The organism is Lacticaseibacillus suilingensis (assembly GCF_016861845.1).
Classification (GTDB): Bacteria; Bacillota; Bacilli; order Lactobacillales; family Lactobacillaceae; genus Lacticaseibacillus; species Lacticaseibacillus suilingensis.
In genome coordinates this window covers 57672-114418 of record NZ_BOLV01000007.1, presented here as the reverse complement: position 1 = coordinate 114418, position 56747 = coordinate 57672, and the positions used below count along the sequence as shown (strand labels likewise).

Here is a 56747-nt window from a genome sequence, read left to right as displayed (position 1 = left end):
CCAAAAGCGGGAAGTGCAAATTCTGGACAACCATGTTCAGCATCAAGCCAGCGCGCTACGCATGGCCGAGCCAACGGATCCAGAGCAAATTGGCGCGCCAATGGGTGGCCGACTGCTCAGCGTTGAAGTGGCGGTGGGTGATCAAGTGACGCAAGGCGACCCGCTGTTTGTCACTGAAGCGATGAAGATGGAAACCACCGTGCACGCGCCGTTCACTGGCACCGTAAAGCACTTATATGCCGCGGCAGGCGATATGATCGAAACCGGCGAACTGCTGGCCAAATTGAAGCAAACCGCCCCGGCGGCATTGGATTAAGTCATCAATAAAAAAGGAGGCGAGCAGATGTTCACAATCACCCCGCGCCAAGGGCTGGTGGTTTGGGTCTACTCACTCAGGCAAAGTAAAGCGCTCCGCCATTATGGCACTATCATCTATACGTCGAAGCGCATGAAATATGTTTACCTGTATCTTGATCAGGCGGATCTGACGGAAACCATGGCCAAGCTGAAAAAATTACGCTTCGTCAAAGCCGTTAGTCCATCCCAGAAACCATTTTTGGCGACTGAGTACAGCGGCGAAACCAGCCTGGCAGCGCTAGAAGATGACGAGGACGATGACGCCCCAACGGAGGCCAACCATGCGCGTGATTAGTGGCGCTTTTCGTGGTCGGCGGTTGGTCGCTGTGGCGGGTAATGCCACCCGGCCCACTGCTGATAAAGTCAAAGAGTCCATGTTCAACATGCTCGGTCCGTATTTTGATGGGGGCGAGGCGTTGGACTTGTATGCCGGGACTGGCGCGTTGGGCATTGAAGCGGTGTCACGCGGGATGGCGCATGCCACCTTGGTCGATAAGGCGTATCCGGCGATCAAAGTCATTCAGCAAAATGTGGCCTTGACCCGTGCTGAGGACCAATTCACCGTGCTGAAAGCCCCAGTTGAGCGCGCGCTGGCCAGCTTGGCCACAGCGCACCAGCAGTTTGACTTGGTGATGGTGGATCCGCCTTATGCCAAGCAGGCCGCTTTGACGCAGCTGCAGGAGCTGGTTGACCTGAATTTGGTCAAGCCTGGCGGGCTGGTGATGTTTGAAACCGGCATGGATGTGGTTTACCCCGCGGCCATCGCCGGTTTCACCATTTTGCGCCGCCAAACTTATGCCGTAGCGCAGGTGTTAATTTTGAAGCGAAACGAGGCGTAATCCGTGACGAAAATCGCATTATTTCCAGGGAGTTTTGATCCCTTTACGAATGGTCATTTGAACTTAGTCACGCGGGCGGCAGGCTTGTTTGATCAGGTGATTGTAGCGGTGATGACCAACACCAGCAAAAAGCCGCTATTTACCGGTGAAGAAAAACTAGCCTTGATTACGGCGGCAACGCAAAGTTTGCCCAATGTCACAGTCACGGCAGCGCCGCGGCTGCTGACGGTGGCGTATGCCCAGCAGCTCGGTGCCACCGTGTTGGTGCGCGGCGTCCGTGATACCAAAGATTTTAGTTACGAAACGGATATCGCGGACATGAACCAAACGCTGGCGCCAGCCGTGGAAACCGTGTTACTGCTGGCGGACAAGCAGTATCGGTATCTGTCTTCCAGCCTGATTAAGGAAGTAGCGCAATTTGGCGGAGATGTCAGCAGCTTGCTACCAAGCAATGTGAATGCTGCCTTGAAACAAAAGCTGGCAGGTGATGGCCATGAAACGCAGCCGCAATAAACGCCGGCTTTGGCTCTGGCTGGGAAGCCTGGCGGCGGTCTTACTGGCTTTGGGGTTGGTCTTTTTCCCGACCAATTATTATGCAGAAGTACCAGGCTCGGCTGAATCGCTGAAGCCATACGTCAAAGTCTCAGGCCATCCGGATACTGCTAAAGGGAGCTATATGTTGACTACGGTTGGCATTGTGGGCCCAGCGTCCCCAGCGGTTTTGCTTTGGGCCAAAATGCAGCCGTACTCGGAGATTCTGTCCAAGCGGGATTTGATGGGCGATGATGATTCAGCTGAATACAATTTGCTCCAAAAGCTGTACATCGAAAGCGCGGCCAATGGTGCCATTGAAGCGGCCTTTAAAACTGCTGGCCAGCCGGCGACTCTCAATCACCTCGGCATTTATGTGATGTCGATTTTAGCCGGTTCGCCGTTCAAAGGCCAACTCAAACTGGGGGATACCATCACCGCCTTGGATGGCAAGCACTATGCCTCTGCTGACGCCTATGTCAAAGCCATCAGCGCTCGCAAAGTGGGCAGTAGCTTGACCTTGACGTATCTGCGCAAAGGCAAACAGCACCAAGCCACTGGCAAACTGATGCGGCTGCCAGGCACCCACAAAGCCGGCATCGGCATTACCTTGACGGAACATACTACGTTGACCACCAAACCCAAGGTCACGATTGACGCCGGCGAAATTGGCGGCCCTAGCGCAGGCTTGATGTTTGCTGTTCAGGTTTACACCCAGCTGACCGGTCAAAATCTCCGGCACGGTCAAAAAATTGCCGGCACCGGCACCATTGATGGCGCTGGCACGGTCGGTCAAATCGGCGGCATCGACAAGAAGGTTTACATGGCGAATCAGGAAGGCGCTAAGGTGTTCTTCGCGCCTGATCAACCGGCGACTAAAGCCCTGTTGAAAGCTGATCCCAGCTACGAAAATAATTATGCCGTGGCCAAACGCACGGCCAAAGCGCTCAAAACCAAGATGAAAATCGTGCCAGTCAAAACGTTAAAGGACGCCTTGACCTATCTGCAGGCTGATTTGAGTCAACCATAGTTTCAAGCTACGCCGCTTTCTTTCGGGAGAGCGGCGCTTTGAGTTTGCGAAATCTCTTCTTGGAGGTGAGCAAATGACAACGGCGAAAGCGTGGCTGCAGGAATACTGGTATGTGCCACTGGTGGTGCTGGTGCTAGGCGGATTCTTTTGGTGGCAAAGTCGCCAGCCAGTGGCCATTGAACCGGTGCCGGTTGCTAGTAGTGTCAGTGTCAGTAGCACGACGGCTAGCAGTATGAGTAGTGAGTCCGCGAAAAGTGGCTTTGTGCATATTAAAGGCGCCGTTGCCAATCCGGGCTTGTACCCAGTGACTGGCACCACGCGCTGGCAGGCGGTGGTGGAGGCGGCAGGCGGCTTGACAGCAGACGCGGATGTGACAGCGATTAATTTGGCCAAAATTGCCGTTGATCAAGAAAGTTTATACATCCCAGTTCAAGGCGAATCAATTCCGGCGGGGACAAGCGGCACCACGGCTAATCCAACGGCGGCCAGTGGCACCGCGCTGGTTAATCTGAACACGGCCAGCGAAGCTGAATTGCAGACCCTAAGTGGCATCGGTCCGGCCAAGGCGGCGGATATCATTGCCTACCGCGAAACCAGCGGCGGTTTCAAAAGCGTTGAGGATTTGATGAATGTCAGCGGCATTGGTGAAAAGACTTATGAGCGCCTGGCGCCTTTGGTCACCGTGGGGCCATGAGTCGGCGCGGGCTCTTTTGGCTGACCAGTTTTCTGGCTGGCCTGTTGCTGGTGATTGGGCCGGCGGTGGTGGGGGTATTGCTGCTGACCTGGACCGGGTTTAAGGCTTATCAGCTCACCCGGTGGCCGTTGGCAGTGTGTTTCGCGTGCGGTTTGCTGTGGGGGCAGCGGACAGCAACTTTAACCGCGGCACCGCCCAAGCCCAGCGGCGTGGCCACGGTCATGCCCACGGCTTGGACGGTCAGCAATGGTTTAGCTTATTACACCGGGCGCGCCGGTAATGTGCCGATTAGTGGCAGTGTCACAGTGGATGAGGACCAAGCAACGCTGTTAGCTGGCCTGACGATGCCCGCGGAGGTGAGCTGGACCGGTGAGTTAACGCGTCTCACCGGGGCGCGCAACTTATTTGAGTTCGACTACGCAACTTACGCTTGGCAACAGCAGCAGTTGGCCTGGCAAAGCCCCAAGCAAGCACTACAGATTACCATTCGCCAGCCTCGCGGTATCATTGAATGGCTGTATCATGTTCGCGCAAGCGTGATGCAACGCTTAAAGCTGCTGCGTCCTCGTACCCAGGCTTATGCGAAAGGCTTGCTGCTAGGGGTGGTGGACTCTGATTTTGATGAGCAACGGGAAACTTTTGTCACGCTGGGCATTTTTCATTTATTCTCGGTGTCTGGGTTGCACCTGTATGCCTTGATTGGGGCCCTTTATTGGTTCACTGACCGTTTGCGCTTGCCCAAGGAAGGCGTGGATTGGGCGCTGCTGGGGCTCTTGCCAACGCTGCTGATTTTGATTCCCCCAGCGGCGGGGATTATGCGGGCGGTGTGGCTGCGGATGGTGGCCATGCTGAACCGGCGCTTGGGGTGGCAGCTGTCAGGGCTAGATTGTTTCAGCTTGGTGCTTGGGCTCAACTTGTTGGTTCAGCCATATGTGCTGCATACCATGGGCGGTCAGTTGACGTATTTGCTGTGCTTAGGCCTCATTTTGCTGCCAGCCAATCGCTGGGGGCTGACTTGGCGGCTGGTGCTCCTGAGTACGCCAGTGGTGCTGGCGCATACTTATCGGTTTCACTTGCTTGCCGCAGGGTTCAGTTATCTCTTGATGCCCCTGTTTGAAGTGGGGTTGATGCCCGTGCTGGTAATCATGGTTCTGTGGCCGCAGCTACCTGGTGGGGCACTAATTGAAACGACCATCAAAACGCTGGAGGCCGGACTGACGCAGTTGGCCCGCTTGCCTGGCGAAGTGATTTTTGGGGCCGTGCCATGGGCCTGGGCCTTGGCTGGAGTGCTACTGATTTTGATTGGCTTGGCGACGCACCACTGGTGGCCGCTGGTGAGCTGGGCAGTGTTGGCTTGGTTAGTGGTGAATATGCATCCGGAGACACGGGTGACCATGTTCGACGTCGGCCAAGGCGATGCGATTTTGATTGAAGCACCGTTCAAGCAAGGCACCATCCTGATCGATACGGGCGGCCGGGGTTTTGGGACGGTGCGCAACCCTCCGGCGAAGCGGGCCATTGTGAATTACCTGCACGCGCGGGGCATTGATCACCTCGATATACTCGTGTTGACACACGCAGACGCCGACCATGTGGGGGATGCTGGCTTGCTCACGCAGCTGATGCCGGTGCGGACTTTGGTCACCACGCCGCTGGCGGCTGATCATGCCTACATGCAAGCCGCTATGACCGGGCAAGTCACGCAGCAGCGGACGGTGTTGGCCGGCCAAACCCTTACCCAAGGGCCGTTGCAGCTACAAGTAGTGGCGCCAAACGATGCCTCAGCCGCCGAGAAAAACGCGGACTCAATCGTGCTGTATGGTAAGATAGGAGACGGCAATTGGCTTTTCACCGGCGATGCGGATGCTGGCGTGGAAACGCGCGAGCTGATGCCCCAGGCGCTTGCGGTCGATTATTTGAAGGTTGGCCACCATGGCTCGAAAACCTCGAGTGATCCTGCGTTCATCGCCCAAATCGCCCCGCAGCTGGCGCTGATTTCAGCCGGGGTCGCTAATCGCTACGGCCACCCGAATGCGGAGACATTAACCACCTTCGCTAACGCGCAAGTGCCTTGGCTGAATACGGCCAGCAGTGGCATGATTTGGCTAGATTTTACGGTTAACAGCCATACCGTGCATCAATTTTTATTGGAGGGACAGTCGCAATGACCGTACAGGAACTGATTCAACAACTTAAAACCGGCAACCTGCCGCGGTTAGTGCTACTCATGGGGACCGAGCAGATTCTGCTTGATCAAGCGTTGACCGCCCTGAAGCAGGTGATCCCTCCTGATCAGCAAACCATGAATCTCGCCACCTATGACATGCGGCAAACCGAAGTGGGGGTGGCGCTAGATGATGCTACCTCGCCGCCATTTTTCGGCGACTGGCGTGAAGTCATTATCACCGATCCGTATTTTTTGACGGGGGAAAATCCTAAAACCACCTTGAATCAAGACGTAGATGGACTGACGACTTATTTTCAGCACCCTGTTGATTCAACTTTAATGGTGATTGTTGCCGCTTATGAGAAGCTGGATGCCCGCAAAAACGTGGTGAAGGCGCTGAAAAAAGCGGCGCTGGTGGTGGATGTGGCGCCGCTGGATGCCCGGGCAGCTCAACAGGCTGTGAAACGGGCCTTGGCCAAGCAAAAAATTGACGTTGCCCCAGCTGCCCTTGAGGCTTTTGCCCAACGCAGCGGCGGCGACTACACCGCGATGATGCATGAATTGCCGAAACTGAAACTCTATGCTGGCGGCGGTGCCAGTTTGGATGTGGCAGCCATTGACCAGCTCGTGCCGAAGCAGCTGACCGATCGCGTGTTTGACCTAGTGGATGCGGTGGTGCGCAAACAGCCTGACCGCGCCTTGAAACTGTACCGCGACCTGCTACTCCAGAAAGAAGAGCCGATTGCGTTAAATGCCTTGATGGTCGGCCAGTTTCGGTTGCTGCTGCAAGTGAAAATTCTAGCCACCAAAGGCTACAGCCAAGGTAACATTCAGCAAACGTTAAAGGTGCATCCTTTTCGCATCAAAAAGGCACTCCAGGAAAGCCGGCCAGTGCCGTTGACCACACTGGCCCGCGCCTACAAAGGCCTAGTGGAAACTGAAACGGCCATGAAAACTGGGCGTGTGGATAAGGCGTTGGCCTTTGAACTATTTGTTTTGCAGTACACGAGTAATCAGCCCATTACGGTAGGGCAATAGCCACTAGCTAACTGCTAGTGGTTTTTGATTCAGGCGCGCAAAAAGCGCCTCGGCAGTAGCCGAAGCGCGGAAATAAAAAAACCTGCCACTGGCAGGTTTTGCTTACTTGTTCAAAAGTGCGGCAAGACGGCTCTTATCGCGGCCGGCCTTGTTCTTGTGGATCAGGTGCTTTGATGCAGCCATGTCCAAGGCGCGAGTAGCTTCCTTGTACAAGTCCTGCGCGTTGTCAGCGCCGGCGGCAGCAGCGGCACGGAACTTCTTCACGGTTGTACGCATATCGCTCTTTTGCGAGATGTTACGTTGGCGAGAAGCCTCTTGCGTCTTAACGCGCTTGATTGCTTGTTTGATTTGTGGCATGAATTTCACCTCCGGGCTGAGATTTGTAATGCGAATTATTGTTTCAACAGATAGCATTATACCGAAGGCCCAGCTGCAATGCAATAAAAACTTGTAAAGGAAAAATCCTTGATAGCAGTGAAAAAACTTGCATCTAAGCCTTGCGTACGGTAAAGTAATTGAGTGATTTGAACCTGATACTTAGCTTAGCGGTTCACCGCGCTTCCCTCAGTTTCAGGCAATTATGAAAACGAAAGGTGGAATTTTCCATGGCAATCACAAAAGAACAAAAAGATGCGATCATCAAGCAATACGCCCGCAAAGACGGCGACACTGGCTCACCAGAGGTCCAGATTGCGCTGCTCACTGCCGACATCAAGAACTTGACGGACCACATGTCTAAGCACAAGAAGGACTATCACTCTTACGTGGGTGAAATGAAGAAGATCGGCCAACGCCGTAACTTGCTTCGCTACCTTCGCAACAAGGACATTAACCGCTACCGTGAACTGATCCAAAGCCTCGGCCTGCGTCGTTAATTTCAATTTGCAAAATAAAACACATCGCTGCGGCGGTGTGTTTTTTTGTGCCGTTTTAACGACATTCGTAATGGGTGTTGCTGTGTCTTCATGAATGATTTCAATGTGAAACAGCCGAATTGAACAAGCAAGATCGGGGTGCATTGGCGTAAGGAAGTCGAATAGAAGAGAGAATATCAATGTAGGGCTGGGAAGCCGGAGCAGAAATGGCTCAGTGGTGAAATTGTTCTTAGCCAACGGGTTAGTTGGCTTAGAACAAGCCGCGACTTTGAGACTCGGAGAGGCTCAAAGCGCTGGCCACCACGTTCCAGCCATTTCTGCGGAGGCAGCCCTGCCCGGCAGTTAAAACCATTCAAGTCACTCGACCACGAACGATACCTCGTCGCTGCCTGCTGGCTAGAATAGGTATTTCACTGCCTGTGTGGTACACTGTTAAAAGGAATAATTCGTTGCCAAGCGATTGGCGAAAGAACCTAATCTAATTTAACGAGGTGCTCACATGAGTAAAATCAAAGTGGTCGCACTCGGCGGCGTGCGTGAGAACGGTAAAAATATGTACGCCATCGAAGTAGACGACCAAATTTTCGTTGCCGATTTTGGGCTGAAATACCCAGACAACGAACTGCTTGGAATCGATGTTGTGATTCCTGATCTCACTTACCTAGAGGAAAATGCCGATAAAATCGCCGGTATCTTTCTGACTCACGGCCACGCCGACGCGATTGGTGCGCTGCCGTATTTTGTCAGCGAACATCCAGTGCCAGTCTTTGGCTCTGAGCTGACCATTGCGATGGCCAAGCTTAATATGACCGCCAGCCCGAAAGCTAAGAAATTCCGCGACTTCCATGTCATTACTGAAAAATCGGTGATTGATTTCGGCAAGATCAAGGTTTCCTTCTTCCCGACGACCCACAGCATTCCTGGGAGCTTAGGGATTGTCATTGAAACGCCGAACGGGTCGATCGTTTACACCGGGGACTTCAAGTTTGACCAAAGTGCCTCCCCGAAGTACCACACGGACCTGTCGCGCTTAGCCAAAATCGGTGACCGCAAAGTGTTAGCGTTGCTGTCTGATTCCAACAATGCTGAATCGCCATACCGCAGCGCCAGCGAACACGAAATTTACGATCATATCACTGAGACCTTCCGCTACCATGAAGGCCGGGTGATTGTCGCCAGTGTCGCCAATAACATTCAGCGCATCCAGCAGGTCATCAATGCCGCAGCGGCCAACAACCGCCGGGTGGTTTTGACGGGCCGCGAAGTGGAGCGGGTGGTGAAAACTGCCATTCGGCTCAAGGATATCGTGCTACCAGACGAAGGCATCATTGCCACCACCAAAGAGCTGAAAACTATGAAGCCGGAAGAAACCGTGGTGCTTGAAACTGGTCGCATGGGCGAACCGTTGAAGTCACTGCAGCGGATGGCCACCAATAAGCATCGGCTGGTGCACATTCACGAAGGCGACCTGGTTTATATCACCACCACCATTTCACATGCCATGGAAACGATGGCCGCCCGCACGCGGGATATGATTTATCGCGCTGGTGGTGAAGTCAAGGCCATCTCAGAAGACATCCACGCCAGCGGCCATGCCAACAAGGACGACTTGCAGTTGATGATCAACTTGCTGCGGCCGCGCTTCGTCATTCCCGTGGAAGGCGAGTATCGTCTGCTGGAAGCCCATGCCGAGATTGCTAAGGATGCCGGTATTCCTGCCGAGAATGTCATCATTCCGAACGTCGGCGACATCATCAGCTACGAAAAAGGTAAGATGCACATCTCGGGTCATGTTGATGCCGGTAATACCATGATTGACGGGATCGGCGTCGGCGACATCGGTAACATCGTTTTGCGTGACCGCAAGATGCTGGCGGAAGATGGGATTTTCATTGCGGTGGTCACCATCGACCGCAAAAAGAAGAAAATCGTGGCCAAGCCGAAAATTCAAAGCCGCGGGTTCGTTTACATGAAGACCTCGCGCGACCTGCTGAACGAAAGCGGCGAACTCGTGGCCAAAACCGTGCAAAAGCAACTCGACAACAAGTCCTTTGACTGGAGCACCTTGAAGCAGGCGGTGCGCGATGATTTGAGCCGGTTCTTGTTTGACCACACCAAGCGGCGGCCCGTGATTTTGCCGGTCATCATGGAAGTTAATCAGAATAGTGCCAAACGGCAGTAGCCGTGCAAACCTGGAGCCTAGCTTCAGGTTTTTTCTATGCTTGTAAGCAGCCAAGCCGGATATTTTTTTCTGAGGAAAACATTGGTATGATGGTAACCAAAGGGGAGTGAAGCGCATGGGAAAAATCGTGCCTTTGCCAAATAGTGGCAGCCGCCATATGAGCCTTGGCGTTTCTGCCTTGCAAAAGCAGAACTATGCCAGTGCCGTGGCGCATTTAGAAAAGGCGTATAAGGAAACGCCGGTGTTTGAAGTGGCCCGGCCACTGGTCAAAGCACTGGTGGGGTTGCATCAAAGCAGCGAAGCGTTGCCTTACGTCAGTGAGTATATGGAAGATTTCTTAGCTGGTGATAGCACCACCAAGTTGTTGTTTGAAGTGTTGTTGGACTTACCTGATTACCGGTTCGCCTGGGCGGTGTTGCACCATGTTGAGAGCAGCAAAGCCCCAGCCTTTGAGCAGCAAATCACGGCGGCGGAAACGGCTGATTTAGCCGCGCATGGGGATGAGATTGCGGACCTGGCCCGGCGGTTGCGCCATCTGGGTGGGTTGAGTCCGCATGAGCAGGAGCAGTTGATTCAGCAACTTGGCCGCTTACCGAAAACCAAAATCATCGAGGCGGCTAAGCCCAATCTGATTGATCCAGATGTCCATCCCGCCATTCGCGTCAGCTTACTGGATGCGCTGACGGCGGTTGGGGAAACAACGCCAGTCCAAGTGACGAGCTACCAGACGACGGCTGCAGTCATTCCCAGTGCGCTGCCTGGCGTGATGAATGATCCGACCATGCTACAGGTGCTGAATCAAATCCAGCTCCAAGTGGGCTTGGCTGATCCCGAGCTAATGAAGGCCACCGTGGAAACGTTGCGCTTTGAATTAGGTTACCTTTATCCCTTTATTGGGGAGGCTGTACCAGAGCCCAAGCATTTTGCCGCCAGTTACCTTAACCGCGACCGCCCTGAGGTGACCGCCGAGGAGCACGCCTTGTTTGACTGGTTAGGGACGCAGACCCAGGCCTTGACCGACCTTAGTTGAGCAGTTGAACAGTGGCCGGAACGACTCAAAAGACGTGTAAAGCAAAAAAACTTGACTAGGATGGTTTACAAAACCGGGGGTTCTCGGTATAATCATTTTCGGAATTCATTTCCAGCCAAAATATTGTTTTGGTATTTTGGCGTGAATGTAGTAAGATAGAACGTAAAGGATTACGGGCGGCTTTGCCTGTGTCTTTACGAAAATATACAGGAGGTTCGTTTTTTCATGGCTGAAAAAGAACACTATGAACGCACTAAGCCCCACGTAAACATTGGTACGATTGGGCACGTTGACCACGGTAAGACTACTTTGACCGCGGCTATCACCAAGGTACTTTCCGAAAAGGGCCTCGCTAAGGCGCAGGACTACGCATCAATCGATGCTGCCCCAGAAGAAAAGGAACGTGGCATCACGATCAACACCGCCCACGTTGAATACGAAACCGAAAAGCGTCACTATGCGCATATCGATGCCCCAGGGCACGCGGACTACGTTAAGAACATGATCACCGGCGCTGCTCAGATGGATGGTGCGATCTTGGTTGTTGCGGCTACTGATGGCCCAATGCCACAGACCCGTGAACACATCCTGCTGGCTCGTCAGGTTGGTGTTGACTACATCGTTGTCTTCCTGAACAAGACCGACTTGGTTGACGATGACGAATTGATCGACTTGGTTGAAATGGAAGTTCGTGAACTTCTGTCCGAATACGATTTCCCTGGTGACGATATTCCTGTTATCCGTGGTTCAGCCCTCAAGGCACTTGAAGGCGACAAGGAACAAGAAAAGGTTATCGAAGAACTCATGGACACCGTTGATGAATACATCCCAACGCCAGTTCGTGATACCGACAAGCCTTTCTTGATGCCTGTTGAAGACGTCTTCACCATTACTGGTCGTGGGACGGTTGCTTCTGGTCGTATCGACCGTGGGACCGTTAAGATCGGTGACGAAGTCGAAATCGTTGGTCTGAAGGACGAAGTTCTGAAGTCCACCGTTACCGGCCTTGAAATGTTCCGTAAGACCCTTGACTTGGGTGAAGCCGGCGATAACGTTGGTGTTCTGCTTCGTGGGGTTAACCGCGACCAAGTTGTTCGTGGTCAGGTCCTGGCAAAGCCAGGTTCCATCCAGACCCACAAGAAGTTCAAGGGCGAAGTTTATATCCTGACGAAGGAAGAAGGCGGCCGTCACACGCCATTCTTCTCCAACTACCGTCCTCAGTTCTACTTCCACACCACTGACGTTACCGGTGTGATTGAACTGCCAGAAGGTGTTGAAATGGTTATGCCTGGCGACAACGTTACGTTCGAAGTCGACATGATCGCGCCAGTTGCTCTTGAAAAAGGTACGAAGTTCACCGTTCGTGAAGGTGGCCGTACTGTTGGTGCCGGGGTCGTTTCTGAAATCCTCGACTAATTCAACCTTTAACAGCGTTTCGCTTCGGCGAAGCGCTGTTTTTGCTTATTAAAATGAAATGTGTTCAACTTAAAACAAATAAGATGAGTTTTACTTAACCCTGGTAGACCGGTACCATGAAGTTATCGTAAGAAACGAAAGGACGCGGTCACATGAAGTTTGCCAGTCGAGTTGCCACCACCATGCAGTCAGGGTTAGATGAACTCTTTACTGCCCCAGATCCGGAGCTCATCTCGTTTGCCGGTGGGTATCCTGATGCCACCATGTTTCCCCAAGCGGCACTGCAGGGAGCATTTGCTCAGGCCACTGAAGAATCGGCCGCTTTTCAATATGGCGATAGTTGGGGCTTGCCGCGGTTGCGCAGACACATTGCCCAGTGGCTACAAAAAGATGGCATTCCCGCCACGGCGCAGGATGTGCTTTTGACCCAAGGGGCGCAGCAAGGCATTGATCTCGCAGCCAAAATGCTGCTTAATCCTGGTGATGGCCTCGTGGTCGAGGCGCCGACGTACCTTGGGGCGTTGGCCGCGTTCAACGCTTATGAACCGCAGTACTATGAGGTGCCGATGGCCGCCGATGGTATGGATCTAGGCGCGCTGCAAAAGATTTTGATGACTCACAAGATCAAAATGATTTATACCGTGCCGGACTTTCAAAATCCGACTGGCGCGGTGATGTCTTTGGCCAAACGTAAAGCCCTGATTGCTTTGGCCAATCAGTATGACGTCATCATTTTGGAGGACGGGCCGTACCGCTGGCTGCGGTATCAAGGCGAGTCGCTGCCACCGCTGAAGCATTTTGACACGCAAGGGCGGGTGATTTTTCTCGGTAGTATGTCCAAAATTCTGGCGCCGAGCTTGCGCCTAGGTTGGATGGTTGCCGCCCCGAAGCTTCTAGAGGCGGCAGCGGCGTTACGCGGGGCTAGTGATGTCGAATCGAGTCAGTTGGTTCATCGCGCCGTGGCGCTGTACCTGGAGCAAAATGATTTTGATGCTCATCTGGACCAACTCCGCCAGTGCTATGGCGCCAAGCTCAAGCTGATGCATCATGCCATCAGTGCCCAACTACCAGCAGGGTATCAACTGAGTCAGCCGGCAGGCGGATTTTTCCTGTGGTTGACGGCACCGGCTGGCGTGGATATGACGGCTCTACAGGCACAGCGGCTGGCCCCGGCGCATGTGAGTGTCGTGCCGAGTAAAAACCTCACGCCTTCGCATCAGTTGCTCAATGGCGCGCGTTTGACCTTCGCCGCACCACCAACCGCCAAGATTGAACCGGGCAGTGCCCGCTTGACCGCCGCCTTGGCGGCCACTGCGACGGCCCAGGCCCATCGTGCTTAGCGTTAATACCGGCTTGGTGCCGGTTTTTTTGTGGAGAATTTGACCATAGCCACTGCGAAAATTGACCGCTGGCCAGGTTGAAGTTTGCTACAATGAGACATGAAAACGTCACCACAGGAGGTCTTTATGCTTCAACTTGTTGCAGTGGATATGGATGGTACTTTTTTGCGCTCTGATCAGGATTATGATCGCGCCCGTTTTGCTAGGGTGCATCAAATGCTAAACAATCACGGCGTGCGCTTCGTGGTCGCTAGTGGTAATCAGTATTATCAGCTGAGAAGCTTCTTCCAAGATTACCCGGAAACGATTTATGTGGCCGAAAATGGGGCCTACATCCGCGATGAAACGCAAACCTATGCGGTGCACACCTTTACGCCAGCAGAAACGGCTAAGATTACCGCCATTCTGACCAGCCATCCCGAATTGAAAATCGTCGCATGCGGCGTGAAAAGCGGGTATGTCCGCGCCAGCGAAGGCGATGCCTTCATCACCAATACCAGGCGCTACTACCACCGGCTGGCAGTGCAGCCAACCCTTGAGGTGACGGATGATGACATTCTCAAGTTTGGGATGAACTTTCCGCCTGAACGCACCGAGGAATTTCTGCAGGTGCTTGGCGAAGAACTCAGGGGCTTGGCGGTGGCGACTTCCAGTGGCCATGGTGATATTGATATTATTCAGCCCGGCCGGCATAAAGCCGCTGGGCTGGCTGAACTGGGCCAGGTGCTCAATATTCCCCTCGCAAATATGGCGGCGTTTGGGGACGGGGGCAACGACCTCGAAATGATCAAGGAAGTTGGCTTAGGCGTGGCAATGGCCAACGCCCAACCTGCAGTCAAGCAAGCGGCAGATGCTCAGACTGTCGATAATAACGCGCAAGGCGTGCTGGCGTTTCTCGAAGATTATTTTAAAGATTAAGCATGGCGCCGCGGGAGACGCGGCGTTTTTGAATGAGGCGAGGACATGAAGACGTTATATTTGATGCGGCATGGGGAAACGTTATTTAATCAATTGCGACGCATTCAAGGCTGGTGTGATTCACCCTTGACCGCCAGAGGCATTGGCCAAGCCTTGGCCGCCAGCCAGTGGTTTGCAGCGCAGGGCATTACGCTGGATGAGGCCTATTGTTCCACGGCAGAGCGGGCTGCCGACACGTTGGAGTTGGTCACCAAACTGCCTTATCAACGCAAAAAAGGCTTGCGCGAGCATGGCTTTGGCCAATTTGAAGGCCAACCGGAATATCTGAACCCGACGCCGCCCTATGGGGACTTTTTCGTGCCTTGGGGCGGGGAAAGCGATGCCCAGCTTGAAGCGCGCATCACCCAAACCATCGATACCATCATGGAACAAGCTACCGGGGCCAATATTTTAGTGGTGTCACATGCTGGGGCGTGCCACACATTTTTGCAGCATTATGCACCCAATCAGCTGCATCAGCGCTTGCCGAATGCAGGAATTATCATCTTTGATTACGCGCAAGGAGACTTTAAGCTCCGCCAGATTGTTGACCCGGAAAATGCCCAGGCGTGATTGTGACGTAAAGTTTTTTTACTTGTCAGCCCGCGTTGCGTTTACAAATGCGGGTTTTTCGCGTATGATATGAAAAGTATGCAATACGAATAACATAATTTAGTCGGAGGGATATCATGGCTGCAAATTGGGAAAAGAAGGGCGACACAGACGGCGTCCTGACTTTTGAAATCGCACAAGATAAGATCAAAGAAGGTCTGGACAAAGCGTTCAACCGCGTTAAGAAGAACCTGAACATTCCAGGTTTCCGGAAGGGCCACGTGTCTCGCACCGTGTTCGACCGCATGTATGGCGAAGCGGCATTGTACGAAGATGCCTTGAACATTGTTTTGCCAGACGCTTACGATGCTGCTATCGCTGAAGCCGGCATCAATGCCGTTGACCAGCCAAAAATCGACATCGACAGCATGGACGAAGGCAAGCCTTGGGTGATCAAGGCAACCGTGACCGTGGCGCCAGAAGTAACGCTGGGCGACTACAAGGGCATCACTGTTGACAAGCAGGACCGCACCATTAGCGATGCTGACGTTGATGCTGAACTGACCAAGAAGCAGGAAAGCCAAGCCGAACTGGTGCTCAAGGAAGACGGCGCCGCTGAAAAAGGCGACACGTTGACCATTGATTATGTCGGCACTGTTGACGGCAAGGAATTCGATGGCGGCTCCGCCAAGAACTATGCCTTGGAATTAGGTTCAAACTCCTTCATTCCTGGTTTTGAAGATCAGCTGATTGGCGCCAAGGCTGGCGATGAGGTCACCGTTAAGGTTACCTTCCCAGAAGATTACCAAGCCAAGGATTTGGCCGGCAAGGATGCCGAATTCAAGACCACCGTTCACGAAATCAAGAGCAAGGAATTGCCTGCCTTGGATGATGATTTTGCCAAGGATCTGGACGACGAAGACGTTGAAACCCTGGAAGAACTGAAGCTGAAGATCAAGTCTGACTTGCAAGCCAAGAAGGACGAAGAAGCAGACGATGCCATTCAGGAACAGGCGATTGCTAAGGTCGTTGACAACGCCACGATCCCGGCTATTCCCCAAGCCATGATTGACACCGAAGTGGACAACCAGATGAACCAATACTTGGGTTCCATGCAGCAACAGGGCATCGACCCAAAGATGTACTACCAGCTGACTGGTACTTCCGAAGCCGACCTGAAGAAGCAATTTGCTTCTAACGCTGAAAGCCGCGTCAAGACCAACTTGGTGCTTGAAGCTGTCGTTAAAGCAGAAAAGATCGAACCAACCGAAGACCAAGTTAAGGGTGAAATTAAGCGCTTGGCTGGCGAATACAACATGGAAGAAAAGGCCGTTCGTCGCGCCTTGACCGATGACATGTTGAAACATGATATCGGCGTTCAAGATGCCATCACGGTCATCACCGACTCAGTTAAGGAATCTGCCCCAAAAGCAGCTGACAAAGCCGATGCCGATAAGGAAGACGCTGACAAGTAACCTTGTGTCACGCAATGGCACTCCTCCGCTTTAGGGGGAGTGCTTTTTGCATCTTGGAGGCAATATGATAAGAATCATGCGCTTATTCGTCCGCTTAGTCGGCGGCCCAGAAAAACGTGCGCTTTTGATGATGCTCAGTGGCGTGGCGCTATTCCTCCTGGCGCGCCGGCGTCAATGGCGCCCAACCGCCCGCAAATTGCTGCTGACCTTGGCCGCAGCCGTGGTGGCGGCAGGAATACTGATTTTAGTGATGGGGTATTAAGCTGTTTTGATGTGAACACCCACAAAAACAGTCATCTCTTGCTGACTTGGGCACGGACAAGGATGTGGCCATAATCGGATACGGCAGGGGCGGCTAACCGGAGCAGAAAGGGGCTCAGTGGTGAAGTTGTTCTTAGCCGGTGGTCTTTACTGTTAGATTAAGCCGCGACTTTGAGACTCGCAGAGGCTCAAAGCGCTGGCCACCACGTTCCAGCCCCTGGCTGCGGAGGTTGGCCGACCCAGCAGCGTGGCATAGTCGCGATGCGGTCGGCAACGTCCGAGCGATTAGCTACGCACCAAGCCTCGCCATCAAAGAGCGATGGCAGTGCTTGGCGCTAGGCTACTCGTCGGACTAAGCCCGCCGACCTCCGCAGCCTGGTTGCGCTGCGCTGAACCAACGCCCGAGCAGCTAGCTACAGACTGAGCCTCGAAGCCAAGCCCAGGCTTCAATGCTCAGTCTTAGGCTATCTGTCGGGCTAAGTGCGGTTCAGCTCCGCAGCCTAGTTTTTGACAAACCCGGTTTTGTTGTGCTACGCTGTTGCGGTTTGACTAGGCATGGTGCCGCGGTTTTGGTATCATGAAGGTAACAAGAAGGGGTTGAAGATTAATGTTTGACAACGTTGAAACCACCGGTCCGGTGACCTGCTCATTTTGCGGGAAATCCCAAGATCAGGTGAAGAAAATCGTTGCTGGCCCTGGGGTTTATATTTGCAATGAATGTATCGACCTCTGCAAGGAAATCATCGACGAAGAATTCAAGGCTGACGCCGCTTCCAACATGTTGGAAGTACCAAAGCCAATCGACATTTTGAGCATTTTGAATGACTATGTAATCGGTCAAGATGCCGCTAAAAAAGCGCTCGCGGTGGCGGTTTATAACCACTACAAGCGGGTTAACCAGATGGAAGTCGCTGACAAAGGCGACACCGAGCTGCAAAAGTCTAACATCGCGTTGATCGGACCAACTGGGTCAGGGAAGACCTTCTTGGCCCAGAGTTTGGCGCGGATTTTGAATGTGCCATTTGCCATCGCGGATGCCACCACCTTGACTGAAGCGGGTTATGTCGGTGAAGACGTCGAGAACATTTTGCTCAAGTTGCTCCAAAACGCCGACTATGACGTAGAGCGGGCCGAAAAGGGCATCATCTACATCGACGAAATCGACAAAATCGCCAAGAAGTCTGAGAACGTGTCCATCACCCGTGATGTTTCTGGGGAAGGCGTGCAGCAAGCCTTGCTGAAGATTTTGGAAGGCACGATTGCCAACGTGCCACCGCAGGGCGGGCGTAAGCATCCCCAGCAGGAGTTCATCCAAATCGACACCACGAACATTTTGTTCATTGTTGGCGGGGCGTTTGACGGCATCGAAGGCATCGTCAAGAACCGCCTCGGTGAAAAGACCATTGGCTTCGGCAAGAATTCAGACAACACCGAAGTTGATGAGCAGAAGTCACTGATGCAGCAAATCGTGCCGGAAGATTTGATGAAGTTCGGAATCATCCCTGAATTCATCGGCCGGATTCCGATTATTGCGTCCCTTGAGAAGTTGACGGAAGATGATTTGGTCCGGATTTTGACTGAACCGAAGAACGCCTTGGTCAAGCAGTATCAAAAGCTGCTGTCGCTGGATGACACTAAGCTCGAGTTCACCCAAGGCGCACTGCATGCGATTGCCCATAAGGCGATTGTGCGCGACACCGGGGCCCGTGGTTTGCGGAGCATCATTGAAGCAGTGATGCAAGATATGATGTTCACGCTGCCAAGTGAACCAGATGTGGTTAAGGCAGTCGTGACCAAAGCGGCGGTTGAAGGCACCGGCAAGCCGGAGCTGATCAAAGCCGACGATCGGAAAGCCTCATAAACTTGAAATAAGCTAGGCCAAGCTGATGATCAGCTTGGCCTTTTTTGATGGAATCATTTTTGCCACTGGCTTGTTTACTGATGCAGGCGCCCCTTTTTTCGGCGGGTATGATACACTTAATGGCGAAAGATTTTAGGAGGTCACCATGAAAGTCAATAATGTGAGCCTGACCATCAGTGCGGTTAGTGCCAAGCAATATCCTGCCACTGGGTATCCGGAAATTGCTTTTGTCGGCCGCAGTAATGTCGGCAAGTCGAGCTTGATCAATCGCCTGATTGATCGCAAAAGCATGGCCCGGACCTCGAGTGTTCCTGGCAAAACGCAAACCCTGAACTTCTACGACATTGAAGACCAGCTGTATTTTGTCGATGTCCCTGGCTACGGTTTTGCTAAGGTGTCCAAAGCGGCGCGGGCGAAGTTTGCGGCCATGATTGAGGAATACTTAAGCACCCGGCAGCAGTTGCACGGCGCGGTGCTTTTGGTCGATGCGCGGCATTTGCCGAGTGCCGATGACGTGTCGATGTATCAGTATCTGAAGTATTTCAACATCGATGTGTTGGTGATTGGCACAAAGGTCGACAAAACCAGCAAGGCGCGGCGGCAAACCATCATGCGTGACATTAAAAAGACTTTGGATCTGAACCAAACCGATCAGCTGATTATGTTTTCCGCCGAAACTGGGGAAGGCAAAGACGCGGTGTGGGCTTGGTTAGACGCGCAAGCAAATATTGGAGGCAATCATCATGGAGTTGAATGAGTATCAGGAAAAGGCCAATAAGACCCTGGCCGGCAATGAGCATGTGCTGACCAACCTCGCTTTGGGGCTGGCTTCAGATGGCGGGCAAGTGGTCGATCGCATCAAGCGCTACACCTTCCAAGGGCAAGACCTCGATCAAGAACAGCTCAAAGCCGAGCTTGGCGATGTCCTTTGGTACTTATCCCAAATTGCATTGTGGGCGGATATTCCATTCGAGGAAGTCGCCAAAGCGAATCTGCAGACCTTAGCCAAGAAGTATCCCAACATCAAGCTATAAACTAGTCATAACGAAACCAGCGGCCTGCCGATTTTCAGTCTGGCCGCTGGTTTTATCATGAGGCGCAAATGAATCCAATTCTATTAACGTTAATTCTCTTACTCACTGGGGTAGCTGGTGGGTTAATTAGTTCCACCGCCGGCATGGCATCGCTAGTGACTTATCCAGTGCTGCTGGCGCTAGGGGTGCCGCCAGTGTCGGCCAATGTCACCAACACTGCCGCAATGATTTTCACTGGGGTGGGTTCCGGGCTGGCGTCCACGCAAGAGCTCTCGGCGCATCGCAAAATGATGTGGCAGGTCGGCGTCTGGGCGGTGATCGGCGGCATCGTTGGCGCGTTGATTTTGGCCGTGGCGCCGGCTTCCAGTTTTGAGAAAGTGGTGCCATTTCTGATTGCCATTGCCGGCGTGCTGATGTTGTCATCGCTGCGCCAAAAGCCCGCACCTGAGCAGGTCGGTCACACCGTTCGCGGCTGGCGTTTGGTCGGTCGTAATTTCCTAATTTTCTTGGTGGGGGTGTATATCGGCTACTTCGGGGCTTCGGCTGGCGTGATGATGCTCTCCATTTTGGCGGTGACCTTACCCGTCAGTTTTGCCGTCAGCAACGCGTTGAAAAACTTCGCAACGTTGCTGACCAATATTGTCTCGCTGGTGATTTACGCCTTCACCACCAAAGTCTACTGGCTGATGGTGATTCCGCTGGGGCTGGGGATGTTTGCTGGCGGCCTGCTAGGGCCAGTTGTCGTGCGGCATGTGTCTAATCACTTGATCAGATTGTTGATCGGCATTGGCGCCTTCGCCTTGGCGGGATATTTCTTCTATACCGCGTATCTTCAGTGAATCAAAATGCCGAGCGCGAGGCTCGGCATTTTGATTAGCTCATTTCTTAGCGGCTTTTTTGGCCTTAGCGGCTTTAGCCTGTTCTTCTTGCTTTTTTGGATCATTGCCAGTGGCTTTGGCTTCCTCAGGCACCGTGGCAAACTTGTCGAACATTTCGCCCCAGTCGGTTTTGGTATTCACTTTTAAGCCCATAATCGTGTGCTCCTTCCGCCTTGCTTTTGGCGCTAGTATAGCACGCAGAGGCGACGGACACCAAATGTTGAATAAAAATAGAATAGATATTGCATAAATACTAATTTACGTGTATAGTAAACGGCATGATAGTCAAGATGCCGGTAAAATTCGGCCGTGAAGGGAAGAATGGGTTATGAGTGACGAACAACCATTGATTCAAGTGAACCATCTCGTGAAGAAGTTTGGCGATAACATTGTCTTGAACGACATTACCGAAACCATCAACAAAGGCGACGTCATTGTTGTCATTGGGGCGTCAGGCGGTGGGAAGAGTACCTTCCTGCGCAGTCTCAATTTGCTCAACCAGCCGACCTCTGGCCAGGTGCTGTTTGAAGGCACCGACTTGACCTCTCTGAGCGAAAAGCAGCTCGATGTGGTGCGGGAAAAAATGGGGATGGTGTTCCAGCAGTTCAATCTGTTCCCGAACATGACCGTGTTGGATAATATCAAGTTGGCCCCGATGAAAGTCAAGGCGCAAAGCGAAGCCGATGCCACGGCTAAAGCCAAGGCGCTACTGGCGCAAGTCGGCCTAGAAGATAAGGCTGCTGCTTTCCCCACCAGCTTATCTGGGGGTCAAATGCAGCGGGTGGCCATTGCCCGTGCTTTGGCCATGGAACCGGATGTGATGCTGTTTGACGAACCGACCTCGGCGCTGGATCCAGAAATGGTGGGCGAAGTGCTGAAGGTCATGGAAGATCTAGCCAAGTCGGGCATGACCATGGTCATTGTGACCCACGAAATGGGCTTTGCCCGCGAAGTGGCCAATGAAGTGTGGTTCATGGATGACGGCATCATTGCCGAAAAAGGCAAGCCAGAAGCGATTTTCTCGCATCCAGAACATCCGCGGACCCAAGACTTCCTCAGCAAAGTCTTGGCGCAATAGTAAAAGATCCTGGCCGACATTTTGTCAGTCAGGATCTTTTTGATTCCAAGCTGCCTTGGGTAAATTCAGGACATGGATCACTGCCGCGATGGAGCACCCGCCCAGCAGCAAGAACAGGATGGCCATGCCATACTGCCCAATGGCCGTCGACAAGGTGACGGTGGCCCCAGCCAGCACCGAAGCCAAGGGGTAAACCGCGGAAAAGGCGCCAGAATATGTCCCGATTTTGGCCGGGTCCATCAAATCGGCGCGCAGGGTTTGACTCGGCGGCACCACGACCATTTCCCCGATGGTGAGAATTACCGCGCAAATCACAATTGGCCACAGGGTGTTGAGCATGCAGGTGAGGGCAAACCCTAGCGTCTGCAGGCCCATCCCAATCGTGTAGGCCCGGCGCAGTGACCATTTGCTGGTCAGCCGGGTGAACAAGGACATGAAGGGAATGATGATGGCGGTGTTGATCAGCGTGATGCCAGAGAGCATGCGCTGGCCGTAGATTTCCAGCCCGAAGAGGTGTACCGTGTGAAAATCGGCGCCGAGGTGAACGGCCAGATAGAAACCGAGTTGGTTGGTGACCATGCCGCTGAGCACCATGCCGATGAGGTACCAGTCGTAACGATGGTCGCTCATGACTTGCCAGTAGCCGCGCACCGCCTGCCACACCGAACCAGAACCAGCATGATCCGGCGTGAAACTTTCGGACATGAAGAAGTAGATAATGATCAGGTTGATGATGGTGACCGCGCCCATGCCAATCAGCAGTTCAAAGAGATAATCTCGGAAGAACCACCCGCCTAACGCGGCACCAATCATCACGGAAATATTGATGATCCAGTAAATGAGGGCATAGACATAGCGCCGATTTTGCGGCGTTGAGACATCAATGACCATGGCTTCTTCGGCTGGGCTAGAGAGGTTGGCCCCGACTTGCGCAATCAAAAAGGCGAAAAAGGTTGGCAGTGGAAAGTGACCCAGCGGCGAATTCATCACCGCAGCTAAGGCAAACCCAGCCAACGTCAAAATCGTGCCCAGCACCATGATAGGCTTGCGGCCGTGCACATCGGCGAGATGCCCACCATACAGGCCGGCAATGAAGCCCATGACCGACACGATAATGAGCAGCACGCCGGTCAAACCGGCGCCAAAATATTTGGCGTAGTAAATGGTCATGTTCGGGCCAATTGAGCTCGACAGCATGACGGCCAAGAAGACCGTCAGCATCCGTAATTTTAAGTTGTTGTTCAGTGCCATAAATTCTTTCATAATTACCTCCGCCAAACTTAACCAGTATACGGAAAGCGCAGGCAAAAGAAAAGACCACTAGTGCTAGGCTAGTGGTCAATTATCTGGGCCGGCGGCGCGGCGTGCGGCCAATTAAATTATGGTCAAGCTGGTGCTTGAGATTGGCCAATTCAGCGGCTTTTGCGCTGCGGGTTTGGCGTTTTTTAATCGCGGCGTTCGGCCGCTTCCGGTGTTTTTGCACAATCCTCATCCTCTATCAACGGCTAAGGCTATGATACCATGCCGGCATCTAAGTTGCGTTATGTCGTGGTGAATATTAGAATAGTAAGCGAACGTTTGTTTTGTAAACGATAAATGAGGTGATAGAATGGCGTCTGAACACATTGAACATAAGCTAGCCTTGCTGCCAGATGAGCCGGGCTGTTACCAAATGAAAAATATCAATGGCAAGATTATTTATGTCGGGAAAGCCAAGAATCTAAAAAATCGGGTGCGCTCGTATTTCAAAAGCAGTCACGATGGTAAAACCGCGCGGCTGGTGGCGGAAATCGCTGATTTCGATTATATCGTCACCTCTAGTGATAAAGAAGCCTTTTTGCTTGAAATCACTTTGATTCAAAAGTGGCAGCCGTACTATAACATCAAGCTAAAAAAGGGCACTGGTTATCCGTACATCAAAATCACCAACGAACGTGATCCCAAGTTGGAACTCACCGGTGACGTCAAGAAAGACGGCGCCTATTATTTTGGCCCGTATCCCAATGTCTATGCCGCGCAAGAAACCATTCACTTCCTGCAAAAGGTCTATCCGCTGCGCCGCTGCAATGAGTTCCAGGGCCGGCCGTGCCTGTATTATCACATGGGCCAGTGTCTCGGCGCCTGCTGGCGGACGGTACCAGAGGAAGAGTATGCCGCCCAAATCGCCAAGATTCGCAGCTTTTTGGATGGTAACACCGGCCGGGTGAAGCAAGAGCTGACGCGAAAGATGGAAAACGCGGCCAAGAAGCTTGAATTCGAGCGCGCGGCAGAGCTCCGTGATCAGCTACACTACATCGAAGTCACGGTAGAAAAGCAAAAAATCATTTCCACCGACCGCACCCAGCGTGATGTCTTCAACTTCTACATGGATAAAGGCTGGATTTCGATTCAGATTTTCTTCATTCGCCAAGCGCGGTTGATGAAGCGGGAATCCCGGCTATTTCCGATTGCCACCACTGCCGAAGAAGAATTCGAAACCTTTATTTTGCAGTTCTATGATCGCAAGAACAACGTCAAACCCAAGGAGATTCTCGTCCCCAGTGGCCTTGATAACGACGTCTTAGAGCAGGTGCTTGAAGTGCCGGTGCGGACGCCGCAACGCGGGGAAAAGCGGGCCTTGATGGAATTGGCAGCCAAAAACGCGAAAATCAAGCTGGATGAAAAGTTTCGCTTGCTGGAGCTGGATAATCGCACCACGGTCGGCGCGCAAAACGAGATTTTTGCCGCCCTCGGCTTAGCGCCAGGGCATGTGATTGAGGCGTTCGACCACAGCCACATTCAAGGGACCAACCCAGTGTCTGCCATGGTCCAATTCGTCGATGGCCGGCCAGAGAAAACCAACTACCGCAAATACAAGCTGGCCGAAGCAGAAAACGAACACAGCGCAGATGAAGTGGCCAACACCTATGAGGTGATTCGGCGCCGCTACAGTCGGCTGTTGAAGGAGCACGCCGCCATGCCAGATTTGATTTTGATGGATGGCGGTGAAATTCAGATGAATGCCGTTAAGGATGTGCTGGAAAACGAGTTGAACCTTGCGATTCCGGTGGCGGGGATGGTGAAGAATGATAAGCATAAAACCGCCCGCCTGCTGTATGGCGATTTTGACGCGCCGATTGACCTGGATCCGAAGTCCCAAGGGTTTTATTTGCTGGAACGAATTCAAGAGGAAGTGCACCGCTTCGCCATTACGTTCCACCGCCAGCTGCGCAACAAGAATTCGTTGGCGTCGCGCTTGGAAACCATTCAAGGAGTAGGGCCCAAAACCCGTTCCAAACTACTGCGCAAGTTCAAAACGATGAATGGCATCAAAGCGGCTTCCATGGAAGACCTTCAAGCGGCTGGCGTGTCCAAAGCCGTGGCGCAGGCCATTAAACTATCGCTGTAACCCAGCGCGACTGCATGCAGTCGCGTTTTTTGGTGCTTTCGTTTCCCTGGCAACCATGTTATTATGATGATATTTAAATGAGATTTAAATTATAAAACGAAAAGAGTGATGATCATGATGGCGATGCCGAATCATCCCAGCAGACAGCATCAAGTCGATCAGGACCGTGCTTATGACCGAGTTGCGCCCAAGCCAGCTCACTGCCTAGCGTTGATTTTCGCCAGTCTTCTGCTGGCAGGGGTATTGGGGCTGCTCTAATTAAACGAGTGGGTCCGCTGCAAGTGACAGCGGGCCCTATTTTGGTGGGCAGGGGCGGGCGCGCAAGTGGCACCGAAGACAAACAGCCACTACCGTTGCCGTGCCAGCGTAAAAAAACCCTCACTGCCGAAGCGGTGAGGGATAAAATAATCAATTAAGCTTCTTTGGCTTTGGGCCGCCAGAGGCCGAGGATGAGACCGGCAATGACGGTGCCGACAATCAGCGAGACGATGAAGCCCAGTTTCTGATCGGTCAGCGCTAAGGCGACGATCCCGCCGTGGGGTGCAGGCACGTTGACCTTGAAGACTTGCGTCAAGCCGCCGGCAATCGCAGAGCCAATGACCGAGCTCCCGATGATGTGCAGCGGGTCGGTGGCGGCGAAAGGAATGGCGCCTTCAGTGATAAAGGTCAGGCCCAAGACATAGTTGGACATGGCGGAGCTATGTTCCGTTTTGGTGAATTTTTGCGGGAACAAGGTTGCGGCCAAGGCAATGGCCAGCGGCGGAATCATCCCACCGATCATGACGGCAGCCATCCAGCGGCCGTCTTTGAAGCCAGAAGCCTGGTAAATCCCAATGGCAAAGGTGTAAGCCGCTTTGTTGAAGGGACCGCCCATGTCAATGCTCATCATCGCCGCCAAAATCACGCCGACGACGACGGCGTTACCAGTGCCCATGCCTTCAAGCCAGGCAATCAGCGCGCCATTTAGGAAGGCAAAAATCGGATTAACGATGAAGAACATGATCAGGCCAATCAAGGCTAAGCCAATGACTGGGTAGAACAAAATGGTTTTCAAACCGTCCAAGGAGCGTGGGACTTTAGCGAAGAGCTTCTTGAGGCCAACAATCATCCAGCCAGCAATGAACCCAGCGGCCAAACCGCCGATAAACCCGGCCGGATTTTGTGCTTTGACAATTGACGCAGAAGCCAAGGTGGCCATGTAACCGCCGACAAACCCAGGCATCAAGGCCGGGCGATCACCGATCGACACGGCGATGTAAGCAGCCAGGACTGGCACCAAGAAGGAAAAGGCGTAGTTCCCTAAGTTATTGGTGAAAGTGAACCAACCAGACTGGGCGCCAAACGCATTTTCAAAGATGAAGGACAGCGCCATGATAATCCCACCGCCGACCACGAAAGGCAGCATGTTGGAAACACCATTCATCAGGTCCGCATAAATCTTGCTCCAGGTACTCTTCTTTTCGTCATCATCAGCTTCGCTTTGCGCGCCGCCTTCAGCGTGAAAAATCGGGCCTTTTTCCGCTAGGGTGTCGTTGATTAATTCTTCCGGATTCTTGATGCCGTCGATGACTGGACGGTTGATCAGATGCTTACCGTCAAAGCGTGGCATGTCGACTTTCTTGTCGGCAGCGATGATGACGCCAACCGCCTTGGCGATGTCGGCTTTGGTCAGGAGGTGCTTCACGCCTTCAGAGCCGTTGGTTTCGACTTTGATGGCGACGCCCATTTTTTCGGCTTGTTCCTTAAGGGCGGCTTCAGCCATGTAAGTATGGGCAATGCCAGTGGGGCAGGCCGTGACCGCGACGATGAAGGGCTTTTCTGCTGGCGTGGTTTCAACCGCGGCCGGGGCAGCAGCTGCTTCGGCGGCAGCCTCTTCAGCTTCTTTGGCTTCCTTGGCGGCTTGGGCATCAGCAAAGAGTTGCAAGACCTCATCCGGGGTGGTCGCTTCTTTGAGGGCAGCCACCAGCTTCGGGTTGATCAGCAGCGAAGACAATGCTGCTAAGGCTTGCAGGTGCGTGTTGTTGGCGCCTTCGGGGGCGGCAATCATGAAGAACAGGTGCACCGGCTGACCATCTAAGGCGTTGAAGTCGACGCCGGCAGCACTTTTGGCAAACAGCACCGTGGCGCGTTGAACGGCTTTGTCTTTGGCGTGAGGCATCGCAATGCCATCCCCGATGCCGGTGGTGGACTCTGCTTCACGCTTTTCAATGTCGGCTTGATAGAGTTTGGCATCATCGATAATGCCTTCTTCAGCGTACTTGGTGACCATTTCGGTGATGGCCGCCGCCTTGGTGGTAGCCTTGAGATCCATGATCATGACATTTTTAAGTAGTAAGTCCCGAATATCCATTTAGATTTCCTCCATTGTGATGGTGGCGGCGACTTCAGCAATTTTAGCCTTGGTGGCTAAGTCTTGGGAAAAGGCAGTGGCACTGCCGCAGGCGATGCCGGCTTTGAAGGCGGCTTGCGCGTCGCCCGTTTGCATCAAGGTGCCAGTGAAACCGGCGAGCATCGAGTCGCCAGCACCCACCGAGTTGATCACTTGACCCGGGGCAACGGTGCCATGGTAGGCATGATCGGCGGTAATCATCAGGGCGCCTTTGCCGGCCATGGAAACCAGGACATGCTGCGCGCCGAGCTTCAGCAACTTGCGCCCAGCAGTGACCACTTGCTGGAGATCCGTGTATTCGGCATCCCCGAACAAGGCGGCCAGTTCATGGTGGTTCGGTTTGACGACGAGGGGATGATCAGGCAGGGTGTCAAGCAGCGCTTGGCCAGTGGTGTCAATGACAAACTCGGCTTTGGCAGCATGGATCATCGGAATGAGGTCGCGGTAGAAGCTGGTCGGCAAACCTTGCGGCAGGCTGCCAGCCATGATGACGACATCGCCAGGTTGCAGGCGGGCTTTGAGGTCAGAGGTGAAGGCTTCGACTTCGGCTGCCGTAATTTGCGGCCCAGCCGCGTTCAGTTCGGTTTCGCTTTGCGCATGCAGCTTAACGTTCAGGCGCGTGGCTGCCGCCGTGGTGGTCAGGTGATGGGCAACTTGAAGCTGCGCCAGCTGGTCCTCAATGAAGGCGCCGGTGAAGCCACCGCTAAACCCCAGCGCGGTACTGGCAATGCCCAACGCCTTCAAAATGCGACTGACGTTAATGCCTTTGCCGCCTGGTAGCATCACCGCTGAACTGAGGTGATTCACCCGCCCCAGTTCAAGGTCAGGCAGGGCAATCACGTAATCGATTGACGGGTTGAGGGTAATCGAGTAAATCATGCATGAACCTCCTTGATATTGGTTTGATCTTCATAATAGGTGGCAATGTCACCTAAAGCCGTGGTGAGAATGATGCCAGCCGAAATCGGGGCAAAGCGGGCGAAACTGACCTGGCCGAATTTGGTCGGGTCGGCCAAAATCACGGCAGTTTTGGCCTGCCGGATTGCAGCGGCTTTCACCGCGGCTTCTTCCTGATCCGGGGTGGTCAGCCCATACTTCAGGTGCACCCCGTTCGCGCCGATGAAAGCAAAGTCAAAGCGACAAGCTTCCATTTGTTGCACGGTGGTGGCCCCAATCAGCGCCTTGGTCGTTGGCTTGACGCTGCCACCCAGCAGGCGGGTGGCGATGCCATAATCCGCAAGCTGACTGGCATTGTCAACGCCAGTGGTGACTACGGTGACTTCCCGCTCGGCGAGCAGGGGAATCATTTGCGCCGTGCTGGTGCCAGCATCCAGGAAAATCGTTTGGTGCGGCTTCAGCAGTTTCACCGCGGCTTGGGCAATTTGCTGCTTTTCCAGCAGCGCCTGGGTGGCTTTTTCTTGGACACTGAGTTCCACCAAGCTGGCATCGATGCGTTCAGCGCCGCCATGAATGCGCCGGAGCTGGCCGGCACTTTCCATGTCGGCGAGGTCGCGGCGGATGGTTGACTCAGAAGCATCTAAGGCCGCCATCAGGGCTTGAGATTTCACCACTGATTGGCGGGTTAGCAGCGCTTGAATGTAGCGATGGCGTTCTTCTGTAAGCATTTTCTTCACCTCACAGCGCTTAGTATACACGTCAAACGGTCAAAAGCAATACATAACGGTCAAAAACATTCAAAATATCTTCAGCCATCGGTCACAAGCCGTCACATCAAAATTGTTCCCACAAATTTGTAGGAAGCCCTTTCATTGGTATGGTCCAAAATGGTAAACTAGATTCGAAAAGGGGGACGATACTCATGGGAAAACTAGGCGTTTCAGTTTATCCAGAACGATCGACTTATGAAAAAGATGCCGCATACTTTGATTTAGCGGCGCAATACAAGTTCAAACGCGTCTTCACCTCACTGCTTGAGATTAAAGGTGACCAAGATGCAGTGGTGAACAATTTCAAGAAGGTCATCAACCATGCCAATGCACTTGGCATGGAAGTGATGGTCGACATCAACCCGGCGCTATTCAAGCAGCTCGGGGTGACTTACGACAACTTAGCGTTCTTCCACGACCTTGGGGCCTGGGGCGTGCGCCTGGATGAAGGCTTCACCGGCGCCGAAGAAGCCCGGATGACGCGCAATCCTTATGGCCTGAAGATTGAGGTCAACATGTCACAAGGCACCCATTACATCGATAACATCATGGCGTTTTCACCTGATCGCAATAACTTGCTGGGGTCGCATAATTTCTACCCGCATCGCTTCTCCGGCTTGGGTCAGGCGTTCTTTGAGCAAGCCACGGCGCTTTACACCCAGTACCGTTTGAACACGGCGGCTTTCATTACGTCACAGGCTGCGACGTTCGGCCCTTGGCCAACCCAAGATGGCCTGTGCACGCTGGAATCGCACCGCAACTTGCCAGTGGAAACGCAAGTGAAGCATTATCAGTTGATGGACACCATTAATGATGTCATTATTGCTAATGCGTATGCCAGCGAGGCGGAGCTGAAGGCGGCACATGATGCCTTCTTCGCTGCTTACCCGGTGGTCAAGGTCGTGCCAGCAGCGGACATGACGCCACTGGAACATACCGTGATTTTTGAAAATGATCACAGCTATCGCGGTGATCGCAGCGAATACCTGCTGCGGAGCACCATGACGCGGGTGAAGTACCGGGATCGCGATTTTCCGGCCCATAACACCAAGCCGATTACCCGCGGGGATGTGCTGATTGATAACGAGGGCTTTGGCCAATACAAAGGGGAAACTCAAATTGCTTTGCAAGACATGCCCAATGATGGGCGGGTGAATGTGGTTGGCCACCTTCACCCAGATGAGGCGTTCCTCTTGAGTTACCTGAAGCCTTGGAGTGGGTTCAAATTTGAGGAAGCCACCCTTTAATTCTTAGAGGTGAGCATGATGGTGACCATCAAACACGAAATGGTGCAGTTGACACCGAGTTTGCCGTTCAAATTCTATGCCAAAGATCCGCATAAGACGGCCATTGCGCCGCATTGGCACCGCGGGTTGGAGCTGAATTGGCTGGTGGCGGGCGGACCGTTGACGGTCGTTCAAAATGGCGTCACCTCGATTTTTCATGCCGGTGCCATGTGGACCGTCGATTCCCGGGTGGTGCACGCCTCGCAAAGCGGCGGTGTGCCCGTGCAAGAATATGGTATCATCATCGATCCGACCTTTTTGGAATCGGTGCTACCCGATAGTGTCAATTGGCACTTTACGCTGCAAGGGCCGCCAGAGCCTCAGTCGCCAGCCTATGCGGCCCTGCAGGCAGCGTTTGCCGCGCTGGCGAAACCAATGACGGCGCCTTTGACGCCGGTGAGCCGGCTGGAGGCGCTAAGTGCGTTTTACCAAATGCTGGCGCTGCTGGCCACGCATTTCACCGCGGTGAAGGCCACCCCGGTGGTGCGCGTCAATGCGCCGCTAGTGGATGAAGCCATGGCCCTCATTGATCAACAATATGCCGAGCCGGTCAAAATCAGTCAGCTGGCGGCGCAACTACACACTTCGGTCACTACTTTAGGCAATCAGTTTCAGGCGACGCTCAAGCAATCGCCGAATCAATATTTGCAAGAGGTGCGGCTGATGAAGGCGCGTGAGCTGCTCCTGACGTCCAACAAGCCGATTGAGTACGTGGCGATGGCGAGTGGCTTTGGTAATTCCCGGAGCTTAGCGCGGAATTTCAAACGCTGGAAAGGGTTAACCCCGAGTGCCTATCGGGCGGCGTATAAGCGGTATCACCAAAATGACCGCATTTACTTTGAAAATTAACCCCTCGCCAAGGCAGCCGGCCGTTACACTATAGTCGTCAGCCAAATCAAATCGACCTTGCAGTGCCTGGACAGCCTGCAGGGTCCTTTTTTGTTCAGCCGCTAACTTGATGCAAATCAAGTTGGTTCCTTGCTAGATGGCGTATACTATAGGAAAAAGCGAGGTGGGTAAGATGCATCAACACGAAGCAGAAGATTGTGTGCGGCTGGTGCCGATTTTTCAGGCGCTGGACGCGAATGATGTGGCCCAAGTGGCTAAACTGGTGCGCGAACGGCAGTATGCCGCCGGCGAGACTTTGTTTGCGGCAGGGACTGCAGCGGATGCTTTGATGATCATTGCCCATGGCCAAGTCAAAGTCACCCAAACCCTGGCCAGTGGCCGCGAACAGTTGCTACGGGTGCTGGGGCCAGGCGAGTTTGATGGCGAAGCGGTCCTGTTCACGCCGAGCGAGCGCACCACCAGCGGCGTGGCCTTAACGCAGGTGGTGGCGTGCACCATTAGTCGTCAGGACTTCCAGCAGTTGTTGAAAAAGACCCCAGCACTGGCACTAAACATGCTCAATAGCCTCGGTGAACGGGTGGTCCAGCTAGAGGCCCAAACGACGGCTGCCAATGTGGCCAGCGTCAGTGAACGCCTTGCTGGCTACTTGGTGGAAACCAGCGCCGCGTTAGGCCAGGCCCATTTCACCTTGCCACTGCAGAAAAAGGATTTGGCGGCCTACTTGGGCACGACCCCAGAAACCGTCAGCCGCAAGCTAGCGGCGTTTGAGCGCGATGGCCTCATTAAGCAAACTGGCCGCAGCCAAATTACGATTTTGGATAGTGACGACCTAAGTTTGGTCGAATAACGGCGCTGGCCGTTATTTTTTTGGCCCCGACGACATGGAGTGGGTCAGAAATTGGTATAATTACGATAATGAAAGTCATGCATGCGGTGAACTAGGCACGCTGCATAGAGCCAAGCTCAGAACGTAAGCCGCGTACAGGCTGACGTGCGGTAGAAAGGCTACTCGTCAGGCTAAGCTCGGCCTCATTCAGCAGCCTAGTCGCGCTCAGGTCGGCAACGTGCGAGCGAATAGCTACGCTTGAGGCCTCGCCGTCAAGGTCGAACGGCAATGTCTCAAGCTTGATCAGCCCGTAACGCTCAGGCGCGTACAGGCTGACATGCGGTAGAAAGGCTACTCGTCGCACTAAGCCCGCCGATCTTCGCAGCCTTGCTGTATTGCACTTTGGGGGCAGAACCCGTATGATTGACGTTTAGTAGTAGACGTTCGCGTTGGCGCATGGCGCCAGTTCGGTATAAGGAGGAGCACATGTTTGTCGATCAGGTGACAGTGGAAGTTGAGGCCGGTAAAGGCGGCGATGGGATGGTGGCGTTCCGCCACGAAAAATTCGTTCCCTTTGGTGGACCAGCCGGCGGCGATGGCGGCCACGGTGGCAGCATCGTGCTTTATGTGGACCCAGGGTTGCGCACGTTGATGGATTTTCGCTATCAACGCCATTTTCATGCCAAAGCCGGTGGCAACGGGCAAGGTAAGCAAATGTATGGCCGCAAAGCCGAAGATATTCGCCTGGCAGTCCCAGCCGGCACGGCGGTTTACGATGCCGATACCCACACCCAAATCGGGGATCTCACTCATAACGGGCAGGAGCTCGTGGTGGCCAAAGGGGGCCGCGGCGGTCGCGGCAACGTTCATTTTGTTTCGCCGAAAAACACGGCGCCAGAAATCGCGGAAAATGGTGAGCCCGGCCAGCATCGCTATGTCACCTTGGAACTCAAGGTGCTGGCAGATGTCGGGCTGGTTGGCTTCCCGTCAGTGGGTAAGTCCACTTTGCTGTCGGTGGTGACTTCGGCCAAGCCGAAGATTGCGGCTTATCAGTTCACGACCTTAACCCCGAATTTGGGGATGGTTCAGCTGGATGACGGCAGTGATTTTGTCATGGCGGATTTGCCAGGCTTGATTGAAGGGGCGTCAACCGGGGTCGGGCTGGGCTTCCAGTTCCTGCGCCATGTGGAGCGGACCCGGGTGATTTTGCATCTGGTGGAAATGGATCCCGAAAATGGGCGCGAACCGCTGGATGATTACCATCAAATCCGGCAAGAGCTGGAAACTTATGATGATACGATTTTGGCGCGGCCGCAGCTCGTGGTAGCCACCAAGATGGATTTGCCTGGCGCCAGTGAGCGGTTTGCGGCCTTTAAGCAAGCCTTGCTTGATGAAGGCGTGCAGGCCAAGGACATCTATGCTATTTCAAGCATTACCCATGATGGCGTGAAGCCCCTGATGCAAGACACCGCCAAGGCCTTAGCTTCGGCACCGGTCTTCACCCCGAAAGCCACGGCTGAACAGGCAGATTACATTTACAAGCCAGAAGAGCAGGCGGTCACCGTGACGCGCGATGCAGACGGTACCTTTATCTTAGGCGGCACCAAAGTCGAGCGCTTATTCAAAATGGCTAACTTGGATCATGACGATGGGGCGCTGCGGTTTGCCCGGCAGTTGCGGAGCCTTGGCGTCGATGATGCGCTGCGGGAAGCCGGCGCGCAAACCGGCGATTTGGTCGCCATCGATGATTTCACCTTTGAATTTGTTGAATAATTAAATTGATTGACAGGCTTGAACAATAGGCGGGGATATCATGGAAGCAAGCGGGCAACGCCGGTACATTGGCGGCTTTGATGGCCTGAGAACCCTCGGAGTGTTAGGCGTGATTTTGTACCATTTGCGGCCGGACTTATTTCAAGGCGGCTACTTGGGGGTTTTGATTTTCTTTGTCATCTCGGGGTATCTGATCACTGACGGTCTGTTGCGGGCGCACGCCCAAACAGGCCGCTTTGCGGTGCGCGAGTTTTGGCTAAAACGGGTCAAGCGGCTGTATCCAGCGCTTTTGACGGTGCTACTAGCGGCTAGTGCCTACATCGGTTTATTTGCGCGTGATTTGCTGGTTGACTTGCACAAAATTGTGCTGGCAAACCTGGCGCTGGTTTATAACTGGTGGCAAATTGCGCATGGGCAGTCTTACTTTCAACGCTTTGCCCAAAATGAATCGCCGTTTACCCATTTGTGGACCTTGTCGATTGAAGGGCAGTTCTATCTGCTTCTGCCGCTGCTGCTCTGGTTGTTACTCAAGGTGCTTCCGAAAAATCGGCAACGCTTCGCCGCAGTGTTGACGCTGGCCTTGCTCAGTGCCGGCTGGATGGCGGTTTTGTTTCACCTGCAGCCGGTCGGTGCGGATCCTAGCCGGCTTTATTATGGTACGGATACGCGCCTATTCGCCTTGCTGCTAGGTGTGAGCCTGGCGTTTGCCTGGCCGAGTCGCAAGCTGGCCAGCCATTTGCCCAGTGCCGGCCGCTGGCTGCTGGATGGGGTTGGAACGATGGCGGCTTTGGGGATGGGACTTGGGATTTTCTTCATGAATGCCGAAAGCGCCTTTTTGTATCAAGGTGGCATGTTGCTGTTCACTATCCTAGCAATGTTGCTGACGGCGGTGGTGGCTTCCCCGGCGACATTGTGGGGGCGCCTGTTGTCAAATCCGGTGTTTCATTGGATTGGCACTCGGAGCTATGGTTTGTATATTTACCAGTTTCCCGTAATGATTTTCTGGGAGAATCGCTTTCGCAACATCGCCGACCATCCGCTTTTGTATCCGGTGATTGAGTGTGCGATTATCGTGCTGCTCAGCGAGCTTTCCTATCATTTCATTGAAAGGCCAGCGCGTCTGCTCACTTGGACGCAAGCCAAGGCGCATCTGCGCCGCCAGTGGCAACTGCTCCGGCAGCGCGATTTCCGCTTCAAACAAGTCAAACTGCTGGCAGGGCTCGTGGTGGCAATGCTAGGGGTGGCCGCTTTGCTGCAGGCACCTTTCGTCAAGCCGCAAGCGGCGGCGCCCGAAGAAGTGCACCTCAAGGCGAGCGAGGAAACCAAGGCCCAGCGCAAGGCCGATGAAACCCGCGCCAAAAACGCCATTAAAGCGCAGGCGTCCAGCCAAGCCCAGTCATCAAGCCAGTCTAGCAGTGCGACTGCTGATCAGTCAGGAGTGAACGCCAGCTTTGAACGGTTCGGCATCACCCAAACGGCGCTGCAAGCCGCCCAGCATGTGACGGTTACCGCGATTGGCGATTCCGTACTGTTAGGGGCCCGGCCGACATTGATGCAGCTCATGCCGAATGCCTTTATCGATGGCAAAGTGGCCCGGCAAATGGTCGATACCATTCCTTTGGTTAAGGACTATGCCCGCCAAGGCTTGCTGGCGGATAAAGTTTTGATTGCCTTAGGGACGAATGGCTCGTTTCGGGCCAGCGACTTATCGGCAATGATGGAAGCCATTGGCCCGAAACGGCAGGTGTATTGGGTCAATGTCCAAGTGCCGACGCGGCCCTGGCAAGGGGTGGTGAACCAATTGCTGGCGCAGGAAGCTAAGCACTACCCGAATTTGACCATTATTGATTGGCATGGCTATGCCAAAAAGCATGAGGATTGGTTCTATCATGACCTGGTTCATCCCAACCAAGTCGGGGTCAAATATTACGCGGCTTATCTGACTTCTGCGCTTGTGCTAAACTGATAACGACACTTTTGGACCCATAGTTAGGATGAAGCAGACATGGAACTTTTATTTTTAGGCACTGGCGCTGGCTCGCCGTCGAAGACGCGCAATGTGACCAGCACCGCGCTGAAGCTACTGGATGAGCGTAATGAGGTCTGGCTCTTTGATTGCGGCGAAGGCACTCAGCATCAGATCTTGAAAACCACGATTCGGCCGCGCAAAGTAACCAAAATTTTTATCACGCATCTCCATGGCGATCACCTTTTCGGCCTGCCAGGCTTTTTGGCCAGTCGGGCGAATCAAGGCGGTGAGGCGCCGCTAACGATTTATGGCCCGGAAGGCATCGACCGCTATGTGCGCACCAGTTTGCAGGTCAGTCAGACTCGGTTGCCTTATCAGCTCAAGTTCGTGATTCTGAAAAATCCTGGCGTGTTGTTTGAAGATCAAACCTTCAAAGTCAGCTTTGGCCTGCTCAATCACCGCATTAACAGCTTCGGCTTTCGGGTGGAGGAAAAACCGCACCCCGGCGAGCTGTTAATCGACCAGGTGCGAGCCGCTAAAATTCCTGAAGGCCCGCTGTACGCCAAACTCAAGGCTGGCGAAACCATCACCTTACCAGATGGGCGCCAGTTTGACGGCCACGACTTTATCGGCGCTGCCAAGCCTGGGCGGATTGTCGCCATTTTTGGCGACACGCGCAGTACTGACCGCGAATTGCCAATCGCCCAAGATGCCGATGCGATTGTGCATGAAGCGACTTTTGGCCCAGAGGAAGCAGCGCTGGCCCGCCAGTATTATCACTCCACGAATATTCAGGCCGCGCGGCTAGCGAAAAGCGCTCATGCCAAGCAGCTGCTCTTAACTCACATTTCGGCGCGTTACCTAGGGAAAAATGCGTTGATGCTACAAACGACTGCGCAGCAGATTTTCCCGGCGACGCGGTTGGTTCATGATTTTGACGAAATTCCAATTCCCTTTGCCCAAGGAGGCCCGCACAATGAAACGCTTAGCTAATCAAACGGTAGTGGTAACTGGCGGCTCCAGCGGCCTTGGCCGCGCCATTGGCCTTGAAGCAGCCAAACAAGGCGCCACGGTGGTCTTCTTGGCCCGGCGCAAGGACCGCTTAGTGGAGGCGCAGGCCGAAGCCACCGCCTTATCTGGTCAGCCGGCTTTTGCCTTTGTCTGCGATGTGGCCGATCCAGTGGCGATTGAAGCCGTGGTCGCGCGTATCAAACGCGACGTCGGGCCAGTGGATGTCCTGGTTAACGCGGCGGGTTTTGGCCACTTTGAAGAAGCTTTGGAAACGCCCATGGCCACCACTGAAAAAATGTTTCGGGTGAATGTGCTGGGGATGCTGTACATGACCCAGTTGATTGGCCGCGAGATGATCGATCAGCATCATGGGCATATCATCAACATCGCTTCGATGGCAGGCAAAATGGCCACGCCAAAGTCAGCCATTTACTCAGCCACCAAGTTTGCCGTGGTGGGCTATAGTAACGGGTTGCGCCTAGAGCTCAAACCCTTCGGCGTGCGGGTGACGACGGTTAACCCCGGTCCCATTAACACCGACTTCTTCACCGTGGCCCAGGCCAATGACTACCTGAAGCGGGTCAACTTCATCGTCTTGGATCCGGTCAAGTTGGCGCAGCGCATCGTCTGGAGCTTCCACCGCCCAGTGCGCGAAATTAACGCGCCTTGGGTGATGGCGGCGGCCGCGAAGTTCTATGACTTGGCGCCGCATGTCGGCGATTTTCTGGCCGGCGGTTTGTTTAATCAAAAATAGGAGAGTCGCTCATGAAAAATCAACAACGCTTAATTGTCGGCCTGGTGCTGGCGCTGGTTTTGATCATTTTTGCCGTGCTCAATGGCCAAGGGGTCGACGTGAATTTCTTCGGCGCCCAGTTCACCTGGCCGCTAATCGTCGTGATTGTGGTGTCGGTGATCATCGGTGCCGTAATCACGTTCCTGGTGTCTACCACCGGTCTTTCAAAAATGAAAAAAGAGCTCAAGTCCGCCCAAGCCGCTGAGGCTGGTGCGGCGGAGGCGCAAGCTAAAGCGGTTAAAGAAGCGACCGCCGATTTAACTGCCCAAGTAGCGGCTTTGCAAAAAGAGTTAGCCGCGGCTAAAGCGCCAACTGAAGATTCACAGGCTTAATGCCATTGCCAGTGTCCATGTGGATACTGGTTCTTTTTTTGGGTGGCGGCCGCGGGTCTGGCTGGGGCGGCGCCGGGGCCCCAGCCAGGCCCGCTAGTTAACAGTGGATGGCTCATGGTGAGTGGCAGGCATTCTCCTTTGCGTACTGATGATCCATCTTCCCAGCGAGACGAGGCAATGGAAATTAGCTGATTTGTCAGGGAAAAACTCATCAGGTGACGAAGTGGGTTTGGGCGGTGGGGGCCGGAGCTTGGCAGGGGTCTGGCAGTGAATCGATTAGCGACAGGAAGACCGGCGCGGTCTTTGCGCGGGGCTTCCCAGAGCTAATCGCGGCAAAGTTGAAGCCACCATTGAGCGTTAGCGAGGGTGGCTTCAACTTTAGGTTCGAGACCGGTTTTTGGCTCGAACCGGCCGCACAGCCAGCATCCCTGCCAAGCGGAGGCCACCACCACCAAAGCCTGCGGGCGCGACCACAATGGCGTTAGGCGGTTTTCATTGCGTTGCCAGTCGGCAGTTGACTAGACTGAAGAAGAGGCTCAGGCTAAAGACTGATTTTAATGTTTTGACCATTTTTGACCTTTACGGCATTTAGCCTGATTGTTACACTGAAAGCGACATAAACGTTTGATCAGGAGGCCACAATATGAACCCAGATAATTTAACGCAAGCCGTCACCGAAGCCGTGGCAGCAGCGCAGCAGATTGCGCAAGTGCGGCATCACCAAGAAATTGATATTCCGGAATTAATCAAAAGTATGGTTCAGCCGAATGACTTTGGTGCCCAGCTGTTCCAGGACGCTGGCATCAACCTCGATGGGCTGAATGCTGCGATTGACCAGGCGATTGATCAGGCGCCAGTCGTCGAAGGTGCGTCCGCCTATGGCCAGAACATGAGCCAGAACCTCTACCAACTATTTCAAGATGCCGATAAGGTGAAAGGTCAGCTGGGAGACGAGTTCATCGCCACCGAAGATGTGTTGCTGGCCTTATTTGATCAGCCGTACAACGTCATCACCAAGTACCTGACGGATCAAGGCGTCACCGCCAAAAAGTTCCGGCAAGTGGTCGACAAGGCCCGCGGCGGCGCCAAGGTGACGAGTAAAACCGCCGAGAACAACTACAAGGCGCTGCAAAAGTACGGCACGGACTTAGTGAAGGAAGCGCGCTCGGGCAAAATGGATCCCATCATCGGCCGGGATGACGAAATTCGCGATGTGATTCGCATTTTGTCACGGAAAACCAAGAACAATCCGGTGCTGATTGGGGAGCCTGGGGTGGGTAAAACCGCCATTGTCGAAGGCCTGGCGCAGCGCATTGTTCGCAATGATGTGCCGGATAACTTGAAGAATAAAGCCATTGTCTCGCTGGATATGGGGAGTTTGCTGGCTGGCGCGAAGTACCGTGGGGACTTTGAAGAGCGCTTCAAGGCAGTGCTCAACGAAGTCAAAAAAAGTGAAGGCCAAATTCTGCTATTCATCGACGAAATTCACACCATCGTTGGGGCGGGGAAGGCCGAAGGGGCGATGGATGCCGGCAACCTCTTGAAGCCAATGCTGGCCCGCGGCGAATTACATTTGATTGGGGCCACCACCTTAGATGAATATCGTGAAAACATCGAAAAAGATAAGGCTTTGGAACGCCGCTTCCAGCGGGTGCTGGTGCAGGAGCCAACGGTGGCAGATACGATTTCGATTTTACGTGGGCTCAAGGAGCGCTTTGAAATCTTCCATGGCGTGCGCATTCACGATTCGGCCTTGGTCGCAGCCGCCACGCTGTCCAACCGCTACATCACCGACCGGTATTTGCCGGACAAGGCGATTGATCTGATCGACGAGGCCTCGGCCAACATTAACGTCGAGATGAATTCGCGGCCGACGGAGCTGGATGTGGCAGAGCGCAAACAGATGCAGCTGGAAATCGAAGCCCAAGCCCTGAAAAAAGAAACTGATCCGGCTAGTCAAAAACGCCTGGCGCAAGCCCAAGCCGACCTGGCAAACTTGAAGGAAGAAACCAACAAGCTCAAGGCCCAGTGGGATGCGGAAAAGCAAGACATCAATCAATTGAACGAGAAGAAAGCCGAAATCGACAAGGCCAAACATGATCTGGAGGACGCCCAGAGCCGTTATGATTTGGAAGCCGCGGCGCGCTTGCAGCATGGCACGATTCCCGAACTGGAAAAAGAGCTCCAGCAACTGGAATCCACGGATCGACCTGACAGTTGGCTCGTTCAAGAATCCGTGACCGAAAACGAAATCGCCGCGGTAATTTCTCGCCAAACCGGTATTCCGGTGGCTAAACTGGTCGAAGGCGACCGGCAGAAGCTCCTGCATTTGCCGGAGAAACTCCATCAACGCGTGATTGGCCAGGATGAGGCCGTTGATGCGGTGGCAGATGCGGTGCTGCGCTCGCGCGCCGGGCTGCAGGATCCTAGCCGGCCGCTGGGGAGTTTTCTGTTCCTTGGCCCCACTGGGGTCGGGAAAACCGAACTGGCCAAATCGCTGGCTGAAGATCTCTTTGATTCTGAAAAGCATATGGTGCGCATCGACATGTCCGAATACATGGACAAGATTTCAGTTTCTCGGCTGGTCGGCGCCGCGCCAGGCTATGTGGGGTACGAAGAAGGCGGCCAGCTGACCGAAGCTGTCCGGCGCAATCCGTACACCATTGTCTTGCTGGACGAAATCGAAAAGGCGCATCCTGACGTCTTCAACATTTTGCTCCAGGTCTTGGATGACGGCCGGTTAACCGATAGTCAAGGGCGCACCGTTGATTTTAAAAACACGATTATCATTATGACCTCTAATCTCGGCTCTGAAGCCTTGCTGGATGGCATGGCTGATGACGGCACCATCACCGAAGCCGCGCATCAAGCCGTACTGGCCCAGGTGCGGACGCACTTCAAGCCTGAGTTCTTGAACCGAATCGATGACATTATCATGTTCAATCCGCTGCGGCTCGCGGATGTTGAAAAAATTGCCGTCAAGGATCTGGCCCAACTCAGCAAGCGCCTGGCGGATCAAAATATCCAGCTGACAGTCACCCCAGCCGCTCAGGAATGGCTAGCCCATAAAGGCTATGAGCCAGCGTATGGCGCCCGGCCGCTGCAGCGCCTGATTACCACGGCCGTTGAAACGCCGCTTGCCAAGCAGTTGATTGCCGGTACCATTATGCCGGATAGCACGGTTGAAATTGGGGTGAAGGATGCTGAGCTGACTTTCACCAGCCAGCCAGCCGGGGATGCGGCGCCCAATGCTGATTAACCGCGTCGCCTTTGCAATCAGTAACCGGCAGGCCAAAGGAGAATATTCATGAAAACGCGAATCATGCTGTACGTGTCTGACGTGGCGAAACTGACCCAGTTTTGGGAAAAGACGCTGGGGGCAAAAGTCGTTGAGAGGGTGCAATTACCTGAGAAGCATTTTGCCAATGTCCTCGCGGTGGATGAGAGTACCGAACTGGCGCTTTTCAGCAACGCCTTCGTGCAAAAGTATTCGCCGGAAGTAGCCGATAATCGCCCTTCGCTCATGTTCTTGGTCAGTGACCTTGATGCGGCGCATGCTCGCATCAAAGGCGCGACGCCGATTGTCGATGATGCCGGTACGCGTGCCTTCGGTTTTCCCGATCCTGATGGTCATTATTTTGCCATGGGGGAGCGCGCACGCAATTTTTAGCTGTTAAGGTCTTGCCTTGACGCCTGTTTTCTAGTATCATAAGTCATGCTGTGATAGCAAAACGCTATCCAAGGCATCGGCCAGCGGGTTGCATTTTCCGCTGGGTTCGGTATAGTAGGTAAGAAATCTAAAACAAAAGGGGTTTTCCGCTCATGGCAGTTCCAGCACGCAGGACTTCAAAAACCAAGAAGCGTATGCGCCGCGGTCATATCAAGTTGAATGTGCCTAACTTGCAGTTCGACGCAGCGACCGGCGAATACCGCGTTTCACATCACGTTTCACCTAAGGGCTTCTACAAGGGTGCCCAAGTGGTTAAGAAGAGCGAAGACGCAAAAGCGTAATCACTCATGAAAGTGTTGATCAAGTTGATCAGCACTTTTTTTATGGATTGGCCAGACCTAGACTTTAAAACCAGGTGGCATGTTATAATGGTAGGGAAGCAAGATCACATGCCAACTGAACAAGGAGGAGCAACATGGCTGAAGAAGAAGCGTATTCGGCATATCTCAAGCAATTGCAGCAAGTCGATTTACCGCGGTGGACGGGTTTGCCGCAGTTTGATTTGTACATGGACCAGGTCGTGCAGTTCGTGAATGATATTGTCCAGCCGCTGGGGCTGGGCGAGCTGACGGCCACGATGGTGAACAATTATGTCAAAAAAGGCGTGATTACCCCGCCAATCAAGAAAAAGTACCAAAAAGGCCAAGTCGCCAACATTTTGATGATTGCGATTTTAAAGCCCGTTTTTGCCTTGGACACCATCGCCGCCGGCATCGATTACCAGTTGCAGGGCCGGGAGAAGCAGCAGGCGTTTGACTCGTTCATTCTCGGCTTTATCACTGCGATTCAGCAGGCCAACTCTAGCTTCAGCGGCGAAGTCATGATTAACAAGATCAACAAGCAAGACACGTTGAATGTGCAAAGCGCCATGGTCGATTTGGCCATCAACGCCGTGCTCCAAAAAATGATGGTGGAGGCGATGGTCAAAATGGTCACGCCTGAAGCCCCGAAGAAGAAGGCTTAACCGCGATGAAATTAACCATTCTTTCCACGAGTGACACGCATGGCTTTGTGTTACCCACGAATTATGTCAAGCGTCATCAAGATTTACCCTTTTCCTTGGCCAAGGCCAAAAGCACGCTTGATCAATTGCGGCAGGCGGCAACTGGCCCAGTGCTGACCATTGAAAATGGCGACTACCTGCAAGGCTCCTCGCTGGCTTATTACGCCGCGCGCATCAAGCGCCAGCCGACTTTGGAAACCGCAGCGTATAATGCGGTCGGCTATGATGCTGGTATTATCGGCAACCATGAGTTTAATTACGGCCGGGAGTATTTGAGCAGTGCCATCAAAACGCTGAATTACCCGGTGCTGTGCGCCAATATTTTGGCCGGCGACGAGCCAGCGTTTGGCGCGCCGTATCAGGTTTTTGAAAAAGCCGGCGTCAAAATCGCAGTGCTGGGGCTGACCACCAGTTATATTCCGCATTGGGAAGGCCCGGCGCATATTGCGGGGCTGGCCTTTAATGATGTGGTAGAAACTGCCCGGCAGTGGGTGCCGCGGCTGCGGGAGCTAGCCGATGTGGTCGTGGTGGCTTATCATGGCGGCTTCGAACGTGACCTGACGACTGGTCAGCCGACCGAGCGGCTAACCGGCGAAAATGTCGGCTATGAACTGACCCAGATTCCTGGCATCGATGCCCTAGTCACCGGCCATCAGCATCGTGAAATTGCGGCGGTGGTGAACGGGGTGCCAGTGACGCAGCCAGGTTATCGGGGCCAAGACGTTGGCGTGATCACGTTGGAGTTGACCGCCTCGAGCACGGGTTATCAGGTGGTAGCAGGAAGCGGGACGGCGGCTTTGGCTCCGACCGGTGACCAACCCGCTGATGCGGCCGTCGTTAATAGTGTGGCGGCAGTGCAAACGGCGACGGAAGACTGGCTGGATTCGCCCCTTGGCCATGTGAAGGGCGATATGACCATCACTGACCCGGCTGCGGCGCGGATTAAGGAATCAGCCTACATCGAATTCATCAATCGCGTGCAAATGGCCGCCACCGGCACTGACATTGCCGGCACGGCGTTGTTTAACAACGAAGGCACGGGCTTTGCCTCACAAATCACGATGCGAGATGTGGTGACGAACTACATTTATCCCAATACCTTGGCGGTGCTGAAGCTCTCTGGGGCGGATCTGAAAGCAGCGTTGGAACAGGTGGCCGAGTTCTTCAGCCTTGATGATGGCCAACTGGTGGTGACGCCGCGCTTCCTCAAGCCGAAACCGCAGCTGTATAACTACGATATGTATGAAGGCATCACCTACACGCTGGATATTCGCCAGCCAGTTGGTCAGCGCGTCACCCAGCTGCTGTATCACGGCCAGCCCGTGGTCGCAGCCGGCACTTATGAGGTGACCATGAACTCGTATCGAGCGGCTGGCGGCGGAAATTTTGCCATGTTTTCGCCAGCCAAAATCGTGCGGGAAAATCAAAAAGATATGACCGAACTGATTGCCGATTACTTGCAGGAACATCCAGAAATAACAGCTTCGGCCAATCATAACTTTACGATTCAGGCTTAAAATGTGACAACTAGTCACTTTTCCCTTGTGCTTTGGGCGGGGCCAGCGTAGGCTATTCAGAGAAATAAATAAAAGGATGGTTGCTCATGAAAAAGTTCAAAACAACACTCCTCGCGCTCGGGCTGACCGCTGTGTTAGCCGGTTGTGGGAATAAGTTAACCACGACCAAACCGGTTTACAATAACTCGGGGATGGTCGCGGTGATCAAAGGGGATGCATCCGGCAAAACGGTGAGCTACAAAGCGCCCACCAAAACTGGTTCGGTGAAGGTGCATAACGGGAAATATGTTGTGACCCTCCCAATGAGCACCAAAGCCCAGAAGGTGACCCTGAAAGCGAATGGTCAGACGGCCACAACTAAGATCAAAGCAGCAACTGCCATTGGTACTTACAGTGTGGTTGCCCAGCAGTACAATCAGGCCCTGGTGATGACAGCGGTGCCAGCGGACACCTTAAAGGCCATGCAGGCAGCGCAGAGGCAAGGCACGCCAACGCAGGCGCAGATTGCTGCCATGACCCCCGCCCAACAGCAGGCGTTGCTCAAGCAGCAACAGGAATTCCAAGCGGCTTTGACCAAGGCGAAGGCAGCCGTGAAAGACCAACAGCTGCCCGCCAAGGTGGAGGGGCTTAAGCAAGTGGTGAAAACCACTTCGAGCACGATGCGGGTAAATGTCCAGGATGGCGAATTGCTTTCCGCCACCTTGTCCGCTCCGGTGAAAGCCTTAAAAGGGTCGCAGAAGGACAATCAGTTCGGGATTGAATTTGGACTGTTGGCCAATGCTTTAGGCGCCGATGCCAAAAAGGTCGGCACCCAATTTCAAAAAGCCATCAAAGATCAAAACGGGTCCCAAACCACAATCAAAACCATCACCAGCAATGGCGTGAAGTTTGACGTTGGCTTTTCGGCGAGTGAATTGTTTATCTATATGACCAAGTAATTGAAAAGGGCTCCGGCCTTTTGGCACGTAACTCTGCTGGAACATTCGGAGTGAATCAAAAGGGGTGATGACGGCATGGTCATCGCCCCGATTTTGATTCAAACCAGCTAAACTATTCCAGAACAGTACGAACCAAAATGCAACGCCCTTGCCGGATAAGCCAAACGGCCTGCAAAACCTAAATTCGGGTTTTACAGGCCGTTCGGCTTATCCTCTGGGCTCAAACCGCATTCTGGCTCAGCCTATCGAAGCTTAATTCGCTTTTTTATCAGTGGCAGTGCTATCAAAGTGTTTCATGATTGGCGGCAAGGCGAAGAGGATGATGACAAACAAAATTGACGTGATGCCAGCCATCTTGGGATCGTATGTCCCACCGCTCAAGGCACTGACCAGAAAGCCGACGACCTGACCTAAAATCACGCCCCAGACTAAAGTTGCTACGTAGCGCATAGAATCCCTCTTTTCTGATGTCAGTTTAACACGCTGAAAAGAAAAATGAAACTGACCAGGCCGTTTTCATTCTCGTCAGGCAAAATAACCCGCCGCCTCTGCGGAAACAGGTGGAGTCGGGTATAATGGCATTGAGGTGGCAACATGTTTACACATATTCAAGTTCAAAGCGCCAATTCCTTGCTTCAAAGTCCCTTGACCTTGGAGCAAATCATCACCGCTGCCAAGGACCGCGGCTTTTCGGCGGTCGGGCTCAGCGATGTCAATGTGGTGTATGGCATTGTCGATTTTTACCGGCAAGCTACCGCCGCGCACATCAAACCGCTGTTAGGCATGACGGTCGCCATTACTGACGCCCGTTTCTTAGTCGTGGCTGAAACCACCGCTGGGTATCATCAGCTGCTGCGGCTATCGAGTGCCATCATGTTGCAGTCTGAGCTGCCTAAACTAGCTGATCTGCCGGCATTGACGGGAATGGCAGTGATTATTCCAGGGACTGATTTGCTGAGCCCGGCATTTGCCGAGCGCGGGTACACCGGCGTCGAGCTGGTAGCGGCCTTGAAAGCCAAGCAGCCAGCGAGTTTGTATCTGGGCGTGACGGCGGCAGACTTGGGCGGTTCTTTGCAGCAGTTTGCCGAAACACAAAAGCTGCCCCTTTTAGCGCTGAGCCAAGTCAGCTACCTCAATCCCACCGATGCTTTCACGCAGAAGGTGATGGCGGCGATTAAAACCGGCCAGCAGCTTAATTTCCGGGATCCTACCTTGATGGATGCTGGCCCTGATTGGTTAACCCCTGCTGATCAGGCCGCCGCACCTTTCGCGCAGGTGCCTGAAGCGCTGACCAACCTCGAGGCGTTAGTGGCGCGCTGTCAGGTGACCATTGAATTCAAACAGCCCCAGTTGCCGCATTTTCCCACCCCGGACAATCAGCCGGCGGCCACCTATCTGGCCAGTTTGGCTCAAGCGGGGTTGAAAAAGCGGCTGGGGACGGTGCCACCCGACTATCAGAAACGACTGGCTTACGAGCTTAAAGTCATTGATGAAATGGGCTTTGCTGATTACTTCCTCGTGGTGTGGGATGTGATGAATCACGCCCATGAAGTCGGGATTATGACTGGCCCGGGGCGTGGTTCCGCGGCAGGCGCGCTGGTGGCCTATGCTTTGGCAATTACCGAAGTGGATCCGATTGAATACCATTTGCTGTTTGAACGGTTTCTCAATCCGGCCCGGGCGCAAATGCCAGATATTGATCTGGATATCCCGGATGATCGCCGCGGCGAGCTCATTCAATATGTCCATGACCGGTATGGGGATGACCACATGGCTCAGATCATCACCTTCGGCACGTTTGGCGCTAAGCAAGCCATTCGCGATGTGGCGCGGGTGTTTGGCCTCAGTCAATTTGACAGCAATAAGTGGAGCAATGCCATTCCCAGCCAGTTGCATATCAATCTGAAGCAAGCGTACGAGGATTCACTGCCGCTGCGTAATCTCGTGGGGGATGCGCCGGAAAATCAGCGGCTGTTTCAAACCGCCCTGGCCTTAGAAGGGTTGCCGCGCCACTATTCGACCCATGCGGCTGGCATTGTGCTGGCGCAAGAAGTCCTGACTGACACGGTCGCCTTGCAAGATGGCGGTGAGGGCATTGCCCAAACCCAAGTGACCATGGTCAATGTCGAGGCGTTGGGCCTACTCAAAATCGATTTTCTCGGCTTGCGCAACCTCAGTCTGCTGGCCCGCGCCAGCAAGGCCATTGCCTATCAAACCAAGCAAGCGTTTGACCCTAAGCAGATCCCGCTGGATGATGCGGCAACCTTGCAGTTATTTGCCCGGGGGGATACCAACGGCGTGTTCCAGTTTGAATCGGCTGGCATTCGCTCGGTGCTGAAGCGCCTGCAGCCCACGACCTTTGAAGATGTCGTGGCCACCAATGCCTTGTACCGACCAGGGCCAATGGAGCAAATCGATACTTTCATTCGTCGCAAGCATGGCCAAGAGCCGATTACCTACGCCGCGCCGGCGCTGGAGCCGATTTTGGCGCCGACCTATGGTGTCTTGGTGTACCAGGAGCAGGTCATGCAGGTGGCGAGCACCATGGGCGGTTTCAGTTTAGGCGAAGCCGATTTACTGCGCCGCGCCATGAGTAAGAAAAAAGCCGCCGTCCTGGCAGCCGAAAAAACGCGGTTCCTGGCCGGGGCCAAGGCCAAAGGCTACGATCAGGCGACCGCGGAAACGGTTTATGACTATATCGATCGCTTTGCCAATTATGGTTTTAACCGTAGCCATGCCGTGGCTTACAGCATGATTGCCTTTTGGTTGGCTTACATCAAAGTCCATTACCCGACGGCATTTTTCGCGGCGTTGATGAACAGCACGTTGAACAGTGGCCCCAAGCTGCGCCAATACGTGCAGGAGCTTAAACAGCGCAAAATCAAAGTGCTGGCGCCTGATATCAATCGGAGTGGGCTGGTTTTCCGCATTGAAGGCGCCAGTCTGCGCTTTGGCTTTTTGTCCATCAAGGGGCTGCGCCGGGACTTTGCCGATGCGTTGCTGACGGCGCGGGCTGACGGGCCATTCCGTTCGTTGCAAGATGTCTTCCAGCGCCTTGATCCCAAGTGGCTGAAGGCTGAACAATTCGCGCCGCTAGTAGCGGCAGGGGTATTTGATCAGTTTGATGACAATCGGGCGCAGGTTAACGCTAATCTCGCTGAGCTGATTGAAACCGTCAAGTTGGCTGGTAACGATGTGGGGTTGTTTGAAGCCTTTCAACCCAAGTTGATCAAAGTGCCGCGGCAGTCAGCCACCGAGCAGCTCGACCAAGAAGCTGCTGTGCTCGGCGTGTACTTATCTGGGCATCCCGTGGATCGTTATCAGAACCAACTGGCGCCGTTTTATCCCATCACCGCCACCACGGCGCTGCAGGGGCATAAGCAAGCAACAGTGCTGCTGGTGATTCGCCGGATCAAACGTATTCGCACCAAGAAGGGGCAGGAAATGGCGTTCATCGATGGTCAAGATGCCAGCGGACCGCTGAGCATCACCGTTTTTCCTAGTCTTTACCCGGCCATCAGTGAATTTAAGGTGGATCAGGTGGTGCTGGTGCAAGGCAAAGTCGAAGAGCGCGATGGGCTGCAAATGATTGCCAACCAAATCGAGTTGGCTGACCAACTTGTTGCTAAACTGCCAGCGGCCAAACTGTTCATTCAGCTACAGGCGCAAACGCCTGCTCAGCAAAAGACATTGCTGGCGCTGCTAGGCCAAATGACTGGACCGACGCCGGTAATCACGGTGAATGCACAAACCCGTGAAAGCGTCATGCTCAATCGGCGCTACTGGATCGATGCCAGTGATGAAAACGTCGCCAAGATTAAGGCCCTGATGGGAGAAAAAAACGTAGTGCTCCAGCGGGTTGAGCGGGTTTCGGAAAAAATGGAAAATTCATAAGCAATAGGCGACATTTTTTCAGAAAAGTGATATGCTTAACAAGTGTTTGGGGGTTACCCCAAAAAGAAAATCATGAGGTGAAATGATGAAACGCATTGGGATTATGACTAGTGGCGGCGATGCACCCGGCATGAATGCTGCGGTGCGCGCAGTCGCTCGTAAAGCCATTACGGAAGGCCTTGAAGTCTTCGGTATCAACTACGGTTTCGCTGGCCTGGTTGCTGGCGATATTTTCCAAATCACACCGGCTGAAGTGAGTGATGTGATTCAGCGCGGCGGTACCATGCTGTACTCTGCACGTTACCCTGAGTTTGCTCAGGAACCCGTTCAACTGAAGGGGATTGCCCAACTGAATAAGTTCGGCATCGATGCTTTGGTGGTTATCGGCGGCGACGGTTCTTACCACGGCGCTTTGCGGCTGACTGAACATGGCTATAATGCCATCGGCCTGCCAGGCACAATCGATAACGATATCCCGTACACCGACTTTACGATTGGCTTTGACACCGCGGTTAACACTGCCTTGGATGCCATCGATAAGTTGCGCGACACTGCCGCTTCCCATGAACGGACCTTTGTGGTTGAAGTCATGGGTCGCAACTGCGGCGACATCGCGATGTGGGCCGGTGTAGCCGGCGGCGCAAGCGACGTCATCATCCCAGAACACGATTACGACATTGAAAAAGTCGCTGATCGTCTGCGTTCTTCCCGTCAGCGCGGGGAAAAGCATGCCATCATCGTGCTGGCAGAAGGTGTCATGACCGCCGCTGAATTTGCTGACAAGCTTGGCAAGTACGGCGACTTCCAGCTGCGTGCGACCACGATTGGCCACGTCCAGCGCGGTGGTTCACCAACCGCTAAGGATCGCGTTTTGGCCTCCGAAATGGGCGCCTATGCGGTTGAGCTGTTGATGGCAGGCAAAGGCGGCTTGGCCGTTGGGATTCAAAACAACAAGTTGGTGAACCACGCGATGACCGATTTGTTCAATTCCAAGCATGAAAGTCAGCTTTCCCTTTACAAGCTGGCCTCCGACCTGGCTTACTAGTCTCGTTTTACTTTAATTGTGTTAATTCTGGCGTAAAAGTCGGCATTAAAAATTGTCAAAGGAGCGATTTTACATTATGAAAAAAACCAAGATCGTTAGCACGCTCGGTCCGGCCAGCAACACGACGGACATCATCGTTAAGCTGATCCAGGCGGGGGCCAACGTATTCCGGTTTAACTTCTCTCATGGGGACCACGAAGAACACTTGGCTCGCATGAATATGGTTCATGAAGCTGAAAAGATCACCGGCAAGACAGTTGGGATCATGCTTGACACGAAGGGTGCTGAAATCCGGACTACGGTTGAGCACACCGACAACGGCAAGATTGAATATCATACTGGCGATGTAATGCGTATTTCGATGGACGCTAGCCTCGAAGGAACCAAAGAAAAAGTCGCTGTCACCTACCCAGGTTTGTATGACGATACCCACGTTGGCGGCCATGTGCTGTTCGACGATGGTTTGATTGATGTTTTGATCACCGAAAAGGACGAAGCCAACCGCGAACTGGTCTGCACCGTGCAAAACGACGGTGTCTTGGGCAGCCGTAAAGGCGTCAACGCCCCTGGTGTTTCTATCAACCTGCCAGGGATTACCGAAAAAGACGCCGATGACATTCGTTTCGGCTTGGACAATGGAATCAACTTCATTGCTGCTTCCTTCGTTCGTAAGCCTCAGGACGTGATGGACATTCGCGAATTGCTCGAAGAAAAGAACGCCCTGAACGTTCAGATCTACCCGAAGATCGAATCCCAAGAAGGTATCGACAACTTTGACGATATCCTGAAGGTTTCCGATGGTTTGATGGTTGCTCGTGGCGACATGGGTGTCGAAATTCCATTTGAACATGTGCCAATCGTTCAGAAGACTTTGATCCGCAAGTGCAACGATGCTGGTAAGCCAGTCATCACTGCGACCCAGATGCTGGATTCCATGCAGGAAAACCCACGCCCAACGCGGGCTGAAGTCAATGACGTGGCTAACGCGGTCTTTGACGGTACCGACGCGACGATGCTGTCTGGTGAATCCGCTAACGGTGAATACCCAGTTGAATCCGTTGCTGCTATGGCGCGGATCGATGCTTACATCGAAGACCAGATCACCAAAGAAGGCGGCTACGCTGAACGCGACTACGCCAACGCTTCTGTGACTGAATCCGTTGGGGTGGCAGTTGCTCGTACCGCCAAGAAGCTGGGCGTGAAGACCATTGTCGCTGCGACCAACTCTGGCTACACCGCGCGTATGATCTCCAAGTACCGCCCAGATGCTGACATTTTGGCCATCACCTTCGACGAAAAGACCCAGCGCGGCTTGACCATCAACCGCGGCGTCTTCCCAATCGTGGCTGATCGTCCAAACAGCACTGACGAAATGTTCGACTTGGCCACCAAGAAGGCGCAAGAACTCGGCTTTGCTGAGGAAGGCGACTTGATCTTGATCACCGCCGGCGTGCCGGTTGGTGAAAGTGGCACCACCAACGTCATGAAGGTTCAACTCATCGGCTCCAAGCTGGTTCAAGGCTCTGGGGTTGGCGACGAAGCTGTCGTTGGTAAAGCCGTCTTGGCTAACAGCGCTGATGAAGCTGCTGCTAAGATGCAAAAGGGTGACATCCTGGTCGTTAAGACCACGGATAAGGATTACCTGCCAGCCATCGAAAAGGCTTCGGCCTTGGTCGTTGAAAATGGCGGCTTAACCAGCCACGCTGCTGTGGTTGGGATTGCCATGGGTATTCCGGTTGTTGTTGGCGCTGAAGATGCCCTGAAGGCCATTACCGATGGTCAGGTCATCACCGTTGACTCCCGTCGTGGGATCGTCTACAAAGGTGCTACCAACACGCTGTAATCACTTGTGATGGCAAGCATGAAAGTCGGGTCAGCATTTGCTGGCTCGGCTTTTTTGGTGCGCTGGTGGTGGGTGACTTTTGCTGTGAACTCGCGTAAAGTAGAAACAGAACAAATGCAGGAGGTCATTATGGAAAGCTGGGCATTTTTAACCGCCATCTTGGCGATCGCCGCCGTGGCGAAAAACAAAGCGCTGCTGATCGGGGTCGGGTTTGTGATGGTGATCAAACTGATTCCAGCCTTTCAGCCGCTTTTGAAAACCATTCAGGCGCAAGGCATCAACTGGGGGGTGACCATTATTTCGGCTGCCATCATGGTGCCGATTGCCACCGGTGAAATTGGCTTCAAGGAGCTGGTGCAGGTGGTCAAAAGCCCCGCTGGGTGGATTGCCATTGCCATGGGCATTTTGGTGGCGGTGCTATCCAGCAAAGGGGTCGGGTTGCTTGCCCAGAGCCCGGAAATGACCGTCGCCTTGGTGTTCGGCACCATTGTCGGCGTTGTGTTCCTCAAAGGCATCGCCGCTGGCCCAGTGATCGCAAGTGGCATGACCTACGTGATTTTAACAGTGTTTAATTTAGTGCCCACACATTAGGAGGCAATCATGAACTTTAACGGTCAAATCATTGACGCGACGGTTTCAGATACGAATGACACCCAAGTCTTCGCCCAATACGACGGCGTGACCTTAGCCATCGACCAAACCGAATTTGAGACAGTGCCGGCCACCGGCGCTACAGTGCACGGTTTTGCGTATGAAAACAAAAATGAGACGGCGCGGCTGACAACCAAAATTCCGACCATTGGCTATGATCACTATGCCTTTGCCACCGTCGTCCAGGTGCGTAAGGACCTCGGCGTCTTCTTGGACATCGGGCTGCCGGACAAAGATCTGGTGCTGTCCTTGGACCAGCTGCCAGAACTGGCGCGGCTGTGGCCAGCCAAAGGCGACCGGCTGATGGTGGCGATGCGCATTGATAAAAAGCATCGCCTCTGGGCGGATTTGGCAGATGAGACGATGTTTCAAGCCATTGCCAATCAGGCCAAGCCCACAATGATGAACGCCGATGTGACGGCGACGGTGTACCGCTTGAAACTGGCGGGCACGCATGTCATCACGTCAGATTACTATCTGGGCTTTATTCACCCCAGCGAACGACAAACTGAACCGCGGCTCGGGGAAGTGGTGCACGGCCGCGTCATTGGTGTGCGAGATGATGGTAGCTTAAATCTCTCGCTGAAGCCGCGGGCCTTTGAAGAAATCGATGACGACGCGGCGATGATTTTGGCGGTCATCGATCATGATCCTAGCCGCAGTATCCCTTACACGGATAAAAGTGATCCTGAAGCGATTAAAGCTGCGTTTGGCATCAGCAAAGGGGCCTTTAAGCGTGCGCTGGGGCACCTGCTCAAAGCCAAATTGATCACGCAGCAAAATGGGGTGACCAAGCGGAATGACCAGCAGTAAAAAGCGTCAGGCCATGGCCGACCAAATTGGTGACTTTGTCCATTATCTGGATGTTGAACGCGGCCTCGCCAAAACCACGCAAACCAGCTATCGCCAGGATCTGAATGAATTCGCTGACTGGCTTGACACCATTGATGCCACTGGCTTTCCTGAATCGCTTGAGTCGATTCAGGCTTTTTTGGCAACGCAAAGTGACGCCAAAGCCGCCACTTCAGTGAGCCGGATGATTTCCGCTTTGCGCAAGTTCTATCGCTACTTGTTGCGCGAAACTGTCATCAGCAGTGACCCCATGACCATGGTTGCCTCACCCAAGCCTGCCCAGCATTTACCAGCCACCTTGTCGGGACCGGAAATTGATGCCTTAATGGCGGCACCGGATATCACCCAACCGCTGGGACTGCGCGATCGGGCCATGTTTGAGCTGATGTATGCCACCGGCCTGCGGGTGTCGGAGCTAGTGAACCTGCGCTTGGATCAAATGCACCTCTCGCTTAACCTGCTGGAAGTGACGGGGAAAGGCGACAAGCAGCGCATCGTGCCTGTGTCGCCGCAAGCAGTTGACTGGGTCAATCAGTACCTGCAAACCAGTCGCCCGGCCTTGATCAAAAAAACGCCGCCAGCCGTCGTGTTCGTCAATTTTCACGGCCGCCAGCTGACGCGGCAAGGTATCTGGAAAAACCTCAAAGCGTATATTCAAGCCTTAGGCATCGAAAAGGACGTCACCCCGCACACCCTGCGCCACAGCTTTGCCACCAATCTTCTCGAAAACGGAGCGGACTTGCGAGTCGTGCAAGAACTCCTCGGCCACGCTGACATCAGCACAACGCAGATTTACACGCATTTGAGTAATAAGAAGATCATGAAGGTCTATCACGATACACACCCTCGAGGGTAGGTGGAGCGCTTCGCAATTGTCTATCTATTTAGAGCGTCTTGCTACTTTGCAATGAGGAGCGTTAGGTCCTGTGCTGGGGCTTTGAGTAAGTCCAATCTAACAAGAAACGACTACTGTAGGGCAGGACAGCTGGAGCAGGCAGGGGCTCAGTGGTGAAATTGTTCTTAGCCAGTGTTTTCTGCTGGCTTAGAACAAGCCGCGACTTTGAGACTTGCGTAGCAAGGCTCAAAGCGCTGGCCACCACGTTCCAGCCCCTGGCTGCGGAAGCTGGCCTGGCCGGGCGCCTATGATTTATTGCTTTTTACCGTAGTTGCGCTCCGAACGACCAACGCCGGAGTGGCTAGCTACGCATCAATCCTCGCCGTCAGAGTGCGACGGCAATGCTTGACGCTAGGCTAATCATCCGGCTAAGCCCGCCGACCTTCGCAGCCTGGAGTTGCGCTCCGAACGACCAACGCCGGAGTGGCTAGCTACGCTAAAGGTCTTGTCGGTAAAGGACACCGACAAGACCTTTAGCTAGGCTACCCATCCGGCTAAAAGCGGTCGTTCTCAGCAGCCTGGCGATAGCCTGTTTCTTTAATATTTGTTGCTTCTCTTAAGATATGGTAAAGTATGCCTCAGAGTAGTTAATGTGTGGAGGCTATCATGCTGACTAAGTATAAGAATGATTATGCCAAGATCGCGATGGGCTTTTTGTCGTTCATTCCCGATCTCAAGGACATAGATCATCTGAAAACAGAATTGACGCTATACACCACAGATAATTCGCACCAACTTTATCTGTACCGCGAAGTCGCTGGGGGCGATTTCGAAGGCGTCGTGGGCATCGAGATGGGGACCGATTTTGTCATGGTCCGGCATTTGTCGCTGTCGCCAGCCGTGCGCTCGGCGGCGACCAATTTTGCGGTGCTCAATGATTTGACGAAGTTGTATCCAGATCAAAAACTGATGGGCACCATGGAAACGGCGCCTTTAATCGCTGCGTTTTCTCAGTATAGAAAAGAGGACCCTGATGGCACTGACCTTAGTGCTGAATGACTTCTCTGGCCCGCTTGATTTGCTTTGGCATCTCATTCGGACCAACGAAGTCGACATCTACGACATTCCCATCGCAGAAATCACTAGCCAATACCTCGAGTATCTGCATCAGATGCAGCATTCGCGGCTGGATGTGGCTGGTGATTATTTTGTTATGGCTGCCAGCTTGATGGCACTGAAAAGTCAAATGCTGCTGCCCCAGCCGGAAACCGATGATGAAGACTTGCCCGAGGATTACGAAGATCCCCGGGCCGGGTTGGTGGCGCAGCTGCTAACGTATCAAGTCTATCAGGAAGCGGCGGCGCAACTGCGCACCAAAGAAACCGCCCGGGCCCAGTCTTACGCCAAACCGGAAACCTTGCCTGGCGCCGATGTTAAGGTGCCAATGCGGCCGGGTTCGGTGAAACTCAACGAGTTGACAGCGGCGATGATGGCGGTGCTGCAGCGGCAGTTAGCCACCCGCGAAACCATTGCCCATATTGAAGGCGAGCCGATTTCGGTGGAGAAGCGGATTACCGAAATCCTGGCGCAATTAAGCAAGGTCGGGACCTGTCAGTTTGAAACTTTGGTGGCGGTGAAAAGCGTTGAAGGCATCGTCACGACTTTTATGGCGCTGCTGACGTTGATGAAGTCGGATCAAATTATTTGTCAGCAAGACGCGCCATTTGACCCGATTATCGTGACGAAAAAGGAGGCGGCGTGATGCAACCGGTGATTGAATCCGTGCTTTACACAGCAGGTGAAGCTGGCGTTGAATTAAAGGCTTTTGCTGAACTGCTTGGCATTTCGCCAGCGGCTATGCGCCAGCAATTAACCACCTATGCCCAGGCGCTCAGCGATGATTCTAGTCGCGGGTTGCAGCTGCAGGAAGCGGATGAACGCTACTTTTTAGTCACCAAGCCAGAATCTGCCGAGGTGCTGAAGAAGTATTTTGCCGGTCCGCCGCAAGCTGGTTTATCCAATGCCGCGCTGGAAGTGCTGGCCATCATTGCTTACCAGCAGCCCATCACCCGCATCGAAATCGATGAAGTGCGCGGCGTACAGAGCTCGGGGGCTTTAACCACGCTGGCCTCCCGCCAGCTCATTAAGGAAGCAGGCCGTAAGGAAGCCCCAGGGCGGCCGATTCTTTATGCCACCACGCCATTTTTCCTGGATTATTTTGGCCTGCACACGCTCGAAGACTTGCCGCCATTGAAGCCAGAAGCGGCGCCGACGGAGGTCGATTTGTTCAGTGATTTTCAACAGACGCTAGCCCCAAATGCTGCGCCGACAGAAGGAGATAAGAATGCCGAAAGCAACCAATGAAATGCGTCTGCAAAAGGCGATTGCCGAAGCCGGCATTGCCTCGCGTCGCCACGCGGAAGCGTTGATTAGCGCCGGCCGCGTGACCGTCAATGGTGAAACTGTCACCGCAATGGGCGTTAAAGTGACCCCGCAAGATGCCATTGAAGTCGATGGCGTGCCGCTGACGCAAGAACAGAAGAAATACTACCTTTTCTACA

General features: G+C 53.7%; 56 protein-coding genes (2 of these 56 cut by a window edge). 48 read left to right on the top strand and 8 right to left on the bottom strand.

Translation table 11 applies throughout. From position 1 onward, the window contains the following. The 8 genes from JUF11_RS05855 to holA all read left to right on the top strand — a co-directional run. On the top strand, positions 1–316 hold the 3' portion of the coding sequence (locus tag JUF11_RS05855) for a pyruvate carboxylase (RefSeq protein WP_204118768.1). The gene continues 3122 nt to the left of window position 1, outside the view; the window shows 316 of its 3438 coding nt (coding positions 3123–3438); the start codon falls outside the window, past its left edge; it ends in the stop codon at positions 314–316. A 27-nt stretch (positions 317–343) separates the two neighbouring features. Continuing rightward, a complete protein-coding gene (locus JUF11_RS05850) occupies positions 344–652 on the top strand; it encodes a YlbG family protein (protein WP_204118767.1) in 309 nt (102 codons plus the stop codon). Beyond that, entirely contained in the window at positions 639–1196 is a 558-nt protein-coding gene (rsmD, locus tag JUF11_RS05845; protein ID WP_204118766.1) for a 16S rRNA (guanine(966)-N(2))-methyltransferase RsmD, read from the top strand. The genes JUF11_RS05850 and rsmD overlap by 14 nt, the downstream gene beginning before the upstream one ends. Before the next feature lie 3 nt (positions 1197–1199). Next, positions 1200–1709: a pantetheine-phosphate adenylyltransferase gene (coaD, locus tag JUF11_RS05840; protein ID WP_204118765.1), complete on the top strand. Its 510-nt coding sequence runs from the start codon at positions 1200–1202 to the stop codon at positions 1707–1709. After that, on the top strand, positions 1681–2757 hold the full coding sequence (locus JUF11_RS05835; protein WP_204118764.1) for a SepM family pheromone-processing serine protease: 1077 nt from the start codon (positions 1681–1683) through the stop codon (positions 2755–2757). The genes coaD and JUF11_RS05835 overlap by 29 nt, the downstream gene beginning before the upstream one ends. 73 nt (positions 2758–2830) lie before the next feature. Next, positions 2831–3451, top strand: a complete 621-nt coding sequence (locus JUF11_RS05830) for a helix-hairpin-helix domain-containing protein (RefSeq protein WP_204118763.1) — start codon at positions 2831–2833, stop codon at positions 3449–3451. Further along, positions 3448–5619 (top strand): DNA internalization-related competence protein ComEC/Rec2, encoded by a 2172-nt coding sequence (locus JUF11_RS05825; RefSeq protein ID WP_204118762.1) that lies wholly within the window; start codon positions 3448–3450, stop codon positions 5617–5619. The genes JUF11_RS05830 and JUF11_RS05825 overlap by 4 nt, the downstream gene beginning before the upstream one ends. Then, positions 5616–6656 (top strand): DNA polymerase III subunit delta, encoded by a 1041-nt coding sequence (gene holA / locus JUF11_RS05820; protein ID WP_204118761.1) that lies wholly within the window; start codon positions 5616–5618, stop codon positions 6654–6656. Before JUF11_RS05825 ends, holA begins: the two co-directional genes overlap by 4 nt. 102 nt (positions 6657–6758) lie before the next feature. Here the strand turns inward: holA and rpsT are convergent, their stop codons facing one another. Then, positions 6759–7013: a 30S ribosomal protein S20 gene (rpsT, locus tag JUF11_RS05815; protein ID WP_125582876.1), complete on the bottom strand. Its 255-nt coding sequence runs from the start codon at positions 7011–7013 to the stop codon at positions 6759–6761. A gap of 248 nt (positions 7014–7261) precedes the next feature. On the opposite strand from rpsT, the gene rpsO reads away from it, so the two are divergent. The 13 genes from rpsO to JUF11_RS05750 all read left to right on the top strand — a co-directional run bounded on the left by rpsO (position 7262) and on the right by JUF11_RS05750 (position 20478). Then, on the top strand, positions 7262–7531 hold the full coding sequence (gene rpsO / locus JUF11_RS05810; RefSeq protein WP_125582878.1) for a 30S ribosomal protein S15: 270 nt from the start codon (positions 7262–7264) through the stop codon (positions 7529–7531). 499 nt (positions 7532–8030) lie between these two features. Then, positions 8031–9713 (top strand): ribonuclease J, encoded by a 1683-nt coding sequence (locus tag JUF11_RS05805; RefSeq protein ID WP_204118760.1) that lies wholly within the window; start codon positions 8031–8033, stop codon positions 9711–9713. Between the two features lie 115 nt (positions 9714–9828). After that, positions 9829–10743 (top strand): hypothetical protein, encoded by a 915-nt coding sequence (locus tag JUF11_RS05800; RefSeq protein WP_204118759.1) that lies wholly within the window; start codon positions 9829–9831, stop codon positions 10741–10743. 225 nt (positions 10744–10968) lie between these two features. Continuing rightward, positions 10969–12159 (top strand): elongation factor Tu, encoded by a 1191-nt coding sequence (gene tuf / locus JUF11_RS05795; protein WP_203633885.1) that lies wholly within the window; start codon positions 10969–10971, stop codon positions 12157–12159. A 152-nt stretch (positions 12160–12311) separates the two neighbouring features. Then, positions 12312–13499, top strand: coding sequence for an aminotransferase-like domain-containing protein (locus tag JUF11_RS05790; RefSeq protein WP_204118758.1), 1188 nt, complete (start codon positions 12312–12314; stop codon positions 13497–13499). A 126-nt stretch (positions 13500–13625) separates the two neighbouring features. Further along, on the top strand, positions 13626–14417 hold the full coding sequence (locus JUF11_RS05785) for a Cof-type HAD-IIB family hydrolase (RefSeq protein ID WP_204118757.1): 792 nt from the start codon (positions 13626–13628) through the stop codon (positions 14415–14417). 45 nt (positions 14418–14462) lie between these two features. Continuing rightward, positions 14463–15029 carry a histidine phosphatase family protein gene (locus JUF11_RS05780; protein ID WP_236000450.1) on the top strand — a complete coding sequence of 189 codons (567 nt, stop codon included), beginning with the start codon at positions 14463–14465 and terminating at the stop codon, positions 15027–15029. Positions 15030–15145: 116 nt separating this feature from the next. Continuing rightward, positions 15146–16483: a trigger factor gene (gene tig / locus JUF11_RS05775; protein ID WP_204118756.1), complete on the top strand. Its 1338-nt coding sequence runs from the start codon at positions 15146–15148 to the stop codon at positions 16481–16483. A 64-nt stretch (positions 16484–16547) separates the two neighbouring features. After that, entirely contained in the window at positions 16548–16745 is a 198-nt protein-coding gene (locus JUF11_RS05770; protein WP_204118755.1) for a hypothetical protein, read from the top strand. Positions 16746–17351: 606 nt separating this feature from the next. Next, positions 17352–18605 (top strand): ATP-dependent Clp protease ATP-binding subunit ClpX, encoded by a 1254-nt coding sequence (clpX, locus tag JUF11_RS05765; RefSeq protein WP_204118754.1) that lies wholly within the window; start codon positions 17352–17354, stop codon positions 18603–18605. 145 nt (positions 18606–18750) lie between these two features. Further along, positions 18751–19362, top strand: a complete 612-nt coding sequence (gene yihA, locus JUF11_RS05760) for a ribosome biogenesis GTP-binding protein YihA/YsxC (RefSeq protein ID WP_204118753.1) — start codon at positions 18751–18753, stop codon at positions 19360–19362. Beyond that, on the top strand, positions 19349–19639 hold the full coding sequence (locus JUF11_RS05755) for a nucleoside triphosphate pyrophosphohydrolase family protein (RefSeq protein WP_125581686.1): 291 nt from the start codon (positions 19349–19351) through the stop codon (positions 19637–19639). Before yihA ends, JUF11_RS05755 begins: the two co-directional genes overlap by 14 nt. A gap of 68 nt (positions 19640–19707) precedes the next feature. Further along, positions 19708–20478 carry a sulfite exporter TauE/SafE family protein gene (locus JUF11_RS05750; protein WP_204118752.1) on the top strand — a complete coding sequence of 257 codons (771 nt, stop codon included), beginning with the start codon at positions 19708–19710 and terminating at the stop codon, positions 20476–20478. A 39-nt stretch (positions 20479–20517) separates the two neighbouring features. Here the strand turns inward: JUF11_RS05750 and JUF11_RS05745 are convergent, their stop codons facing one another. After that, on the bottom strand, positions 20518–20670 hold the full coding sequence (locus tag JUF11_RS05745) for an SPJ_0845 family protein (RefSeq protein WP_204118751.1): 153 nt from the start codon (positions 20668–20670) through the stop codon (positions 20518–20520). Between the two features lie 175 nt (positions 20671–20845). On the opposite strand from JUF11_RS05745, the gene JUF11_RS05740 reads away from it, so the two are divergent. Further along, positions 20846–21595: an amino acid ABC transporter ATP-binding protein gene (locus JUF11_RS05740; RefSeq protein ID WP_270235080.1), complete on the top strand. Its 750-nt coding sequence runs from the start codon at positions 20846–20848 to the stop codon at positions 21593–21595. Between the two features lie 24 nt (positions 21596–21619). On the opposite strand, the gene JUF11_RS05735 is transcribed toward JUF11_RS05740, so the two are convergent. Beyond that, complete coding sequence (locus JUF11_RS05735; protein WP_204118750.1) at positions 21620–22858, bottom strand: MDR family MFS transporter; 1239 nt, start codon at positions 22856–22858, stop codon at positions 21620–21622. Positions 22859–22937: 79 nt separating this feature from the next. After that, positions 22938–23078, bottom strand: a complete 141-nt coding sequence (locus JUF11_RS05730) for a hypothetical protein (RefSeq protein ID WP_204118749.1) — start codon at positions 23076–23078, stop codon at positions 22938–22940. A 126-nt stretch (positions 23079–23204) separates the two neighbouring features. Here JUF11_RS05730 and uvrC point away from each other — a divergent pair, with 126 nt between their 5' ends. Together uvrC and JUF11_RS05720 are read left to right on the top strand one after the other, a co-directional pair. Then, positions 23205–24983 carry an excinuclease ABC subunit UvrC gene (gene uvrC, locus JUF11_RS05725; protein ID WP_204118748.1) on the top strand — a complete coding sequence of 593 codons (1779 nt, stop codon included), beginning with the start codon at positions 23205–23207 and terminating at the stop codon, positions 24981–24983. A gap of 114 nt (positions 24984–25097) precedes the next feature. Next, complete coding sequence (locus tag JUF11_RS05720) at positions 25098–25241, top strand: hypothetical protein (RefSeq protein WP_204118747.1); 144 nt, start codon at positions 25098–25100, stop codon at positions 25239–25241. A 154-nt stretch (positions 25242–25395) separates the two neighbouring features. On the opposite strand, the gene JUF11_RS05715 is transcribed toward JUF11_RS05720, so the two are convergent. The 3 genes from JUF11_RS05715 to JUF11_RS05705 are packed head-to-tail and all read right to left on the bottom strand — an operon-like array spanning position 25396 to position 28997. Continuing rightward, on the bottom strand, positions 25396–27333 hold the full coding sequence (locus JUF11_RS05715; protein ID WP_204118746.1) for a PTS fructose transporter subunit IIABC: 1938 nt from the start codon (positions 27331–27333) through the stop codon (positions 25396–25398). Continuing rightward, positions 27334–28251 carry a 1-phosphofructokinase gene (pfkB, locus tag JUF11_RS05710; RefSeq protein WP_204118745.1) on the bottom strand — a complete coding sequence of 306 codons (918 nt, stop codon included), beginning with the start codon at positions 28249–28251 and terminating at the stop codon, positions 27334–27336. It lies immediately after the preceding gene. Further along, entirely contained in the window at positions 28248–28997 is a 750-nt protein-coding gene (locus JUF11_RS05705; protein WP_125581700.1) for a DeoR/GlpR family DNA-binding transcription regulator, read from the bottom strand. The genes pfkB and JUF11_RS05705 overlap by 4 nt, the downstream gene beginning before the upstream one ends. Positions 28998–29191: 194 nt before the next feature. Here JUF11_RS05705 and JUF11_RS05700 point away from each other — a divergent pair, with 194 nt between their 5' ends. The 14 genes from JUF11_RS05700 (at position 29192) to JUF11_RS05635 (ending at position 45066) form a co-directional block, all read left to right on the top strand. Continuing rightward, positions 29192–30286, top strand: coding sequence for a DUF871 domain-containing protein (locus JUF11_RS05700; protein WP_204118744.1), 1095 nt, complete (start codon positions 29192–29194; stop codon positions 30284–30286). Positions 30287–30301: 15 nt separating this feature from the next. Then, on the top strand, positions 30302–31174 hold the full coding sequence (locus tag JUF11_RS05695) for an AraC family transcriptional regulator (protein ID WP_204118743.1): 873 nt from the start codon (positions 30302–30304) through the stop codon (positions 31172–31174). 172 nt (positions 31175–31346) lie between these two features. Next, complete coding sequence (locus JUF11_RS05690; RefSeq protein WP_204118742.1) at positions 31347–32021, top strand: Crp/Fnr family transcriptional regulator; 675 nt, start codon at positions 31347–31349, stop codon at positions 32019–32021. A gap of 465 nt (positions 32022–32486) precedes the next feature. Continuing rightward, entirely contained in the window at positions 32487–33773 is a 1287-nt protein-coding gene (gene obgE, locus JUF11_RS05685; protein ID WP_204118741.1) for a GTPase ObgE, read from the top strand. Between the two features lie 40 nt (positions 33774–33813). Further along, positions 33814–35739 (top strand): acyltransferase family protein, encoded by a 1926-nt coding sequence (locus JUF11_RS05680; RefSeq protein ID WP_204118740.1) that lies wholly within the window; start codon positions 33814–33816, stop codon positions 35737–35739. A gap of 39 nt (positions 35740–35778) precedes the next feature. Further along, positions 35779–36735 (top strand): ribonuclease Z, encoded by a 957-nt coding sequence (rnz, locus tag JUF11_RS05675; protein WP_204118739.1) that lies wholly within the window; start codon positions 35779–35781, stop codon positions 36733–36735. Next, positions 36719–37507 carry an SDR family NAD(P)-dependent oxidoreductase gene (locus JUF11_RS05670; RefSeq protein ID WP_204118738.1) on the top strand — a complete coding sequence of 263 codons (789 nt, stop codon included), beginning with the start codon at positions 36719–36721 and terminating at the stop codon, positions 37505–37507. Before rnz ends, JUF11_RS05670 begins: the two co-directional genes overlap by 17 nt. Before the next feature lie 11 nt (positions 37508–37518). After that, positions 37519–37878, top strand: coding sequence for a lipopolysaccharide assembly protein LapA domain-containing protein (locus tag JUF11_RS13355; RefSeq protein ID WP_204118737.1), 360 nt, complete (start codon positions 37519–37521; stop codon positions 37876–37878). 643 nt (positions 37879–38521) lie between these two features. After that, positions 38522–41137, top strand: coding sequence for an ATP-dependent chaperone ClpB (clpB, locus tag JUF11_RS05660; RefSeq protein WP_204118736.1), 2616 nt, complete (start codon positions 38522–38524; stop codon positions 41135–41137). Between the two features lie 48 nt (positions 41138–41185). Next, entirely contained in the window at positions 41186–41548 is a 363-nt protein-coding gene (locus JUF11_RS05655) for a VOC family protein (protein ID WP_204118735.1), read from the top strand. Between the two features lie 152 nt (positions 41549–41700). After that, the gene (gene rpmF / locus JUF11_RS05650; protein ID WP_125581722.1) at positions 41701–41889 is read left to right on the top strand and encodes a 50S ribosomal protein L32; all 189 of its coding nucleotides are present in this window, start codon (positions 41701–41703) and stop codon (positions 41887–41889) included. A gap of 134 nt (positions 41890–42023) precedes the next feature. Beyond that, entirely contained in the window at positions 42024–42572 is a 549-nt protein-coding gene (locus JUF11_RS05645; RefSeq protein ID WP_204118734.1) for a DUF1836 domain-containing protein, read from the top strand. Positions 42573–42577: 5 nt separating this feature from the next. Further along, a complete protein-coding gene (locus JUF11_RS05640; RefSeq protein WP_204118733.1) occupies positions 42578–44128 on the top strand; it encodes a bifunctional metallophosphatase/5'-nucleotidase in 1551 nt (516 codons plus the stop codon). Between the two features lie 86 nt (positions 44129–44214). After that, positions 44215–45066 (top strand): hypothetical protein, encoded by an 852-nt coding sequence (locus JUF11_RS05635; RefSeq protein WP_204118732.1) that lies wholly within the window; start codon positions 44215–44217, stop codon positions 45064–45066. Between the two features lie 252 nt (positions 45067–45318). On the opposite strand, the gene JUF11_RS05630 is transcribed toward JUF11_RS05635, so the two are convergent. After that, positions 45319–45516, bottom strand: a complete 198-nt coding sequence (locus JUF11_RS05630; RefSeq protein ID WP_125581730.1) for a YjzD family protein — start codon at positions 45514–45516, stop codon at positions 45319–45321. Between the two features lie 144 nt (positions 45517–45660). On the opposite strand from JUF11_RS05630, the gene JUF11_RS05625 reads away from it, so the two are divergent. The 10 genes from JUF11_RS05625 to JUF11_RS05580 all read left to right on the top strand — a co-directional run. Further along, a complete protein-coding gene (locus tag JUF11_RS05625) occupies positions 45661–48960 on the top strand; it encodes a DNA polymerase III subunit alpha (protein ID WP_204118731.1) in 3300 nt (1099 codons plus the stop codon). Between the two features lie 85 nt (positions 48961–49045). Then, the gene (gene pfkA, locus JUF11_RS05620) at positions 49046–50005 is read left to right on the top strand and encodes a 6-phosphofructokinase (protein ID WP_204118778.1); all 960 of its coding nucleotides are present in this window, start codon (positions 49046–49048) and stop codon (positions 50003–50005) included. 76 nt (positions 50006–50081) lie between these two features. Next, on the top strand, positions 50082–51848 hold the full coding sequence (gene pyk, locus JUF11_RS05615) for a pyruvate kinase (RefSeq protein WP_125581734.1): 1767 nt from the start codon (positions 50082–50084) through the stop codon (positions 51846–51848). A gap of 129 nt (positions 51849–51977) precedes the next feature. Then, complete coding sequence (locus tag JUF11_RS05610) at positions 51978–52439, top strand: DUF441 domain-containing protein (protein WP_204118730.1); 462 nt, start codon at positions 51978–51980, stop codon at positions 52437–52439. A gap of 9 nt (positions 52440–52448) precedes the next feature. Next, positions 52449–53312 (top strand): CvfB family protein, encoded by an 864-nt coding sequence (locus JUF11_RS05605; protein ID WP_204118729.1) that lies wholly within the window; start codon positions 52449–52451, stop codon positions 53310–53312. A gap of 13 nt (positions 53313–53325) precedes the next feature. Then, positions 53326–54207: a site-specific tyrosine recombinase XerD gene (gene xerD / locus JUF11_RS05600; protein ID WP_204118777.1), complete on the top strand. Its 882-nt coding sequence runs from the start codon at positions 53326–53328 to the stop codon at positions 54205–54207. Between the two features lie 645 nt (positions 54208–54852). Further along, positions 54853–55245 (top strand): N-acetyltransferase, encoded by a 393-nt coding sequence (locus JUF11_RS05595; RefSeq protein ID WP_125581740.1) that lies wholly within the window; start codon positions 54853–54855, stop codon positions 55243–55245. Then, complete coding sequence (locus tag JUF11_RS05590) at positions 55220–55948, top strand: segregation and condensation protein A (RefSeq protein ID WP_204118728.1); 729 nt, start codon at positions 55220–55222, stop codon at positions 55946–55948. Before JUF11_RS05595 ends, JUF11_RS05590 begins: the two co-directional genes overlap by 26 nt. Further along, the gene (gene scpB, locus JUF11_RS05585) at positions 55948–56550 is read left to right on the top strand and encodes an SMC-Scp complex subunit ScpB (protein ID WP_204118727.1); all 603 of its coding nucleotides are present in this window, start codon (positions 55948–55950) and stop codon (positions 56548–56550) included. Before JUF11_RS05590 ends, scpB begins: the two co-directional genes overlap by 1 nt. Continuing rightward, positions 56531–56747, top strand: partial view of a pseudouridine synthase gene (locus JUF11_RS05580; protein WP_270235083.1) — the beginning only. 524 nt of this gene lie beyond the right edge of the window; only the first 217 of its 741 coding nucleotides appear in the window; its start codon is at positions 56531–56533; its stop codon lies off the right edge, out of view. The genes scpB and JUF11_RS05580 overlap by 20 nt, the downstream gene beginning before the upstream one ends.

Bases quoted from the DNA above. Each gene is read 5' to 3' on its own strand.
- JUF11_RS05705 (WP_125581700.1), bottom strand. From the start codon at position 28,997: ATGCTTACAGAAGAACGCCATCGCTACATTCAAGCGCTGCTAACCCGC.
- rsmD (WP_204118766.1), top strand. From the start codon at position 639: ATGCGCGTGATTAGTGGCGCTTTTCGTGGTCGGCGGTTGGTCGCTGTG.
- JUF11_RS05625 (WP_204118731.1), top strand. From the start codon at position 45,661: ATGTTTACACATATTCAAGTTCAAAGCGCCAATTCCTTGCTTCAAAGT.
- JUF11_RS05750 (WP_204118752.1), top strand. From the start codon at position 19,708: ATGAATCCAATTCTATTAACGTTAATTCTCTTACTCACTGGGGTAGCT.
- JUF11_RS05785 (WP_204118757.1), top strand. From the start codon at position 13,626: ATGCTTCAACTTGTTGCAGTGGATATGGATGGTACTTTTTTGCGCTCT.
- holA (WP_204118761.1), top strand. From the start codon at position 5,616: ATGACCGTACAGGAACTGATTCAACAACTTAAAACCGGCAACCTGCCG.
- clpX (WP_204118754.1), top strand. From the start codon at position 17,352: ATGTTTGACAACGTTGAAACCACCGGTCCGGTGACCTGCTCATTTTGC.
- JUF11_RS13355 (WP_204118737.1), top strand. From the start codon at position 37,519: ATGAAAAATCAACAACGCTTAATTGTCGGCCTGGTGCTGGCGCTGGTT.
- JUF11_RS05780 (WP_236000450.1), top strand. From the start codon at position 14,463: ATGAAGACGTTATATTTGATGCGGCATGGGGAAACGTTATTTAATCAA.
- JUF11_RS05715 (WP_204118746.1), bottom strand. From the start codon at position 27,333: ATGGATATTCGGGACTTACTACTTAAAAATGTCATGATCATGGATCTC.
- JUF11_RS05590 (WP_204118728.1), top strand. From the start codon at position 55,220: ATGGCACTGACCTTAGTGCTGAATGACTTCTCTGGCCCGCTTGATTTG.
- JUF11_RS05635 (WP_204118732.1), top strand. From the start codon at position 44,215: ATGAAAAAGTTCAAAACAACACTCCTCGCGCTCGGGCTGACCGCTGTG.
- JUF11_RS05825 (WP_204118762.1), top strand. From the start codon at position 3,448: ATGAGTCGGCGCGGGCTCTTTTGGCTGACCAGTTTTCTGGCTGGCCTG.
- JUF11_RS05740 (WP_270235080.1), top strand. From the start codon at position 20,846: ATGAGTGACGAACAACCATTGATTCAAGTGAACCATCTCGTGAAGAAG.
- uvrC (WP_204118748.1), top strand. From the start codon at position 23,205: ATGGCGTCTGAACACATTGAACATAAGCTAGCCTTGCTGCCAGATGAG.
- tig (WP_204118756.1), top strand. From the start codon at position 15,146: ATGGCTGCAAATTGGGAAAAGAAGGGCGACACAGACGGCGTCCTGACT.
- pfkA (WP_204118778.1), top strand. From the start codon at position 49,046: ATGAAACGCATTGGGATTATGACTAGTGGCGGCGATGCACCCGGCATG.
- JUF11_RS05605 (WP_204118729.1), top strand. From the start codon at position 52,449: ATGAACTTTAACGGTCAAATCATTGACGCGACGGTTTCAGATACGAAT.
- tuf (WP_203633885.1), top strand. From the start codon at position 10,969: ATGGCTGAAAAAGAACACTATGAACGCACTAAGCCCCACGTAAACATT.
- pyk (WP_125581734.1), top strand. From the start codon at position 50,082: ATGAAAAAAACCAAGATCGTTAGCACGCTCGGTCCGGCCAGCAACACG.
- JUF11_RS05850 (WP_204118767.1), top strand. From the start codon at position 344: ATGTTCACAATCACCCCGCGCCAAGGGCTGGTGGTTTGGGTCTACTCA.
- yihA (WP_204118753.1), top strand. From the start codon at position 18,751: ATGAAAGTCAATAATGTGAGCCTGACCATCAGTGCGGTTAGTGCCAAG.
- obgE (WP_204118741.1), top strand. From the start codon at position 32,487: ATGTTTGTCGATCAGGTGACAGTGGAAGTTGAGGCCGGTAAAGGCGGC.
- JUF11_RS05770 (WP_204118755.1), top strand. From the start codon at position 16,548: ATGATAAGAATCATGCGCTTATTCGTCCGCTTAGTCGGCGGCCCAGAA.
- xerD (WP_204118777.1), top strand. From the start codon at position 53,326: ATGGCCGACCAAATTGGTGACTTTGTCCATTATCTGGATGTTGAACGC.
- scpB (WP_204118727.1), top strand. From the start codon at position 55,948: ATGCAACCGGTGATTGAATCCGTGCTTTACACAGCAGGTGAAGCTGGC.
- JUF11_RS05790 (WP_204118758.1), top strand. From the start codon at position 12,312: ATGAAGTTTGCCAGTCGAGTTGCCACCACCATGCAGTCAGGGTTAGAT.
- pfkB (WP_204118745.1), bottom strand. From the start codon at position 28,251: ATGATTTACTCGATTACCCTCAACCCGTCAATCGATTACGTGATTGCC.
- JUF11_RS05745 (WP_204118751.1), bottom strand. From the start codon at position 20,670: ATGGGCTTAAAAGTGAATACCAAAACCGACTGGGGCGAAATGTTCGAC.
- JUF11_RS05830 (WP_204118763.1), top strand. From the start codon at position 2,831: ATGACAACGGCGAAAGCGTGGCTGCAGGAATACTGGTATGTGCCACTG.
- JUF11_RS05595 (WP_125581740.1), top strand. From the start codon at position 54,853: ATGCTGACTAAGTATAAGAATGATTATGCCAAGATCGCGATGGGCTTT.
- rnz (WP_204118739.1), top strand. From the start codon at position 35,779: ATGGAACTTTTATTTTTAGGCACTGGCGCTGGCTCGCCGTCGAAGACG.
- JUF11_RS05645 (WP_204118734.1), top strand. From the start codon at position 42,024: ATGGCTGAAGAAGAAGCGTATTCGGCATATCTCAAGCAATTGCAGCAA.
- JUF11_RS05755 (WP_125581686.1), top strand. From the start codon at position 19,349: ATGGAGTTGAATGAGTATCAGGAAAAGGCCAATAAGACCCTGGCCGGC.
- JUF11_RS05805 (WP_204118760.1), top strand. From the start codon at position 8,031: ATGAGTAAAATCAAAGTGGTCGCACTCGGCGGCGTGCGTGAGAACGGT.
- rpmF (WP_125581722.1), top strand. From the start codon at position 41,701: ATGGCAGTTCCAGCACGCAGGACTTCAAAAACCAAGAAGCGTATGCGC.
- JUF11_RS05655 (WP_204118735.1), top strand. From the start codon at position 41,186: ATGAAAACGCGAATCATGCTGTACGTGTCTGACGTGGCGAAACTGACC.
- clpB (WP_204118736.1), top strand. From the start codon at position 38,522: ATGAACCCAGATAATTTAACGCAAGCCGTCACCGAAGCCGTGGCAGCA.
- rpsT (WP_125582876.1), bottom strand. From the start codon at position 7,013: ATGCCACAAATCAAACAAGCAATCAAGCGCGTTAAGACGCAAGAGGCT.
- JUF11_RS05610 (WP_204118730.1), top strand. From the start codon at position 51,978: ATGGAAAGCTGGGCATTTTTAACCGCCATCTTGGCGATCGCCGCCGTG.
- JUF11_RS05630 (WP_125581730.1), bottom strand. From the start codon at position 45,516: ATGCGCTACGTAGCAACTTTAGTCTGGGGCGTGATTTTAGGTCAGGTC.
- JUF11_RS05735 (WP_204118750.1), bottom strand. From the start codon at position 22,858: ATGAAAGAATTTATGGCACTGAACAACAACTTAAAATTACGGATGCTG.
- rpsO (WP_125582878.1), top strand. From the start codon at position 7,262: ATGGCAATCACAAAAGAACAAAAAGATGCGATCATCAAGCAATACGCC.
- JUF11_RS05680 (WP_204118740.1), top strand. From the start codon at position 33,814: ATGGAAGCAAGCGGGCAACGCCGGTACATTGGCGGCTTTGATGGCCTG.
- JUF11_RS05800 (WP_204118759.1), top strand. From the start codon at position 9,829: ATGGGAAAAATCGTGCCTTTGCCAAATAGTGGCAGCCGCCATATGAGC.
- JUF11_RS05695 (WP_204118743.1), top strand. From the start codon at position 30,302: ATGATGGTGACCATCAAACACGAAATGGTGCAGTTGACACCGAGTTTG.
- JUF11_RS05720 (WP_204118747.1), top strand. From the start codon at position 25,098: ATGATGGCGATGCCGAATCATCCCAGCAGACAGCATCAAGTCGATCAG.
- JUF11_RS05700 (WP_204118744.1), top strand. From the start codon at position 29,192: ATGGGAAAACTAGGCGTTTCAGTTTATCCAGAACGATCGACTTATGAA.
- JUF11_RS05690 (WP_204118742.1), top strand. From the start codon at position 31,347: ATGCATCAACACGAAGCAGAAGATTGTGTGCGGCTGGTGCCGATTTTT.
- JUF11_RS05670 (WP_204118738.1), top strand. From the start codon at position 36,719: ATGAAACGCTTAGCTAATCAAACGGTAGTGGTAACTGGCGGCTCCAGC.
- JUF11_RS05640 (WP_204118733.1), top strand. From the start codon at position 42,578: ATGAAATTAACCATTCTTTCCACGAGTGACACGCATGGCTTTGTGTTA.